We start from the raw sequence: 57,671 nt of genomic DNA on the forward strand, positions 1-57,671 counted from the left end.
GGGACGGGGGCGCCCGGTGTGCGGTAGCGGCGGTAGTGGGCACGTGACCTGCGCAGGAACTCGGCCCGAGAGCCGCGTGGCAGCCGGCCGCGCTTGAGGAACACCGTCGAGAAGTGGTCGACCATGCGGCGGAACAGGACCGGACGCCAGTGCGCCAGCTCCGGGCGCCTGTCGATGTGCGCGAAGACACGGTCGTACTGTCCGAAGATGTCGAAGTGCTTGCGGCTGCTGGTGCCGAGGATGCTGCCGTGGCGCCGCTGGCGGTAGTGGACGCAGACCCGGTCGAGGGTGGCGATCGTCTCGGCGGACATCAGCACCGGATAGGTCCAGGGCGTGTCCTCGTAGTAGCCGGGCGGGAAGGCGAAGCCCTCGCGCTCGACGAACTCCCGGCGGTACGCCTTGTTCCACACCACCATCAGAATCCGCAGCAGCCCCGGCCGGTCGACGAGCCGGAACGGCGCCGGGCCCGCCTCCGTCAACTGCGCCGCGAACTGGTTGCGGACGGCCTCGCCCGACCAGTACGTGCGCGCGTAGTCGTAGACCAGGACGTCCGGTTCGGAGGTCTCCTTCAGCCGGTCGGCGATGGCGCGCAGCGCGTCCGGGGTGAGGCTGTCGTCGCTGTCCAGGAAGATCAGGTAGTCGCCGGTGGCGTGTTCGAGGCCCGCGTTGCGGGCGCGGCCCAGGCCCACGTTCTCGGTGAGATGGACAGGGCGTACTCGGGGGTCGCGGGCCGCGAACTCGTCGATGATCGCCCCGCAGGCGTCGGGCGAGCAGTCGTCGACCGCGATCAGTTCGAGGTCCGGGTAGGACTGTTCCAGGACGGATTCCAGGCACTCGTGCAGGTACGCCTGAACCTTGTACGCGGGGACGATGACACTGAACCTGGGCAAGGGACATCCATGGGTCGGCGCGGGCATACCTGCCCGGGAACGGCCGAAGGGGTGACTTGGTTACGCCAGATGTGGCATACGGGGGATGTCCGGTGAACGATGAGGGGCGGGCCGGTGTCCGGCCCGCCCCTCAAGTGCTCTTTTGCCGAACCTACTTCACCGCGCCCGCCATGACCCCGGACACGAACTGCCGCTGGAACGCGAAGAACACGGCCAGTGGGATCACCATCGAGATGAAGGCACCCGGTGCCAGCACATCGATGTTGTTGCCGAACTGGCGTACCTGTGTCTGCAGTGCGACCGTGATCGGCTGGCTGCCCGAGTCGGAGAACACCAGCGCGACCAGCATGTCGTTCCACACCCACAGGAACTGGAAGATCCCGAGCGAGGCGATCGCGGGACCGCCGAGCGGCATCACGACCCGTACGAACAGGCGAAGTTCACCGGCGCCGTCCAGTCGGGCCGCCTCCAGGAGCTCGCGCGGGATCTCCGCGAAGAAGTTCCGCAGCAGGAACACCGCGAAGGGCAGACCGAAGCCCACGTGGAAGAAGACCACGCCGATGATCGACCCGAAGATGCCGATCTTGCCGAAGAGTTCGGCGATCGGGATCAGCGCCACCTGCACGGGAACGACCAGCAGCCCGACCACGCCCAGGAACCACCAGTCGCGGCCGGGGAACTCCATCCAGGCGAAGGCGTACCCCGCGAGCGAACCGATCACGACGACGAGGAGGGTCGCCGGGACCGTGATCAGTACCGTGTTCACCAGCGAGTTGGTGATGTCGCTGTTCTCCAGGAGCTTCTGGTAGCTGTCCACGGTGAGCTGCGAGGGCTCGCTGAAGACCTTCCACCAGCCGCTCGCGCTCATGTCCTCCGGCTTGCGCAGCGAGGACAGCAGCAGCCCGATGGTCGGCACCAGCCAGAACAGCCCGACGAGGAGCAGAAAGACCCGGAGCACACCGCCGCTGACCCCGCTCGCGAGCCGTGAGCCGAGGGACTGCTTCGTCTTCACGGCCGCGACAGGCGCGGCTTTCGTGAGCCTGCCGGCGTGGGTGGTCATCGCCGCACCTCCCGCCTGAGCCTGCGGATGTTGAACAGCATCACCGGGATCACGAGCAGCAGCAGGAACACCGCGATGGCGCTCGCGATGCCCGGCTGGTCCTCCGCGAAGCCCTTGCGGTACAGCTCCAGGGCCAGCACGTTGGCGTCGTCCTGGGACGAACCCGGCGCGATGATGAAGACCAGGTCGAAGACCTTCAGCACATTGATCATCAGGGTGACGGTGACGACCGCGAGCACGGGCGCGAGCAGCGGCACCGTGACCCTCCTGAAGACCTGCCACTCGTTCGCCCCATCGACCCGGGCGGCCTCGAGGAGCTCGCGCGGCACACCTGCCAAACCCGCCGCGATCAGCACCATCGCGAAGCCCGCCCACATCCAGATGTACGAGCCGATGATGGCGGGCGTGACCAGGGACGGGCCGAGCCAGTCGAGGCCGTTGTACGGCTCCTTGAAGTTACCCGCCGGGAGCCGGAGTTGGGCCCCGTCGGCCTTGTCCGAGAGCGTGAAGGTGCCATCGCCCCGGACCTTGGTGGAGTCCACGACCTTGCCGTCCTTGACGGCCTCGACCTTCATGCCCGCGTAGCCGAGCTCACCCGTGTCCACCTGGCCGAGCTTCCCGACCCCCCTGCCGCGGGTGAAGTCCTGCCAGGCCGTGCCGGTGACCTTGCCGGGCTCGGCCTTGGCCTGTACGGCCTTCTTGGCACTGTCGGGCATCTGGTCGGGGGCGACTCCGACCAGGGGGAGGGTGACGGACTGCCCGGCCTGGACGGGGTTCTTGGTGATGAACCCGCCCCCTCGGGGTTCGAGGGGTGACTGCCGTCCCGGATGGGCCTTCGGGAACGCGGACGACTCGGCGAACGTGTCGTGGATGCCGACCCAGACCGCGTTCGCGACTCCCTTGTCCGGGTCCTGGTCGTACACCAGCCGGAAGATGATGCCGGAGGCGAGCATCGAGATCGCCATCGGCATGAAGACGACCAGCTTGAACGCCGTTCCCCAGCGCACCCGTTCGGTGAGTACCGCGAAGATCAGCCCGAGGGCGGTCGCGATCGTCGGCGCGAACACCACCCAAATGATGTTGTTCTTGAGCGCGGTGCGGATGCCGTCGTCGGTGAACAGGGACTTGTAGTTGTCGATGCCGGCGAAACCGTCGCCGGACTGGTTGTAGAAGCTGCGGACGACCGAGTACCCGATCGGGTAGACCACGAGCGCGCCGAGCAGCACGAGGGCAGGCAGCAGGAAGAGGGCTGCCATGGTCTTGCGGGTGCCGGTCACGCTCTTGCGCGGGCGGGGCGCGGCGGGGGTCGGGGGGACCTCCGCCGCCGCTGCCGACGTCATCGCCGGATCAGCTCCCGCTGCCGTACGCCGCCGCCGCGTCCTTCTCCAGCTTCGCCTGGGCGCCCGCTACGTCGGTCGGGTTCTTCAGGAAGTCCTGGAGATCCTTCCATTCGCCCTTGCCGGGCGTGCCGCCGAAAGCCTGCGGGGTCTGGTCGGACATGTCGAAGCGGAAGTCGTCGCCGGCCGCGATGAGCGCCTTGGCGATCTTCTGTTGCACGGCGTTCGGGTAGGCCGAGTTCGGCACGTTCTTGTTGGGGGAGAGATAGCCGCCGAGCTTCGCCTGGATCGTCGCCGCGTCCGGCGAGGCCAGGAAGGTGGCGAGTGCCTGGGCCGCCTTGGAGTCCTTGAGGATCACCGCGGCGTCACCGCCGGAGACCACCGGCGCGGTGCTGCCCACCGTCGGGAACGGGAACACCTTCGCGTCCGTGCCCACCTTCGCCTTCGTCTCCCCGATGTTGACCTGCACGAAGTCGCCCTCGTAGACCATGGCGGACTTCGGCTGGTCGCCGCCGGTGAAGGTCTGCGTCACGGAGGCCGGGAACTCGGTCTGCAGCGCGCCGGCCGCACCGCCCGCGACGAAGTCCTTCTTGCCCCAGATCTGGGCGAGCGTCGTGAGAGCCTGCTTGACGGACGGGTCCGTCCACTTGATCTTGTGCTGGGCGAGCTGGTCGTACTTCTCCGGGCCCGCCTGGGAGAGATAGACGTTCTCGAACCAGTCGGTGAGGGGCCAGCCGTCGGCGCCGGCGACGGAGAACGGGGTGACACCGGAGTCGTAGATCGTCTGCGCGGTGCTCAGGAGGTCCTTCCAGGTCGTGGGCTCCTTCGCGCCCGCGTTCTCGAAGACCTTGGCGTTGTACCAGATCAGCGACTTGTTGGCGGCCTTGTAATAGACGCCGTACTGCTTGCCGTTGACCTTGCCGATGTCCTGCCAGCCCTGCGAGTAGTTCTTGCCGAGCTCCGCCTGCGCCTCGGCGCCGATGGGCTTCGCCCATTTCTTGTCCACGGCCTGCTTGATGGCCCCGGGCTGCGGCAGCATCGCGATGTCCGGCGGTTGGCCACCGGCGATCTTCGAACCGAGGAAGTTGATGATCGGGTCCTGCGCGGGTACGAAGGTGACCTTCGCGCCGGTGCGCTTCTCGAACTCCGCGAGCACCTTCTTGAAGTTGGCCTGCTCGGCGCCGGTCCACACGGCGGCGACCTCCAGGCTGGCGCCGTCGAGTTTGGGAAGGGTGACGGTGTCGCCGCTGCCGCTGCTGCTCTCCTTGCCGGTGCCGTCGTTCCCCTTGTCCTTGTTGTCGCCGCTGCATGCGGTGAGGGTGAGCGCGCCGGCGATGACGGCGGCTGCGGCGGCTTGTGCGGCCCTGCGTGACCTGTACGTGGAGTGATTGGTGGAGTGATTGGGCGACCTGCGTACACGAAGATTGCTGCGCATCATTGCCCCGTTCTTCGTTCCTCGTCGAACGTCCGAGCGCTGTCCCGTGCGCTCTGGTCTACGCCCGGGGCTTGAGGGCGGCAAGAGCGCCAACGGTGTCAAGTGAGCGATCGTGATTGGGTCGTGACGTGTTGTCGCCTCCCAGGGGCGCGGGGAACTGCGCGACAGGGCCCCACCGGCCGGCAGCCGAAAAACACCCCCGGGGGTCTGGGGGCGGAGCCACCCGGTACGGGACGGGCAGGGGCGGAGGGGGCGAAAAACCTCCCCGGCACCCACCCACCCGCACGGGACGCTAAAGCAGCGACGGCACCTCGACCGCGGCCACAGACCGAGCCGCCCGCTCCAGAGCACTGGCGAGCAACGCCAGGTCCGTCGGCCCGTTGCCGAGCTCGCGAACGGGTCGCCGCGCCGGCGGATCGCCCATGCGATGCCACTCCAGAGGCACGACGGTGGGGCGGAGGGTGGCCGTACGAGGAATGCGCCCGGTGACCCGACCGCCCTGGAAGGGCGTGTCCCGCCCGTCCGGGCGAAGCAGCCGCCCCCGCCCGGGGGCCGGCTCGTCCGGACCCGTGGACACCGCGTCGAGGACGACCCGCACCGCGGCGGACCGCCCCAACTCGGACCCCGCCGTACGCCCGTCGACCCCGGCCGCCGCCACAAGGTGCACCCCGAGCCGATCTCCCTCACGGGCAACGGCCTCGAGGGCCCGTATGACGGACCCGGCCGCGGGACGCCCCGGCGAACCCAACGGGGGCGACAGCAGCGCGTCCAGATCGTCGACCACCACGACAAGACGGGCGAGCGGCGGTCCCGGCTCCGCACGATCCCGCGCGGCCGCCGGCCGCAACCGCAGCGTCGAACTGGGCGGCGCGTCCAGATCCCCGGCGCCGGACGACGCCCCGGCCACCATCCCGGGCGAAGACGACTTGGCGGAACGCTGGGCCACGATCCGGCCCGGCACCTCGCGCCGGGTGTGCCACTCCGTGAAGTCGAGCCGCCCGAGCAGCTCGGCCCGCCGCTTCAGCTCGGCGCTGAGGGCCTGGGCGAACTCCCGCATCCGTACGGGGTCGTTGGCGGTGAGGTGGGTCGTGACATGCGGGAGGTCCGTACAGGCCTGGAGTCCCTCGCCCCGCCCCGCGCCATTGCCTCCGGTACCGTCCCGCCCGTCTATCAGTACGATCCCGAGCCGGTCGGGTCGCTCCGCGGCGGCGAGTGACGCGGCAACGGAGCGCAGCAGCTCCGTACGACCGCTGCCCGTAGGCCCCTCGATCAGCAGATGTGGCCCCTCTGCGGGGAGATCCACGGCGACGGGCCCGCGCGGCCCGGCTCCGAGGACGACCCGGCCGCGCCCACCGAGCGCCTCGGTGTCGTCGGCCGCGTCCGCCCAACGCGCCATCAGTGAGGCCGGGGTGGCCCGGGCAAGCCCCAATTCGTCGAGCAGACGGGCCACTTGAGGCAGTGGCGCGGATACGCGCGTGTGCCGGTCGCCGTGCGTGCCGTCGGTCCGCAGCGGCGCGAGCGCTCGTGCGAACCGCTCGGCCCACGCGATCGACACGGCGTCGATCGCGGCGACGGTGCCATGCCCCACGGGGCCGCGCGCCAGGTGTCCGGTGGTGCCGATGTGGGTGTGGCCACCGCGCATCGAACCGGCATCCGCCCCGACGGCCCCGGCGCGGGGGGAGCCTCCGTGGGTGGCGTCGGCGTGCGGGGGACCGCCCCGAGTCGGGCTGCGGTACGTCGCGCCGTGCGTCGGTTCGACCCGGCCGCCGCGCGCCCGTTCCGCGGAGCCGCCCCGCGAGAACCCCTCGTGTCCGTCCTGCCCGACCCCTGCGTGGCCGTCCTGCCCGGACCCCCCGAGCCCGCCCCGCCGGGCCCCCGCGGCGTCGCCCGTCGTGCGCCGCGCGGCCGCGCCCGGGGCGGAACCGACAGGCCCGCCCGGCGCGACCCGCATCAGCCGCAGTGCCGTGGCCACGTCCCCGCTGAGCAGCGCGACCGCTCCGCACTCGCGGAACGCCGGCGATGCCTCGCACGCCGCCTCGTACGTCTCCGTCACCGGCGACGCGGGCGATGCCGAAGGGGTCTCGGCGAGGCACACCACATGGATCCCGGCCCGCGCCCCCTCGTGGGTCAGCCGCACCACGGCCTCCCGCACATCGGCGCCCCCTGGGTCCCCGTCCACGAGCACCACGGTGTACGGCCCGTCGAAGGCTCCGTCCGCCTCGTCCTCGTCCCGCGCCCAGGAGGGCCGCCGGGCCGCGCCCCGTACATCGTCGCCGGGACGTGGGTCTCGGCGGGTGGCCGGAGCCCCCGGCGCGCGGCCCGCTTCGGCAAGGTGGTCCTCCAGACGGCGGAGGAGTTCGTCCGTGCGGGCCGTCGCCTGCTCGCGGTCGTAGGCGAGGAGGAGGCGGCAGTCCTGGCCGTGCGTGGGGCGCAGGTGGGGGAGCCAGCCGAGCCAGGACCACTCGGCCGTGCGGTCCTCCACCGTGCGGGAACGGTCCGTGCTGATCAGGACGATCTCGAGGGCATCGGGGGAGTGCAGCGCGGCGAGCTGCGCCACGAGCGCGCGGGCCAGCCCCGCGAGGCGCGGACGAGGCCCTGCCAGGCCCAGCGCGCCGGCCTCCCGCAGGCCGGCGGTCACCGGCACCGCGGGCAGCAGGCCCGAGCCGTCGGGTGCCGCCCGGTCGGCCGTGCCCAGCCGTACCGTCAGTGCCTCCGGGTGCCCGGGGCCGCGCTCCCACAGCCGCGGTCCCGGCCCCAGTGCGGTGAGCAGCAGCGTCGCGGGGTCGGGCCAGCTCTCCGGCGACTGCGGCACCGTGGGGAGGGGATCTTCTCCTGCGGCTTCCCCGTCGTCGTACGGGGCCTGCCCGGGACCCGCCGCTCCACCGCGTCCTGTGGCCAGTCGCCGCGCCCAGGCGCCGATTCCGCCCCGCCTGCGTACGCCGGACGGGACGTCCGTGCCGCGAGGGGGAGTGCCTTTCCGGGTGCTCGCGGTGCCCGCGCGTGCGGAGTCCGCGGTCTCTGCCGGGGGCTCGCCGTGCCCGGCGGGCTCGGGGGTGCCGTCCCGTTCGGCGCCGCCGCGCGGCCGGCTCTCGATGTGGGGTGCCCCGCCCTGTCCCGGCACGACGGAGGGCGCGGGAGACGGTCCGCCGGAGGGTGGGGCCTGCGGTACGGCTCGACCGTGCTCCTGCGCGCCCGGGACTCCCTCCGCGGCTCCCCACTCCGCCGGTCCGTAGGTGTGATGTGTGTCTCCGGTGGGCGACGGGACCGGGGTGCCGTCGGTCTGCCCGGCGGCGGGGATCCGGGTGTCCCCCACGCGCGCGTGGGGCACGGTCGCGGTGGGCGATGCCGGCCCCGGGCGAGCGGGGCCGCCGACATCGGGGGCGCCGGCCCCAGGACCGGCGCCGACGGTCACCCGCACATGCCCCTCCCCGTCCGGCGCCGTCCCCAACGCCCCCGTACCCCCGGGCGGAGCCAGCCGCAGGGCGGACTCGCCGACACGGAGGAGGGCCCCGGGCGCGAGGCGGACGGGGCGGGTGCCGACGCGGGTGCCGTCGAGTGCCGTGCCGTTCGTGGAACCGAGGTCGGCGACCGAGACGCGGCCCTCCGGGGTGACCGTGACCGCGCAGTGCAGGCGGGAGACGTCGGGGTCGTCCAGCGGCACGTCCGCGTCGGCGGAGCGGCCGATGTGGATCTGGCCGCCGTGCAGGAGGTGGACGCCGCCCGCGTCGGGGCCCGCGACCACATGGAGCTGGGCGGCGCCGTCGTCCGCGTCCGGGCCGGGCTCCGCGGGCGCGCCCAGGGACAGCACGGCGCCGTCCGTCAGGGGCGGCTCGCCCAGCGTGCAGCGCTGCCCGTCGAGCCGCTCCGCGCCCGCGTAGAGCACGATTTGGCTGTCACCCCCGCCGACCGCCGAGGCCAGGCCCGACGCGACCGCGGCCAGCGCCGTGCCGGCGGGCGCGGTGACCAGCACATCGCAGGCCGCGGCACGCCCCCGCGGCTCCGAGGGCGGGCCCAGCGGGTCTACGACGGTCAGCCGGATCTGCATCGCCGTCAGCGGTCCCTTCCGCGCAGGTGTCCGCGACGAGGACGAGGCTGCGCTGCGGTCCCCCACCGCAGATTCCCCCACCGCACACGGGCACGTCGGCCAGTACTGGAGGCATCCTCGCACCTGCCACTGACAACACGCCCGCCCCCCACCCGTAAGTGATCTTGATTGGTCGGCTCTGCCCGTAAAAGTGCCTGACCAGTGCCCGACCGGTGCCCGCTTGAGATCGGTCACGCCCGCCGTTCGGCAACCAAGTGACCGGACCGAGCGTCTTTCCATCGAACACGCGCGGGAAGGCGTACGTAAGCGCTTATGCGAAGCACAGGCGCTCACGGGAAGCACAGAAAGACAACAGCCCAGTGCCATGTGCGACGGCACTACAGTTGGGTCGGAACACCTGTACCACGGTGATGACGGTGGACGGACCAGGCAAGCAAGCAACAGGGAGCGCATGACGTGCGGCCGGTAGGGAGCAAGTACCTCCTTGAGGAGCCGCTTGGGCGCGGCGCCACAGGCACCGTCTGGCGAGCCCGCCAGAGGGAGACCGCGGGCGCCGAGGCGGCCGTGGCCGGCCAGCCCGGCGAAACCGTGGCGATCAAGGTCCTGAAGGAAGAGCTCGCGAGCGACGCGGACGTCGTGATGCGGTTCCTGCGGGAGCGGTCGGTGCTGCTCCGCCTGACCCACCCGAACATCGTGCGGGTACGCGACCTCGTCGTCGAAGGCGATCTGCTCGCGCTCGTCATGGACCTGGTCGACGGGCCCGACCTGCACCGCTACCTGCGCGAGAACGGGCCTTTCACTCCCGTCGCCGCCGCCCTCCTCACCGCCCAGGTCGCCGACGCGCTCGCCGCCAGCCACGCCGACGGCGTAGTACACCGCGATCTGAAGCCGGCGAACGTCCTGCTCAAGCAGGACGGCGGCCAGATGCATCCGATGCTGACGGACTTCGGCATCGCCCGGCTCGCCGATTCCCCGGGCCTCACGCGCACCCACGAATTCGTCGGCACGCCCGCGTACGTGGCGCCCGAGTCGGCGGAGGGGCGTCCGCAGACGTCCGCCGTCGATGTCTACGGGGCGGGCATCCTGCTGTACGAGCTGGTCACCGGGCGTCCGCCGTTCGCCGGCGGATCCGCGCTGGAGGTGCTCCACCAGCACCTGAGCGCCGAGCCGCGCCGCCCGTCGACCGTGCCGGACCCGCTGTGGACCGTCATAGAGCGCTGCCTGCGCAAGAACCCGGACGAGCGGCCCAGCGCCGAGAACCTCGCGCGCGGGCTGCGCGCCGTCGCCGCGGGCGTCGGTGTGCACGCGAACGCCGCGCAGATCGCCGCCGCCGAGGGCGTGGGCGCGCTGCTCGCCCCCGACCCGGCCCCGGCGACCGTCCCGGGCGTGCCCGGTGCGGCCGACCCCACCCAGGTGCTGCCGCAGGGCGCGGGCGCCTTCGACCCGTATGCCGCGACCAGCGTCCTGCCGCACACCTCCGGGGACGCCGACCCCACGTCCGTCCTCCCGAACCGCGGCGCGGCCGACCCGACCGCCGTCATGCCGCCCGTGCCGCAGCACCAGCCGGGCGGACAGCAGGGTCAGCCGGGCCAGCCCGAGGACCCGCATCCCTGGCAGAACCAGCTGCGCGCGGCCCGCGACCGCAATGAGCAGACGCAGGTCCAGTACCTCGACCCGAACGAGGATCCGCTGCGCCGTCGCCCGCAGCGGCAGGTCGCACGGCCCCAGCAGCGGCCGCAGCAGCAGCGTGGGCAGCAGCCGCCGCCCGGATACGGATATCCGCAGCAGCAACAGCCGCAGCAGTACGCGCCGCAGCACCAGCAGCAGCGGTATGCCCCCGCGCCCCAGCAGCAGCCGCAGCGGTACGCGCCTGCTCCTCAGCAGCCTCAGCAGCCCGCGCCGCGTCAGCCGCGCGAGCCGCGGCAGCGCAGCGCCAACCCCATGAAGATCCCGGGGCTCGGCTGCCTCAAGGGGTGTCTGTTCACCATCCTCATCCTGTTCGTCGCGAGTTGGCTGATCTGGGAGTTCAGTCCCCTTCAGGACTGGATCGGCTCGGGCAAGGGGTACTTCGCCCAGCTGAAGGATTGGTACAACACCATCAGCGGGTGGATCGGGGATCTCGGCGGAGGCGGCTCTTCCGGCAACTGACCCCGGAACAACTGCCCCTCGGTGCAGGCGACTCTGGGGATTTGTCGACATCTGACGGGTGATTTCTGTCTCCGCGGTGAGGATTGACTCGTCGGGCGCGTAGTTTTGTCGGCTGGGGGTCCGGGGCTTGGCCCCCGGGATGGCGCAGCAGCGACAACACGCGTCTCGGTAGGAGCAGTCTTGGCACGCAAGATCGGGAGCCGGTACACCGCGAACCAGATTCTGGGGCGGGGCAGTGCCGGCACGGTGTGGCTGGGTGAGGGGCCGGAGGGGCCCGTCGCCATCAAGCTGCTGCGCGAGGACCTCGCGTCCGACCAGGAGCTCGTGGGGCGCTTCGTGCAGGAGCGCACGGCGCTGCTCGGTCTCGACCATCCGCACGTGGTCGCGGTGCGTGACCTGGTGGTGGACGGCAACGACCTCGCGCTCGTCATGGACCTCGTCCGGGGGACCGATCTGCGGACCCGGCTCGACCGGGAGCGACGGCTCGCCCCCGAGGCCGCGGTCGCGATCGTCGCGGATGTCGCGGACGGGCTCGCGGCCGCGCACGCCGCGGGGGTCGTCCACCGGGACGTGAAGCCCGAGAACGTCCTGCTCGACATGCAGGGCCCGCTGGGTCCCGGCGGATCCCACCCCGCACTCCTGACCGACTTCGGTGTGGCCAAACTCATCGACTCACCCCGCCGGACCCGGGCCACGAAGATCATCGGTACGCCGGACTATCTCGCGCCCGAGATCATCGAGGGGCTGCCGCCGCGGGCCGCCGTCGACATCTACGCCTTGGCGACCGTCCTGTACGAGTTGCTCGCCGGGTTCACGCCTTTCGGGGGCGGGCACCCGGGGGCGGTCCTGCGCCGGCACGTCACGGAGACCGTCGTACCCCTGCCCGGCATCCCGGACGAGCTCTGGCAGCTGATCGTGCAGTGCCTGGCGAAGGCGCCGGCTTCGCGGCTGCGGGCGTCGGAGCTCGGGGCTCGGCTGCGGGAGCAGTTGCCGCTGCTGGCGGGGATGCCGCCGTTGGACGTGGACTCGCCGGACGCGGAGTCGGCGGACGGGGACGAGGCGTACGAGGAGACGGCGGAGCCGTCCGCTCCCGCGACGCGGGAACGGCGGGGGGCTGTGCCGCTGGTGCCGGGGGCCGCGCCGGACTCGAACCGGGACACGCATACGTCGATGCGGGTGCCGGGGCCGGATGAACTGGCGGGGGGAGCGCGCGGTACGGCCCGTGCGCCGCGGGCAGCGGGCGCGCCCCGGCCGGGGTCGGCCCGGCATCGGGCCTCCGCGCGGCGGCGGCGCATCACGCTCGGGGCGGCTGCCGTCGCCCTTGTCGCCGCCGTGGGCATCGGCACCTGGCTCGCCACGTCCGGGGACGACGCGGGGGCGACTCCGCCGGACACGAAGAACTCGGCTCCGGCGTCCCCGTGACCGCTCGGTGGGGCCGGGTGTGGGGTTTGTTTCGCCCCCTCCGCCCCTGCCCGCCCCGTCCCTGGGGGCTGCGCCCCCCAGACCCCCCTGAAAGTTCGCGCAGTTCCCCGTGCCCCTGAAGGGACGCGGGGAAGCCTCCACGAACCCAGTCGCAAGGCTCGAACCCCACCCCAGCCGCGGCGGGGCCCGGCTCTACCGGCCCCATGGGGGCGACCGGCCAGGCTCGCTTGTCGTAGCCGTTACGCTGGAGGCGTGGCAGTCGTCGATGTATCCGAAGAGCTCAAGTCCCTCTCCTCGACCATGGAGTCGATCGAGGCCGTCCTGGACCTCGACAAGCTGAGGGCAGATATCGCCGTGCTCGAGGAGCAGGCGGCCGCGCCGTCCCTGTGGGACGACCCGGACGAGGCGCAGAAGATCACCAGCAAGCTGAGCCACCTCCAGGCGGAGGTCAGGAAGGCCGAGGCGCTGCGCGGGCGTATCGACGATCTGGGCGTGCTCTTCGAGATGGCGGAGGAGGAGGACGACCCGGACACCCGTGCCGAGGCCGAGTCCGAGCTCGCTTCCGTCAAGAAGGCGCTGGACGAGATGGAGGTCCGGACGCTGCTGAGCGGCGAGTACGACTCCCGTGAAGCCGTCGTCACCATCCGTGCCGAGGCCGGCGGCGTCGACGCCTCCGACTTCGCCGAGAAGCTGCAGCGGATGTACCTGCGCTGGGCGGAGCGGCACGGCTACAAGACGGAGCTCTACGAGACCTCGTACGCGGAAGAGGCCGGCATCAAGTCGACCACCTTCGCCGTCCACTCCCCGTACGCGTACGGAACGCTGTCCGTGGAGCAGGGCACCCACCGGCTCGTCCGCATCTCGCCCTTCGACAACCAGGGCCGTCGCCAGACCTCCTTCGCCGGTGTCGAGATCCTGCCCGTCGTCGAGCAGACCGACCACATCGAGATCGACGAGTCGGAGCTGCGCGTAGACGTGTACCGGTCGTCCGGACCCGGCGGTCAGGGCGTCAACACGACCGACTCCGCCGTCCGCCTCACCCACCTCCCCACCGGCATCGTCGTCTCCTGCCAGAACGAGCGGTCGCAGATCCAGAACAAGGCCTCGGCCATGAACGTTCTGCAGGCCAAGCTCCTCGAGCGGCGCCGCCAGGAGGAGCAGGCCAAGATGGACGCACTCAAGGGTGACGGCGGCAACTCCTGGGGCAACCAGATGCGTTCGTACGTCCTGCACCCGTACCAGATGGTCAAGGACCTGCGCACCGAGTTCGAAGTCGGCAACCCCGAGGCCGTGTTCGGCGGCGAGATCGACGGTTTCCTCGAGGCCGGAATTCGCTGGCGCAAGCAGCAGGAGAAGTAAGCGGGCAACAGGCGGGCGCATTCGTGCCCCTTTGAAGCCTCTTTGTCGACAAGGCAACTGCCGTCCATCGGACGGCAGTTGCCTTTTGTGTGGGGGTTGTCTGGGTTTTACGTCACAGTCACATGTCCTCACGGCAGGCAAATGATGTTGATCCGGACATCGCGTACGCAACGACCTTGACGATGCTTTGAAAACTGGGAAGGGTAACGCGTGGCATGCGTATCTCTGGGGCGCATGTGAACCGGGGGGCTTGAGCGAAGCCGCCTGTGACGCCGTGGCCCCGGGCGCTGCTCCATTGACGATCAGCTACTGGGGGTAGCAGGCAGATGACCAAGAAGACGCGGATCCGCGTGGCGCGGATAGCCGCCGGTACGGTGATTGCCGCCGGTGCTTCGCTGACCGCCGCGGGTGCCGCTTCGGCGCTCGACCTCGGCGTGCAGGTGGGTGGCCTGAGCGTGGGCGCCAGCGCCGACGAGACCGGTGTCGGTGTCCATGCGGGGCTCGACGACCCGACGCCCACCCCGACCGATACGGGCATCCCGACGGATCCGGCGCCGACCGATCCGGCGCCCACGGACCCGGCGCCCACCGAGACGGCCCCGACCGACCCGGAGCCCACGGCCACCACGCCCACCGACGACCCGACGGAGCCCACCGAGGAGCCGACCGAGCCGACGGAGGACCCCACCGCGACGTCCGAGCCCACGCACGGCAACGGTAACGGCGGCGGCAACGGTGGCGGCAACAGCAACACCGACCCCGACGGCGGCTCCTCCACCCAGGAAGAGGGCTCCTCGGCCCTCACCGACACGGGCTCGGACTCGGACACCTCGGCCCAGGGCAAGAACGACGGCGAGCTGGCCGAGACGGGTGCCGGTCAGACCATGTTCCTGCTGGTCGGCGCCGCCACGATGATCGCCGGCGGTATCGGCTTCCGTATGCTGCCGCGCCTCGCGGGCGGCCGCGGCGGTGCCGCCGCCTGACGGACACCTGCATGACGAAGGGCCCGGAGCAGCTCGCTCCGGGCCCTTCTCGCGTCAGGGACGCCGCACGGGCGGGCGCACCGCCCGCACGCGTCTCACACCGTCTGGTGGGCCACCAGCGCCAGTGCCGCGATCAGCACGGCAAGCAGGGCGATCAGTGCCATGGGGTTCAGGCCTGCGAAGGGGCTCTCCTGCTGGAGCCGCTCGCGGTTCGCGCGGCAGACGGGGCAGCGGCCCTCGCTCACGGGCGCCGCGCAGTTCGCGCACACCAATCGGTCGTACGTCATGCGCTCGCCCTCCTTGCGCCGTATCCCCGTACACAACGCTCTACATAACGCTGCGGGGGACGCAACCGTTCCCCCTCCACTGTGCCAGGTTCCGCCGATTTCGGCTCGGTTCGCTTTATCCTGCCCCGCGCCCTGGGGGGCAGTCCGCGAAAACGGCGATCCCGGAGGGGTGACCGAAGGTGTTCCTGTGACTGTGGACCGTAGTGGGTCGCTCGCGCTCTCGGCGCGGAGCCGCATGACGTCGGAGCCCCGTGCCCCTGCGCGGGCGCTCCCCCGAGGCCCGTTACCAAGCCCTGCACAAAACCGCACAAGCCCCTCGCAACCCCTACCGGCGCCTGCGCTTGCACGCCTGGGTCGCGTATGGTCACGCACACCTACCCCCGGCGACCCGTGGTGCATCCGTGATCCGATTCGACAACGTGTCCAAGGTCTACCCCAAGCAGACCCGCCCCGCTCTCAGGGATGTCTCCCTGGAGGTCGAGCGCGGAGAGTTCGTGTTCCTCGTGGGGTCCTCCGGCTCCGGAAAGTCCACCTTCCTGCGGCTGATCCTCCGCGAGGAGCGGTGCAGTCACGGTCAGGTGCACGTTCTGGGCAAGGACCTCGCGCGCATCTCCAACTGGAAGGTGCCGCAGATGCGCCGCCAGCTGGGGACCGTGTTCCAGGACTTCCGCCTGCTGCCGAACAAGACGGTCGCCGAGAACGTGGCCTTCGCCCAGGAGGTCATCGGCAAGTCCCGTGGCGAGATCCGAAAGTCCGTGCCCCAGGTGCTCGACCTCGTCGGCCTGGGCGGCAAGGAGGACCGGATGCCCGGCGAGCTGTCCGGTGGTGAGCAGCAGCGCGTGGCCATCGCGAGAGCCTTCGTGAACCGGCCCAAGCTCCTCATCGCCGACGAGCCGACCGGAAACCTCGACCCGCAGACCTCCGTCGGCATCATGAAGCTGCTCGACCGCATCAACCGGACGGGCACGACCGTGGTGATGGCCACCCACGACCAGAACATCGTGGACCAGATGCGCAAGCGCGTCATCGAGCTGGAGCAGGGCCGCCTCGTCCGCGACCAGGCGCGCGGCGTCTACGGCTACCAGCACTGATCATCGTCCACGGAAAGGTCTGAAGAAGACGCCATGCGCGCGCAGTTCGTTCTGTCGGAGATCGGTGTCGGTCTCCGCCGCAATCTGACCATGACCTTCGCGGTCGTCGTCTCGGTCGCCCTCTCGCTCGCCCTCTTCGGTGGTTCGCTCCTGATGAGCGACCAGGTCAACACGATGAAGGGCTACTGGTACGACAAGGTCAACGTCTCGATCTTCCTCTGCAACAAGAGCGATGCCGAGTCCGACCCCCACTGCGCCAAGGGCGCGGTGACCGCCGACCAGAAGAAGCAGATCCTCGCCGACCTGGACAAGATGTCCTCGGTCGTCCAGAAGGTCAGCTACGAGTCCGCGGACCAGGCGTACAAGCACTACAAGGAGCAGTTCGGCGACTCCCCGCTGGCCAGCTCCCTCACGCCGGACCAGATGCAGGAGTCGTACCGGATCAAGCTGAAGGACCCGGAGAAGTACCAGGTCATCGCGACCGCCTTCGACGGGCGTGACGGCGTGCAGTCCGTGCAGGACCAGAAGGGCATCCTGGACAACCTCTTCGGGCTGCTCAACGGCATGAACTGGGCCGCGCGCGCGGTGATGGCGATGATGCTCGTCGTCGCACTGATGCTGATCGTCAACACGGTGCGCGTCTCCGCGTTCAGCCGACGGAGAGAAACCGGGATCATGCGTCTTGTCGGCGCCTCCGGCTTCTACATCCAGGCGCCGTTCATCATGGAAGCCGCGGTCGCCGGACTCATCGGCGGTGGCGTCGCTTGCGGATTCCTGCTGGTCGCGCGGTATTTCATCATCGATCATGGTCTGGCCCTGTCCGAGAAGCTGAATCTGATCAACTTCATCGGCTGGGACGCCGTGTTGACGAAGCTGCCGCTCATCCTCGCGACAAGTCTGCTGATGCCTGCGCTTGCCGCGTTCTTCGCGTTGCGCAAGTACCTGAAGGTGTGACGCATGCCAAGGGGGCCGTACTGCCAACCGGCGGTACGGCCCTTTGCGTTGTCCTAGACTCACCGGCATGTCAGGTCGTGACCTGTTCTGTGAGCCCCGCCGCATCCGCCGCGGGGCCGCCCTGACATTGCTGTTCGCGAGCGTTCTCGTCACCGGTGCGGCGACTGGATCATTCTCCGACCCCGGCCGGAAATCCCCTTCCTCCGCGGCCCGTCCGACCCCCATGGGCCACCACGAGGACGTCACCGAGGCCGCCGCCGAGGCGATGGCCGACGGCAAGTCGCCCATGGAGGCCGCCGAGCGCGCCGTCAGCCGCAGCGGCGACCGCTGGGGCGCGGTCTACTCCCAGGGCGAGTACGAGGAATTCCAGGAAGCCCTCGACGGCCAGTACACCGGTGTCGGACTCTGGGCCCGGCGCGAGCGTGACGGACGTATCGAAGTGACCCGCGTGCAGAGCGGCTCGCCCGCGGCCGCCGCCGGGATCCGCAAGGGCGACCGGCTGCGCAGCGTCGACGGCGAGAAGGTCGACGGCCGACCGGTCACCGAGGTCGTCTCCTTACTGCGCGGCGACGCGGACGACGCGGCCGCCGGTACGGAGGTCGCCCTCGGCCTGGAGCGCGGCACGCGCGCGTGGAGCCGGACACTGCGCCGGGCCAAGCTGTCCACGGACTCCGTGACCGTCCACAAGCTCGCCGGCGGCGTCACCGTGATCAAGGTCGCCGCCTTCACCAAGGGCTCGGGCGATCTCGTACGGACCGCTGTCGCCCAGGCCCCCCGGCGGGCCGGAATCGTCCTCGATCTGCGCGGCAACTCCGGAGGCCTGGTCACCGAGGCCGTCACCGCCGCCTCCGCCTTCCTCGACGGCGGCCTCGTCGCCACCTACGACGTCAATGGCGAGCAGCGCGCCCTGCACGCCGACCCTGGCGGCGACACGGCCAGACCCCTGGTCGCGCTCGTCGACGGCGGCACGATGAGCGCGGCCGAGCTGCTCACCGGAGCCCTCCAGGACCGCGGCCGCGCGGTCGTCGTGGGCTCCAGGACCTTCGGCAAGGGCTCGGTCCAGATGCCGAGCCGGCTGCCCGGCGGCTCCGTCGCCGAGCTGACCGTCGGGCACTACCGCACCCCCTCCGGGCGCAGCGTCGACGACCGGGGCATCACCCCCGACCTGGAGGCGGACGACGGATCCCTGCAGCGGGCCGAGACGGTACTGAGCGGGCTCGGGGACGAGTAGGGGCCGACCCTCGCGGTTCTCGTGACCGGCCGTTCGCCGGCTTCGTAATCGGCTTTCCCCTTGACCCCCCTGTAGTGCGAAAATGGCCAGCACTATGAGCAAGGGAATGTACGTACCGAAAGAGTCCCAGCCCAAGCAGGGCGGGGCGGCCTCCGCCAAGGCCAAGGACGGCAAGCGCAAGATCGTCGCGCAGAACAAGAAGGCACGGCACGACTACGCGATCATCGACACCTACGAGGCCGGGCTCGTGCTCACCGGCACCGAGGTGAAGTCGCTGCGCCAGGGACGCGCCTCGCTGACCGACGGATTCGTCCAGATCGACGGGAACGAGGCGTGGCTGCACAACGCCCACATCCCCGAGTACAGCCAGGGCACTTGGACCAACCACACGGTGCGCCGCAAGCGCAAGCTGCTGCTGCACCGCGAGGAGATCGACAAGCTGGAGTCGAAGTCCCAGGAGACGGGTCACACGATCGTGCCCCTCGCCCTGTACTTCAAGGACGGTCGCGCGAAGGCCGAGATCGCGCTCGCCCGCGGTAAGAAGGAGTACGACAAGCGGCAGACCCTGCGGGAGAAGCAGGACCGGCGCGAGTCGGACCGCGCGATCGCGGCGGCGAAGCGCAAGCAGCGGGGCCAGTAGCCGCGCGGCCGTCGGGAATACGCTGGCACCCGGCCGTGTTGGTCACGTACGATGGACCAGGTCCCGCTGGTGACGGGACGCCGGATTCGCCGAGTTCTCAGCGAATCCACCTTTGAAAAATCAACATGGGGATGATCGGTTTCGACAGCGGATGTTGAAGCAGGGGAAGCGTGTCGAGGAAGCGGCAATGATCTCGTAAACCATATGTCGCAAAAAATAATCGCCAACACCAAGCGCGATTCCTTCGCCCTCGCTGCCTAAGTAGCGACTTGCGAAGTGTCAGCCCGGGGCTGTTCCCGACCCGGATCCTGGCATCAGCTAGGGAACTAAACTCCTAGACCCGGTCACGGGGTGTAGGAGGAAATCAAACAGTGGCTGGGCCCGTCGGCGACTTGTTCGCGTGATCACCGGGGCCGAGAAAATCGCAGCGAACTGCACACGGAGAAGCCCTGATTTTGCACCGTTGGACGCGGGTTCGATTCCCGCCATCTCCACTCATCCCATGTGGGTCAAGCCCCGCTGCTGTCGCAGCGGGGCTTTTCCTTTGAGCGAGGATTCAGCCCGCCGAGGCTTCGGCGATTGCGGCGCGGCCTCAGCGGAGCGAGAAGGTCGACAGGCGCAGCCCCGCGCTCAGCACCAGGTACACGTCCTGGCGGCCCTGCGCCGCCGAGGTCAGGGCGCTGGTCACACTCTCGTAGTCGTACGCCGATGCCGTGCCGTCCGTGTGCGCCGTACCGACCAGCGTGCCCGTCGGCGACCCGAGACGGACCTCGACCGTGCCGGAGCCGGTCCCCGCCACCCGCGCGGTGAAGCGCGCGGCCCCAGAGCCGAGCCGGGCGTCCGCGAACTTCAGCCAGGCGCCGTCACCGGACGCGCCCACCGCCGTACCGCGCACCTTCGATTCATCGACCAGCCGGACGTCCGCGTAGTCGTCGAAGTTCTCCGCGCGGGTCACCCTGGCGAGATCCCGGGCCGGGATCGTCTCGCCGTGCGCCGTCAGCGTCGTACGAGCGCGGATGTCGGACGAGGAGGCCCCGAGCAGGACGTCGTACGTGCCGCTCTCCACCACCCACCGGGAGCGCGTGACATCCCAGTGCGCGAGGTCCTTCGTGCGCAGCTTCAAGGTCACCGTCTTCGTCTCGCCCGGCTTCAGCGACACCCGTGCGTAGGCCTTCAGCTGCTTCAGCGGCTGTTTGTCGCGCGAGACCCGCTGGTGTGTGTAGAGCTGGACGACCTCGTCGCCGGCGCGGTGTCCGGTGTTCGTCACCGCCACCTCGTAACCGCCGTCGACCCGCTTCGGCGCGCCATAGCGGAAGGAGGTGTACGAGAGGCCGTAGCCGAAGGGGTAGAGGGGCTGTCCCTTGAAGTACTGGTAGGTGCGATCGGACTTGATGATGTCGTAGTCCAGGATCGACGGGAGGTCCGACTCCGACCGGTACCAGGTCTGGGTGAGGCGGCCCGCCGGGTTCGCGTCGCCGTAGAGAAGGTCGGCGAGGGCGTTGCCGGTCTCCTGGCCCGCGTGGGTGGTCCACAGGAGGGCCGGGACCTCCTTCTGGAGGGCGCCGAGGGTGGTCGGATAGCTGTTCTCGACCACCACGACCGTCCTCGGGTTGGCCGCGTGCACCGCCTTGACCAGGGCTTCCTGCGAGGGTGCCAGGCCCATGTCGGTGCGGTCGTGATCCTCGCGGCCATTGATCGAGGGCATCGAGCCGACCACGACCACCGCCGTGTCCCTGCCCTTCACCGCGGCCACCGCCTCGTCGACCCCGCTGCGGACGACGTCCTTCGCGTAGTGCGCGGCCTGCTCCTTGGAGACCAGTCCGAGGACGCCGTCGTCGCCGGTCGGGCCGAGGTAGACGGGGTTCGACCACCAGGACTCGGCGGTCTCGTACCCGGCGTACCGGAGCAGATACGTGCCGTCGTCCTGCCGCTCCAGCTTGAACTGCTGCTGGACGTACCAGCCGTTGGGCTGCACCTGGTCATTGACGAAGTTCGACCAGTTGTAGCCGACGTACTTGCCGTTGGCGGCCGAGCGCAGGGTCACGATGCCGGAGCCCCAGTCGAAGACGTCGAACTGGGCGGCCGGGCCGCTCTCCGTGCTCTCCTTGAGAGTCGCTCCCGCGTCCGAGGTCCCCGCCGTGACGTACTTCCCCGTCGCCGTGTCCTTCAGCGCGATGCGGTCCGCGCCCTCGCTGCTCGCCACCGAGGTGCCGAGCTTCGCCTCGATGCCCTGCTTGGGGGTGACCGCGTACGGCAGCGTTCCCGAGTACCAGTCGGTGTAGAGGGTGTCGGCGAGGGGGCCCACGACAGCCACGTCGTTCGCGGACTTCTTCAGAGGCAGCGCGTTCTGGTTCTTCAGGAGCACCGCCGCCTCCGTCGCCGCCTCGCGGGCCAGCTTCCGGTGGGCGGGGCTGTCGATCACCGATGCGCCGATGGAGCCGTACCTGCCGCCGTTCGGGTCGAATTCGCCGAGCCGGACCCGGACGGCGAGGATGTGGGAGACGGCCGTGTCGATGTCCGATTCCTTCAACAGGCCCTGTGCCAAGGCCGAGTCGACGGCCGTGACCGTCGGCCCGGAGTCCGCGCTATTGTCCGTGAGGCTGTCGATGCCGGCCTTCAGCGCGGCCGCGTCGCCCTCGGCGAGCGTGGGGTAGTAGTTCTGGGTGGCGGGGAGCAGATTGCCGGGGGCGAAGGCATCGGTGACGTTCAGCAGATCGCGCGAAGTCCAGGACCGTACGACGTCGTTCAGGTCCGGGTCGACCGTGTTGGGGCGGCCGTTGACCAGGTTGTAGGAGGACATGACGCCCGTCGCCGCGTCCGCCTCGATCGCCGGCTCGAAGGCCGCCTCGTCGTACTCGTGCCGCACACGCGGGCGCAGGTCGGAGGAGGTGGTCGCGCGGTGCACCTCGTTGTTGTTGGCGAGGTAGTGCTTGAGGGTGGGGGCCGTCTTGAGGTGGTCGGGATCGCCGCCGGTCAGGCCGTCGCCGTACGCCGTGGAGATCGAACCGGTGAGGTACGGGTCCTCGGAGTAGCCCTCCTCGTTGCGTCCCCAGCGCGGGTCGCGCAGCAGGTTCACCACCGGCGCCCAGAGGTTGAGGCCCCAGCCGTCCGGGCGCTCCTGCTGAAAGCCGCGCGCCTCGTCGCCGACCGCCGAACCGACCTGCTCGATCAGCGCCGGGTCCCAGGTCGACGCGAGCCCGATCGCCTGCGGGAACACGGTGGCCTTGCCGAGCCAGGCGATGCCGTGCAGGGCCTCGGTGCCGGTGCGGAACGCCTGGATGCCGAGGCGGGGGACGGCGGGCTCGTACTGGTGGAGGAGGGAGATCTTCTCGTCGAGGGTGAGGCGGCCCAACAGGTCGTCGACACGCTGGTCGACGGAGAGCCGCGGATCGCGGAACGGGTACGCGGGGTCGTCGGCCGCGGCCGGCACGGTGGCGCCGAGCCCTGCGATCAGGGCCATCGCGACGACAACCGTGGTTCTCTGTCTTCTCAGTCTTCCCTTGTTCCTCTTGCCTTTCATGACACGGCTCCTTCGACTAGGGCCTTGCACTGGGGCGTTCAACAGCACTTCAGGGGGCCGCACGGCGGGCCGTGCTCGCCCGTTCCGTCAGCCGGGGAGCGAGCAGCGTCGCCTCGGGCACCTCCGCGCCGCCCAGCTTCTTCATCAGCAGCTCCACCGCCCGCGCCCCCACCTCTGCGGACGGGATGGCGATGGACGTGACGGGGACGCGGACGCCCTCGGCGAGTTCGTCCGGGCAGATGGCGGTGACGGACAGATCGCCGGGGACCCGCAGCCCGAGCTGCTCGAAGGCGTCGATCAGCGGCTCGATGATCGGCTCGTTGTGGACGACGACTCCGGTCAACGCCGGCTGTTCGCGGAGCAGTTGCTCGGCGACCCGGCGCGCGGCCGCGGGCGAGGCCTCGCAGGGATGGACCGAGGACGCGAGGCCGCCCCGGTCGGCGGCCGCCGTGAACCCCTCCACCACACGCTGGGCGAACGCCGTCCCCCGCACATACACCTCGGGGGGCGACCCGACCAGCGCCACGACCCTGTGCCCGAGCCCCGCAAGGCGCTCGACGCACAGCTCGCCCGCCGCCTTGAAGTCCAGGTCGATACAGGTGAGCCCGTCCGGCGCCGCGGGGAACCCGATGAGCACGGACGGCCGGTCCAGGGCGCGCAGCAGCGGCAGCCGGGGGTCGTGGAGCTGGACGTCCATCACGATCAGCGCGTCCACCAGGGCGGTGTCCGCGACCCGGCGCAGCCCGTCCTCGCCCTCCTCCTGGGTGAGCAGCAGGACGTCGTGGTCGTGCCGGCGCGCCGCCGTCACCACCGACACCGCGAACTGCATCACGACCGGGACGTGGATGCCCGCCCGCAGCGGCACCACCAGCGCCAGTACGTTCGACCGGCTGCTGGCCAGCGCACGCGCACCCGCGTGCGGCCGGTAGCCCAGCTCGCGGATGCTCGCCGCGATGCGCTGCCGGGTCTCCTCGGAGATCGGGCGCTTGCCGCTGAGTGCGTAGGAGACGGTGCTCGGGGACACCCCGGCGTGCCGCGCCACATCGGTGATCTTGACCATGCTCAGTTCAGCTCCAACGACAGGAAGCCCGTCCCGGCCTTCGCCCGTGTCTCGCGCTCACCCGCGGCCAGCCCCCAGGGCGCCGAGGGATCACTGGACGAGGCCCGCAGTGTGTGCCCTTCGCGCACGACGGTGAAGGTCACGCCGCCGACCGGCACCGTCACCTGCGCGCCCCGCTCCAGGCCGTACGCGCGCAGGGTGACCCCGTCCGCGTGGTCGTAGTCGGGCCGGTCGTCCACCGCGCCCACCGGGATCACCGCCCCCGGCCGCACCAGCAGCGGCACGCTCAGGAAGCCGTGCCGCTCGCGCACCCAGCGCGGACCGGCCACCGTCTGCCCGCTCAGGAAGTGCGTCCAGGTCCCCTCGGGGACGTAGTACGAGACATCCCCCTCGTCGCTGAAGACGGGCGCGACCAGCAGATCAGGACCGAGCATGTACTGCCGCTCCAGATGCGCGCACCCAGGATCGTCCGGGAATTCGAGAACCATCGCCCGCATCATGGGCACGCCCTCCGCGTGGGCGGCGCGGGCGGCCTCGTACAGATAGGGCATGAGGCCGAGCTTCAGCCGGGTGAACAGCCGCAGGACGTCCACGGCCTCCTCGTCGAACAGCCACGGCACGCGGTACGAGGACGAACCGTGCAGCCTGCTGTGCGAGGACAGCAGCCCGAAGGCGATCCACCGCTTGAACAGCGCGGGCGTCGGTGTCCCCTCGAACCCGCCGATGTCATGGCTCCAGAACCCGAACCCCGACATCCCGAGGCTCAGCCCGCCGCGCAGCGACTCGGCCATCGACTCGTAGGTCGCCTCGCAGTCGCCGCCCCAGTGCACCGGGAACTGCTGGCTCCCGGTGGTCGCCGAGCGGGCGAAGACGACGGCCTCGTGCTCGCCCCGGTGTTTGCGGAGCACATCGAAGACAGTCTGGTTGTAGAGGTAGGTGTAGTAGTTGTGCATCCGCTCGGGGTCGGCGCCGTCCGCGTAGGCGACATCGACGGGGACCCGTTCGCCGAAGTCGGTCTTGAAGCAGTCGACGCCCTGGGAGAGCAGTGCTTCCAGTTTGGCCGCGTACCACTGCCGGGCCTTTTCGCTCGTGAAGTCGACGAGCGCCATGCCCGGCTGCCACAGATCCCACTGCCAGACGCTGCCGTCCGGCCGCTTGAGCAGATGCCCGAGGGCCCGCCCCTCCGCGAACAGCGGCGACCGCTGCGCGATGTACGGATTGATCCATACGCAGATCCGCAGCCCCTTGTCCTTGAGCCGCGCCAGCATCCCCTCGGGATCGGGAAAGACCCGTGGATCCCACTGGAAGTCGCACCAGTTGAACTCGCGCATCCAGAAACAGTCGAAGTGGAAGACGGACAGCGGCAGTTCGCGCTCCCGCATTCCGTCGATGAAGGACGTGACGGTGGCCTCGTCGTAGGAGGTGGTGAAGGAAGTCGACAGCCAAAGCCCGAACGACCAGGCGGGCGGCAGGGCCGGACGCCCGGTGAGCGCCGTGTACTTGCGCAGGATGTCCTTCGGGGTCGGACCGTGGATGACGTAGTACGTCAACTGCTGTGTCTCGGCGCTGAACTGGACCCGGGAGACCGCCTCCGAGCCGACCTCGAAGGAGACCCGGCCCGGGTGGTCGACGAAGACGCCGTAGCCCGCGTCCGTCAGATAGAAGGGGACGTTCTTGTACGCCTGTTCCGTCGCCGTGCCGCCGTCGGCGTTCCACATGTCCACGACCTGGCCGTTCTTGACGAGCGGCCCGAAGCGCTCACCGAGACCGAACACCTGCGTACCGACGCCGAGGTTCAGCTGTTCGCGCAGATAGTGCGCGCCGGTCGCGTCCCGCATGATGCCCATGCCCTTGGGGCCGCTGGTGGTGAGGATGCGGCCGTGGGCGAGGAAGTCGATGTGCCAGGGCGTGGTGCGGGCGACCCGGACGGACAGCGCGCCCGCGGTGAGGGTCGCGTGCTCGTCGTCGTACTCGGCGTGGGCCGTGAACTCCGGTCCGTGCAGCTCGAACTGGGGCTTCCTCGGCTCCTCGCCCTGGAAGTGGGTGAAGGTGACGCCGATGACATCGGGTAGGGGGGCGTGCGCGCTGATCGTCACGACCGGTCCCTTCAGCAGGTCGCCGCGGTGGCGGATGGGCTGCGTCGGCGCGTGGATCTCCAGGCCGCCGGGCCCGGAGGTCACATCGAGGACCTCGACCGGGTGGGCCGCGGTGACACCCTCGCGCAGCAGCCAGTAGCCGTCGGTGAACTTCACGCCCGCACCCCTTACTTGACCGCGCCCACGGCGATGCCGCGGGTGAGGGTCCGCTGGAAGACGAGGAAGAAGACGATGGCGGGGAGGACGCCCAGCAGGGCGGCCGCGTTCGTCATCGTGGCGTCCATCAGGCGCTGGCCCTGGAGGACGCCGAGCGCCACCGACACCGTCTGGTTGTCGTTGGAGATCAGCATGACCAGGGGCAGCAGGAATTCGTTCCAGGTCCAGATGAAGAAGAAGACGAGCAGCACGCCGATGGTGGGGCGGCTGACCGGGACCACGATCCGCCACAGCACCTGCCACTTGTTCGCCCCGTCGATCCGGGCGGCCTCGATGATCTCGCGCGGGAACTGCCCGAGGACGGCGGAGAGCAGATACGTACCGAAGGCCGCCTGGACGACCGTGAATACGATGATCACGCTGAGCCTGGTGTCGTAGAGGCCCGCCTGCTTGCTCAGGTAGTAGAGCGGATAGACCAGCGCCTCCTGCGGCAGCATGTTCGCCAGCACGAAGAAGGCGAGGACCCAGGTGCGGCCCTTGATCCGGCCGACGCCGATCGCGTACGCGTTGAGGACGGACAGGACGGCAGCTCCGATCGCCACGGAGCCCGATATCAGTACCGAGTTGACGAGCTTCTGCCCGAAGTCGACGCGTTCCCAGAAGTCCTTGATGCCGTCGACGTAGAAGCCCTCGGGCAGGCTGAGCGGCCCGTGCTCCGAGTACTCGGCGGGGGACTTGATCGCGTTGATCGCGACGATGAGGAACGGCAGCACCATGAACAGGGCCGCGATGACGAGCGCGACGAGCACCGGATAACGGCGTAGGGCGGTCATGCGCGGATCCCTTCCTCGGCGTCCTCGGCGCGGGTCTGGAGCTTGAGGCCGATCAGGGCCAGGGCGAGGATGATCACCGTCAGCACGGTGGAGATCGCGGCGCCGTAGCCGACCTGGGTCTTCTCGAAGAAGGTGGTGAAGGAGAAGTACGAGGGCACGTCCGTGGCGCCGCCGGGGCCGCCCTTCGTGAGCACGTACACCGCTCCGAACACCTTGAGCGCGGCGATCGTGCACCACAGCAGCACGACGTAGACCTCGGGCCTGATCTGCGGCAGCGTGATGTGCCAGAAGCGGCGCCACCAGCCCGCGCCGTCCAGCTCGGCGGCCTCGTACAGCTGCGGGTCGACGCGCTGCAGTCCCGCCATGAAGACGACCAGGGGGAAGCCGATCTGCACCCACACCATCACCCCCATGACGCTGTAGAGGGCGATGTCGGGGTCGCCGAGCCAGTCCTGCTGCCAGGAGCCCAGGCCGACCGCCTTCAGCAGCTCGTTCAGGGAGCCGTTGTCGGGCGCGAGGATCCAGCTCCACACGATGCCTGCGACGGCGATGGGCAGGACTTGGGGAAGGTAGAAGCAGGCGCGGAGGACCGCGGCCGTCTTCGACCCGAAGTGCTTGCCGACGAAGTCGAAGAGGGAGGCGGCGAGAACGAGTCCGATGACGGTCGGTACCGCGGCCATGGCGACGACCATGAACAGGCTGTGCCGGAAGGACGCCCAGAACTCGGAATCGTCCATCAGCTCACGGTAGTTGGCGAGCCCCGACCATTTCGGGGAGCCGACGCCCTGCCAGTCGGTGAAGCTGACGCCCGTGTTCATCAGGAACGGGACGACGACGACCGCGAGGAAGGCCAGGAAGCCGGGGAGCAGGAAGAGGGCGTAGGAGTTGCGGGGGCGGCGCGGGTGCTTCGCTTCGTGCTGCTTGTGGATCACCCGGCCGCCCCGCTCGACGGTGACCGTCATGCCTTCGGTACGCCCTTGTCGTACGCCTTCTGCAACGCGCTCAGATAGGCGTCCGGTTTCTCGCTCCCCGTGATCAGCTTCTGGGTCTCGGAGACGAGGACGTCGTAGAAGCCGGCGACGGGCCAATCGGGATAGAAGGCCAATCCGTCCTTGCCGGAGAGGGTGTTGAAGTTGGAGATGAGGGACTTGGCCCGCGGATCGGTGATGGCGGCGGGGTCGGCGGCCACGGGAACGCCGCCCTTGTCGCCCAGCAGATTCTGGATCTTCTTCGACATGGTGATGTCGATGAAGTCGTAGGCGAGCTCCTTGTTCTTGGCGTTCTTGGGTACGACCCAGAGGTTTCCGCCGGAGCCGAGCGTGAGGTTGCTGCCCGGCCAGAGGAAGGTGCCCCAGTCGAACTTGTTCTCCGTCTGGAAGCGGCCGTACCACCAGCTGCCGCTGAACAGGATCGGACTCTTGCCCTGGATGAAGGAGACGCCCGCCTCCTCGGCCTTGGTGCCGGTGGACTTCTTGCTGATGTAGCCCTTCTTCACCCAGTCGGCGAAGGTCTCGGCGGCGTACGTCCAGGCGGCGTCGTGGAAGTCGGTCTTTCCCTTGTAGAGCTCGTACTTGTCGACCCAGGAGCGGTCGGCCTTCGACAGCGCCAGCTGGTAGAGGTACTGCTGGGCCATGTACTCGGCGCCGGCGTTCGCGAGCGGGGTGATGCCCTTCGCGACGAACTTGTCCATGGCGGCGGTGAGTTCGTCGAGGGTGGTGGGCTCCGCGATGCCGTACTTCTTGAAGAGGTCCTTGTTGTAGAACACCATCGTGTACTCGGCGTAGTTGGGCACGCCGTACCACTTGCCGGAGCCCATGACCCCGTTGGCGTCGTACTGGCTGATCGTCCGTACGCCGCCGCTGATCTTCTTGTCCCAGCCGCGCTTGGTGGCCTCGGCGGTCAGATCGGTGAGCAGGCCCTGCTTGGAGAGTGCGCCCGCGGTCGCGTTGCCCTTGTTGTACTCCATGATGTCGGGCGCGTCGTTGGAGTTGAGGACCATCGGGGCGGTCTTCTGGATCTGTTCGAAGCCCTTCTCCTCGAACTTCACCTGCACGCCCGGATGCTTCGCCTCGAACTCCTTGATGGCCTCCTTCCAGGCCACGCCCATCGCGCTGTCGGGTCCCTCGTAGTGCCACAGCTTCAACGTCTTGCCGTCGGATCCGCCGCTGTCCGAGCCGCCGCAGGAGGCCAGCAGCAGCGTCCCCACCAGGGCCACCGCCGTCGCCGCCGCACGCCTTCGTGTCGTCAACATCCACTGCCTCCAGGGGAGTTGGATGGGTTTCAGGGCCGTCACGCAGCGCTCATCGAATCGTTTCGATGCGTGACGTCGAAGCGCTTCGACGGGGAAGGTATGTGGGGGCTGTGGACGCGTCAATGGGGTGCGCGGGAATTGGGGCGGGGGTTCGGCGGGTCGGACAGCGGAGGCCGGCCTTCGCTCGCCCCGTAAGGGGCGTGGGGAACTGCGCGACAAGCCTCCACAAACCCGCATCCAAGGAACAACCCAGGGGGGTATGGGGGCGCAGCCCCCAGGTACGGGACGGGAAGGGGCGGAGGGGGCGAAACACCTGGTCTCTGCATGAACGGGCCGACTCCGGTATGCCCACGCCGCGCTCGGGCGTCCGCGCTCAGCGTCGTACCGGACGGCGAGCGGCGTGGCGTACCGCATGCCGTGCGGCGCTCACCGTCGCGATCGCCAGCGCCAGCGCCGCCGCAGTGACCGGAACCCCGTACCCCGCCGTCGACGACACGTGCTCCACCACCCACCCGCCGACCGCCGATCCGCAGGCGATCCCGCCGAGGAGGCCGGTCACCGCGAGGGTCATGCCCTCGTTCAAGCGGCCCTCGGGGGTGCGGTGCTGGACCAGGGTCATGCCGGTGACCATCGTCGGGGCGGTGGCCGTCCCGGCGACGAGCAGGGCGCCCGCGAGGACCAGGAGGGAGCCCGTCAGGGAGGCCGCGAGCAGCGGCAGGGTCATCATCGCCGTCATGGCGGCGACGCACAGGGGGTAGCGCCGTTCGGCCGGCCCGGCCGGCTTCAGGGCGCCGTACAGCAGCCCGGCCGCGCACGATCCCGCCGCCTGCAGCGCGAGGACCGCGCCCGCGGCCGACTTGTGGCCCTGCGCGTCCGCGAACGCGATCGTGACGACCTCCATCGAGCCGAAGACCGTGCCGATGGCGAGGAATCCGAGGAGGAGAGCGGGCATTCCGGCGGCCCGGACGGGGGACTTGGTGGCTCTCGGACGCCGCTGGGGCGGCGGCTGCGTCGATCGCTGGGCGGCGAAGATCAGTACACCGGTCATCATCAGGACGCCTCCGACCAGCGTGCCCGCCTCCGGGAAGAACGTCCCGCACAGGAAGGCCGCGAACACCGGGCCCAGCATGAAACACAGCTCGTCCGCGGCCTGTTCGAAGGAGTTCGCGGTGTGCAGCGCGGCCGGGTCGCCCTTGAAGAGGTGTGCCCAGCGGGCGCGTGACATGCCACCCGTGTTGGGCGTCGTGGCCGTGGCGGCGTACGCGACGAAGAGGGTCCAGTCGGGCGCCCCGTAGTGCACGCACAGCACCAGCGCGATACCGCCGAGCAGAGCGAACGCCGTGGCGGGCACGGCGATACGGGCCTGACCGTGCCGGTCGACCAGACGCGCGGTCCAAGGGGCGACCACCGCCGTCGCCGCCAGCCCGGTCGCGGTGACGGCACCGGCGAGCGCGTACGAGCCCCGCGAACCCGCGATCATGATGACCGCGCTCACGCTGAACATGCCTATGGGGAGCCGCGCGATGAGATTCCCGAGGGTGAAGGCGCGGGCGCCGGGGGTGGCGAAGAGGCGGTGGTACGGGGACGAGGACGTCCGGCGGCTTCGGGCCGGCTGCCGACGCGGGCTGAAGTCGACGGCTACGAGGGTGTCGCCGGTGACGGTGTAGAGGGGCGTGGGTGCCTGCTTCGTGGTCTGGCGCGGTCTGGGGGCGGACTGCTGCTCGGAGGGGTGGCGCGGTGTGGGTCGGGGCTGTGGCTCTGAGGTCTGGTGTGACGCGGGTGTGGGCTGCTGTTCGCAGGTGTGGCCCGGTGTGTGGTGTGGCTTGGAGGTCTGGCGTGGCGCGGGTGGGGGCTGCTGCTCGCAGGTGTGGCCCGGTATGGGTGTGGGGTGTGGCTCGGAGGTCTGTTGCGGCATGGGTGTGGGGTGTGGCTGGGAGGTCTGTTGCGGCATGGATCAACCGTCGCCCGGGGCGGCGTGAGCGGTCCAACACCTACTCCGTAGCGATTGACGCATCTGCGTTGTAAGTTCGCGTGATGCCCGCGTCGCGATCCTTCACCGCTCACCTCGAGCCCCGCCTCCTGCGCGCCTTCCTCGCCGTCGCCGAGGAGCTGCACTTCACGCGTGCCGCCGCCCGGCTGTACGTCGCCCAGCAGGCCCTGAGCCGTGACATCCGGCGGTTGGAGCGCGAGCTCGGGGCGGAGCTGTTCGTGCGGACCACCCGGCAGGTGACGCTGACCGCTGACGGCGAGCGGCTGCTGCCGTACGCGCGACGTGTGCTGGACGCGCAGGACGCGCTGCTCGCCGCGTTCGCGCGCGGCCCGCAGGAACAGCGGCCCCTGCTCGTCGACGTCAACTCTCCGGGGCTCACCTCCAGCCGCGTCCTCGACCGGGCCCGCGAACTCGCCCCCGGCAGTGAGCTGATGGCCCGCTTCGAGAGCGGGTTGACGGGCGCGGCGGGGGAGCTGCTCGCCGGTCGGCTGGACGCGTCGTTCGGGCGGTTCGGCGGACTCGACCCGGTGGTGCGGGCCCGGCTGGAGCAGCAGCCCGTACGGTACGAGCCGATGGCCGTCGTACTGCCCGAGGAGCATCACCTCGCCGCCCTGGACGCGGTGCCGTTGGACGCGCTCGCGGGGGAGACCGTGTACGCGGGTGCGGGAAACCCCCGGACGCTGGAGTGGACCGACCTGGCGCGTCACCTGTTCGAGGGGCGCGGCATCGAGCTCGCGCCCCCCGCGCCGGTGGCCGTCGGCGCCGAGGAGTTCCAGCGGATCATGGCCAAGAAACGGAACCCCGTCCTCGCCGTGATGGACTTTCCGGCCATGCCCGAAACGGTACTGCGACCCCTGGTCGACCCCGTCCCCCTGTCACCCGTGTCACTGGTGTGGCGGAAGGGGCTGATGCATCCAGGGTTCGACGCCCTTCGACGAGCGGCCGTCGAACTCGCGGACGAGGAAGGATGGCTCCAGCGCCCTGTAGGGGGATGGATTCCGGCCACCGATGCACTCGTCATGATGAGTCACAGCTGAGACGCGAGCGCACAGGTCCTCCATGTGCGCTACATTCTTCGTCCGGGCGCAGTGTGATAAGGGGGGCGCTCGGATCGGGTGGGGGCCCGGTCCGGACGACAGATGAGTACTGCCCGGCGTCGTCGCGCACCCGAGAACTGTCCCGTGGGGGGATGCGCGTGCGCGTGGAAAAGTGGCGGAATAACGCCCAACCGGATCGACGTGATGTCGATCAGCCGGAGGGCCGCCGAGCCGATCCGTCACCTTGGCAAGGAGCCGACGCATCGGACGTTCGGCGAGTAGCCGACGACTCGGTCTTTCGGCCAGGAGCCGATGAAGCAGCGGTTCGGCGAGGGGCCGACGACGCTGTTGTCTGGCCGGAGGCCGGCGGTAGAACGGCGTCCTGGCCGCGGGCCGGACAGCGCCCCGAGCGTGATCCGGAGCCGGAGACCGAGGTGCTCTCGAACCCGGTTCCGGGCGCGGGCCCTGGCGTCGGCGCGGGGCTCGGTGCCACCGCGGACCGCGCTTCCGGCGCCGCCCTCGGTGCCGAGGACGACCCCTTCTTCGGGCCGGCCGTAGCCTCGGACCCCGAGCGTCGGCGCGGTGGTCACCTCGGCGAACACCCCTCGTGGGAGGACCCGGAGGACCCCGGCCACACCCACGATCCGCACGAGGTGACGGTCCAGCTCGACGGTGCCGGACGCCAGTTGCAGGACTGGCTGGTCCAGCAGGCCAAGGATGCCCCTGGCGCCCCGGGCGCCCAGGAAGGCTCGGACGGGCCGGTCTTCGTCGACGAGTCGGGCCGCCGCAGCCGCAGATTCCGCCGCCTCGGCATCCTCGTCGGCATCGCCTGCGCGGTCTACGCGGTGGTCATCGTCGCCACGCTCCTGTCGGGCAGCTCCAACGCGCCCTGGCTCCCGGTGCCGGGCCAGCAGGACGAACAGCCGGCCGGCCAGGTCGACACGTCGCCGCTGCCCGCCGAGTCGGTGGATCCGTCGGGTACCGGCAGCGCCTCGCCGGGCGCGAGCGCGACCGCGAGTGACAGTACGACACCGTCGCCGGGTGCGAGCCCGACGCCCGACGCCTCGGGCAGCGCGGCCGACCCGGGCACGTCCAGCGATCCCGAGCCCACGAAGTCCGCCACGACCAAGCCGAACCCGGGCTCCAGCACCACCAAGGACCCGAACCCCGGGACGACCGACCCGGTGGTCGACCCCCCGGCCCCCACACCCACGGACACCGGCACGCCTACGGCCGATCCCACGGAGAGCGCGGTCTCCGGCGGTCCCGATACCGGAACTGTCGCGCAGGGCCCCGCCTCGTCCGTCGAGCAGATCCCCCTGGAGCCAGAGCCGAGCACCACCAGCTCCTCGTACCCGGAGAACATCCTCTGATGGCATCCCGCACCAGCCGTCACGGTCCCGCACCCCGTATGCGGCGACCGGAGCCCAACCCCCGGCGCCGACGCCTGCCCATGCGCTTTCTGCTGCCCTCGCTCGTCCTCCTCGCCCTGATGGCGATGCTGATGCTGCGCGGTTACGTGCACAGCGAGATCCTGGCCGACCACCGCATCCAGCCCGAGGCGTCCACCGACACGGTGCCGGAGAAGATCCTCGAGGGCGGCCCGGTCATCGACACCCGCAGCGGCCGCACGACCAGCATGAGCGTGCCGGACCACCGTCTCGTCCTCACCTTCGACGACGGCCCGGATCCGAAGTGGACGCCGAAGGTCCTGGACGTTCTCAAGGCGCACCACGCGCACGCCGTCTTCTTCGTCACCGGCACCATGGCCTCGCGCTATCCGGAGCTGGTGCACCGCATGGTGGAAGAGGGCCACGAGGTGGGCCTGCACACCTTCAACCACCCGGACCTCTCCTACCAGTCCAAGAAGCGCATCGACTGGGAGCTGTCCCAGAACCAGCTGGCCCTGGCGGGCGCGGCGGGCATCCGTACGTCCCTCTTCCGCCCCCCGTACTCCTCCTTCGCTGACGCCATGGACGACAAGTCCTGGCCGGTGACGCAGTACATCGGTACGCGCGGCTACATCACCGTCGTCAACAACACCGACAGCGAGGACTGGCAGAAGCCCGGCGTCGACGAGATCATCCGCCGGGCCACCCCGCACGGCGGCAAGGGCGCGATCGTCCTGATGCACGACTCCGGCGGCGACCGCCACCAGACGGTGCAGGCGCTCGACAGGTTCCTGCCCGACCTGCAGCGTCAGGGCTACGAGTTCCAGAACCTCACCGAGGCGCTCCACGCCCCCAGCGCGCACACCGAGGTCACCGGCCTCGACCTGTGGAAGGGCAAGGCCTGGGTCCACCTGGTCCAGGCTTCGGAGAAGATCACCGACGCCCTCGTCGTCGGCATCGCCATCATCGGCGTCCTGGTCTTCACCCGCTTCGGCCTGATGCTCCTGCTCTCCGCCGCGCACGCCCGCCGGGTGCGGCGCCGGGACTTCCACTGGGGCCCGTCCCCGATCACCGAACCGGTGTCGGTGCTGGTCCCCGCGTACAACGAGGCGAAGTGCATCGAGAACACCGTCCGTTCCCTGATGGCGAGCGAACACCCCGTCGAGGTCATCGTCATCGACGACGGTTCGAATGACGGCACGGCCCGTATCGTCGAGGGGCTGCGCCTGCCGAACGTACGCGTCGTACGCCAGCACAACGCGGGCAAGCCCGCGGCCCTCAACAGGGGTCTGGCGAACGCCCGTTACGACATCGTCGTGATGATGGACGGCGACACGGTCTTCGAACCGGCGACCGTACGGGAGCTGGTCCAGCCCTTCGCCGACCCTCAGGTGGGCGCCGTCGCCGGCAACGCCAAGGTGGGAAACAGGGATTCGCTGATCGGCGCCTGGCAGCACATCGAGTACGTGATGGGCTTCAACCTGGACCGCCGCATGTACGACATCCTGCGCTGCATGCCGACCATCCCGGGCGCGGTCGGAGCTTTCCGTCGCTCGGCCCTGGAGCGCGTCGGCGGCATGAGCGACGACACGCTCGCCGAGGACACCGACATCACGATGGCCCTGCACCGCGACGGCTGGCGCGTGGTGTACGCGGAGAAGGCCCGGGCCTGGACCGAGGCCCCGGAGTCCGTCCAGCAACTCTGGTCCCAGCGCTACCGCTGGTCCTACGGCACGATGCAGGCGATCTGGAAGCACCGGCGGGCACTTGTCGAACGGGGCCCGTCGGGCCGCTTCGGCCGCGTGGGCCTCCCGTTGGTGTCCCTGTTCATGGTCCTGGCACCGCTGCTGGCACCGTTGATCGACGTGTTCCTCCTGTACGGAGTCGTCTTCGGCCCGACGCAGAAGACGATCGTGGCCTGGCTGGGCGTACTCGCGATCCAGGCAGCGTGTGCGGCGTACGCGTTCCGCCTGGACAGAGAGCGCATGACACACCTGATCTCCCTCCCCCTCCAGCAGATCCTCTACCGGCAGTTGATGTACGTGGTCCTCCTCCAGTCCTGGATCACCGCCCTCACCGGAGGCCGTCTGCGCTGGCAGAAGCTGCGGCGCACCGGTGTGGTGGAGGCACCGGGATCGATCCCGCGGCAGCGGGCGGCACGGAGCGGGAATGATCGGAGGCCGGTGGGATGACGACGCACGGTTACACGACGGGCGCTGGTGCGACACCGATGCCGACACCGCCGCTGGGCGCACCCCGGGCAGCCGTCCCTCGACAGGCCCCGGCACCCGCGCCGAAGAAGCCGGGCCGGGACCGCTACCTGGACCTGCTCCGCTCGATAGCCCTGGTGCGCGTGGTGGTCTACCACCTCTTCGGCTGGGCTTGGCTGACGGTCCTCTTCCCCTCCATGGGCGTGATGTTCGCGCTGGCGGGCTCGTTGATGGCGCGCTCGCTGAGCCGCCCGGCGCTGAGCGTGATCCGCGGCCGGGTCCGTCGACTGCTGCCGCCGCTCTGGGCGTTCAGCGCGGTGGCGCTCACCATGATGTTCGCCGGCGGCTGGAACCTGACCAAGGACCCGGACCACGGCGGTACGTGGGGCCTGGTCGAGATGATCAACTACGTCGTCCCCTTCGGAGCCCCGCCCTTCCCCTGGCACATCGGGGACAAGGCGGGCCTCCTGGAGGACACGTGGGCTGTCCAGGCGGTGGGTCCGCTGTGGTACCTGCGGGCGTACCTCTGGTTCGTGGTGGCGTCACCGCTGCTTCTCTGGGCGTTCCGCCGCATTCCGTGGGCGACGCTGTTCTTCCCGCTCGCGCTGACCGTGATCGTCGGCACGGGGATCGTGACCATCCCCGGGGAGACGGGCAACACGATCACGGACTTCGCCGTGTACGGCGGCTGCTGGGTCCTGGGCTTCGCCCACCACGAGGGCGTACTGGCGAAGGTCCCCCGCTACATCGCCATCTCCTGCTCGACCCTGCTCATGGCCTTCGGCCTGTGGTGGGCGTCGGGCCACCTCGGCCCCGACGGCTGGGACTTGAACGACATCCCGCTCGCCCAGGCGACCTGGTCCTTCGGCTTCGTCGTCATCCTGCTCCAGTACAGCCCGTCCTGGCAGGAGCTCCCGGGCCGCCTGGCGCGTTGGGACAAACTGGTGACGCTCTCCAACAACCGAGCCGTCACGATCTACCTCTGGCACAACATGCTCATCATGGCCACGGTCCCGATCATCGACCAGGTGTACAACTTGCCGTTCATGCAGAGCGACCGCGCGGTGGGAGCGCTGGATACGACCTACATGCTCTGGATGTTCGTCCTGGTCTGGCCCCTGATCGGCCTGACGATCCTCGCCTTCGGCTGGATCGAGGACATCGCGGCGAAGCGGAGCCCTCGGCTGTGGCCGAACGGAGCGAAGGGGGCGAAGGGCTGGGGGCGGGCCGCGTGCACCGCTGGGCCCGGTTCGCACCGGGGGTGACGACTTTGCACCGGCCAACGCCTGTCCTGATTCCGGCGGTTCACGTCACTCGATCGGTGCTTGTGGGGCCCGACTTGGCGAGCTTCCGTACGTCTATGTCGGATTTGTCGATCCCGGTGACGTAATTCGCTCTGGTGTCGCCACACGCGTCACCGATAGCGTGTCGGGGCCCTCTCGAACCCCACGCCGCACAGGAGCCTGCCGTGAACCGCCGTACCCGTCTGCTCACTACAGCCGCCGTCGGTGCAGCGGCTGCACTGCTTTTGACCGCGTGCGGTGGGGGCGGTGGCGGATCGAAGGGGAACGACAAGATCGCGGGGGCGGATACGGGGGGCGAGACTTCGGCGTCGCCGAGCGCTTCGGCCTCCACGTCCGCCGAGCGCCCGAAGATCGAGCTGCCGTCCGACCTCACGTACACCTTCGAGTGGCCGAAGACGGGCGACAAGGACAAGGACGCGGTCCTGAGTGACGGCGAGCAGTTCATCAAGGCCGTGGACATGGCCATCGCTGAGCAGGACCCGCTTCACAAGGCGTACCGCTTCTACTCCGAAGGCACGGCGGCGGCCGGGAGCCAGAAGTTCATCCAGGAGTTCGTGGATTACAAGGACCGCATCACCGGAGCAAAGCGTTACTACAACGCCAATGTGAAGATCAACACTGATGGAACGGCCGGCTTCGTCTACTGCGAAGACCAGAACAAGGCCTACAACAAGAGCCTGAAGACCGGCAAGACCGAGGTGACTCCGAAGTCGAAGGACAACTACGTCCTCTACAACAGCCGACTGCGGGTCAACAAGCAAGGCATCTGGATCACGGAGAAACTGACGTCGCAGCGGGGGAGCAGCGCATGCCAGTCTTGATGAAGTACAGGAACGCCGGAGCAGTCGCCTTCATTGCTTCCACGGCCCTGCTGCTGTGCTCGACCCAGGCGTTCGCAGGATATGGCCATGGCGGTAGCACCAACGGCTCCGATACCAGCGCATCCGGTAAATCCGACGGGACCGGCGGTGTTTCCGCACAGGCCGGTGCCGTTGTCTTCGACCGTTCGAAGAACGGCTCGGGCGAGTCGGCGGGGCCGGTGACGTCCACGTCCACGTGGACCCCGCCCGCGTGCTACTACGCCCCCAAGTACACCCCGGACGAGCTGCAGAAGTACCTGGAGCCGATCTGGAATGCCGAGTCGACCGGATCCCAGTGGGACTTGGAGCAGCGTAAGCACTATGTGACCGACGACTACAAGGACTTCAACAAGGCCAAGACCGGCAAGGGCTACTGGTGGGACTCGTACGTCACCAAGGGCCGCGAGGGTGACCCCGGCGCCCTCGACTGCGACAAGCCCATCTTCTGGGTGGACAAGGGGACGGCCCCGCCCGCGGACATCCCCGAGGCGATCACACCCAAGATGCTCGCGCAGCTCGCGTACGCCGAGATACGCGTCCCGTCGACAAAGGTGGACCTCGCCCCGGCGGGCACCACGAAGGTGAACCTCCCGACGTGGGCGTGGCTGGACACGGCGAAGTTCAAGCCGGTGTCGGTGACCGCCTCGGTTCCCTTGCTCAACGTCTCGGCGACAACCACCGCGGAGCCGGTCGCGCTGAAGATCGAGCCCGGCACGGACGACGCCACGACGTACCCCGCCTCCGGTGTCTGCGAGTTCGACAACGGCCACATCGGCGAGGCCTACGCCAAGGGCAAGTCCGACGAGACCCCGCCCTGCGGCGTGCGCTACCTGCGCTCCTCGGGCGACGGCTCGTACAAGCTCAAGGCCACCATCACGTGGAAGATCCACTGGACCGGCACTGGCGTGAACCGCGAACAGCCCCTGCCGAACGGCACGTTCGGGGCCGAGCAGGACGTCATTGTCCAGGAGATCCAGTCCGTCAACCGCTGACCTTGGTCACGATCCGTGGCTGGTAAGTGCTCCCCTTAAAGAGGGGAGCACTTACCGGGGCGCCACGAAAGATCGCCGATGTCGTTCCTCCCCATGGTGCAGATGAACCGGGAGAGGGGACGGGGCGCATGGCGGAACGGCTGGTCGTGGACGGTGACGAGCTCGCGCATTTCATGAAGATGCTCAGGAAATCGACCGACTCGCTGAAAGGCCTGCGCAGGGCGCTGGAAGACGCGACTGTCACGGGCCTGGGTACCGATGACCTCGACACCGCCTGTGAGGACTTCCAGGAGGACTGGAAGCACGGGACCGACCAGATCGGTGAGCAGACCGAAGATCTCGCCAAGATCATCGGAAAGAGCAGGGACAGCTACCGCGAGGTGGACAAGGCTCTGGAGGAGGCCCTGAAGAAGTCCAGGGCCGGCAAGGGCGAGGGCGGCGCTGCGAAGTGACGTACCCACCCGGTGATTCAGGAGCGGCCCTCGACCCGCAGTCCCGAGCCGACCGTGACAAACCACAAGGCCTCAAGTCCGCCCCGCGCATTCCGAACCCCGACTACCCACACCTCGGCTTCAACCCGGTACCGGGCAGCACCGAGACCGTAACCGGCCTGCGTAAGAAGCTCACGGGATGCGCCAAGGTCCTGGACGAGACGCATGGCCTCGTCACCAAGCTCATGGACGGCAGCTACTGGAAGGGCGACGCGGCCGTCGCCTTCCGCGAGCAGCTCGACGGTGGCCCGCTGCCTCTGAACCTGAAGAACGCCGCGCACTCCATCCGCAAGGCAGCCAAGCAACTCGACCGCTGGGAAGGCGAGCTCGACGACTTCCAACGTCGAGCGAAGCGCCTGGAAGCGGACGCGAAGGACGCTCAGGCCGCCGTGGCCCGGGCGAAGGGGCACGCCACCAAGGCCGGCAACAGCCCTGACCTGGACAAGAAGGGCGCCACCCAGGATGAGGCCCGCAAGGCCCTGACCAGGGCGAATACGGCCGTGGACGACGCCGAGGACGCACTCGAGAAGATCCGGAGCAAGGCCCGCAAGCTAGCCGACGAACACGAGCTTCAAGCCCAGCACCGGGCACACAAGATCCGCGACGCCACAAAGAAACTGGCACCGCACGAACCGGGCTGTTTCGACTCGGCACTCGACTGGCTCGACGAGAACCTGCCGGACATCCTCAGCGCCGCGGCGGCCGTGATCGGGCTTGTGGCGCTGTTCGTCGTATCGGGCGGGACGGCTGCTGCTGTGTTGCTGCTTGCCTCTGCGGCGTTGAGCGCGACGTCGCTGACTGTGCGGATGAGTCGAGACCCCACCGTATGGGCGTCACTGAAGGACGGCCTCACCAAGGGTGAGTTCGACACGGATTTTTGGAGCAATCTGGTCACAGTGGGGGGCGACGCCCTTGGCATGGTGCCCGGCATCGGAGCAGTGGGCAAAGGCGCTGCGGCTGCCGTACGGGCCACTGGCGAGGCGGGGGAGGCCCTCACGATGGGCCAACGAGTGGTGCGATTCGGAAGCAGCACTATGGATCATGCGAAGGCTATCGCCGAGTTGGACAATGCCCTACTCGGCTTTACGGTTCGCGGTGCCCGCGCGGCCCAGGTCACCAAAGCGATTGAAGTCACCTCAGCCTCGGTCGGAGTGGCCACCGCAGGCTTCGGTCTGGTCATCACCGCCGTAGACACGGACGACGACGGGATCAAGGACGGATCCGTGGCGGGTATCGACGGAATACGGCTCGGCCTTGACGTCGGAGGGCTCTTCGATGTCGCTCGTCATGTCTTCTGAGCCCCGACCAGAGAGAGCTCACCGCATGCACCCCACCGAATTCCCCACCGCTTGGGACCATCCTCCGACCAGGCGGGCGTGGATCCAGCACATGATCACGATTGCAGTGCGGCTGGTGGGCTGGATCGCCGTCTGGATCGGCTTGCTGGACGTATGGGTGGTGTTCCTGTCCCCGGGCTTCACCCCGATCTTCGTCCCCTTGCTTGGCTATGCAACCTTCCGTGCCGTACTCCAGCTCCCGTACTTCCGTTCCTCCATCTACATCCAGCGTGTCCTCTGGCAGTACCCCTGGCAGCTCCTCACCGGCGTCCCACGCGGCCGAAACAAGCACCCCCAGGTCGAGCAGGACGAGATGTGGTTCGAATTCCCCAATCCGGAGAACCCCGAGGAACAGATCCCCCTGCTCTTCCTCGCGAACATGCGCACCTTCTGGTGGATGCGGCGCTTCGGCACTCCACGCACCAAGCCGGAGCTGAAAGCCCAGATTGAGCCGCTCTGGTTCGCCGGCGACCCCCGCTTCATTGCGGTCGTCGCCGCCACCGGCCGCCATGGCAGCGCCCCTAGGCGACTGCATCTCCTCTACCAGCGCACGGCCACGGGCCGCCGGGGTATCGAACCGGCCGGCTGGAGCGCGAGTCCTGCCGCCCTCGAACGCGCACGCCGCGCCGGAGCCCACGTTCCCGACTCGGCGCCTCCGCAGCCGCGCCCGTACTGACTTGCACCAGACAGGACTCCATGACCACGGCTCTCCACTTCGCTGTCGCCGACTCTGCCAAGGACCCAGAGGCCGAGATCTGGTTCGCCGAGCCCACAGGCTTCACCGCGCTCCCGATGGAATCTCTGCTCGCTCCGCCCGGCTCTTCGGCCGCCGACGAACTACGCATCGCCTTGGCCCCGTTGACGGACGTCGCGCCGGACGAGGCGATGCGCCAGCAGTTCGTCGCGCAACTCGCGGCAGGTCGGCAACTGCTCGGGGCGCTGTGCGAGGTCGGCACCGCCCACTGTTCGATCGGCCTGCACCGCGACGACGTAGACGACACTGGCAGTGGTGGGAGCCAACCGCTGCTCTCCCTCTTCACGCTCTCTTGGCGAGACACGACGGTGGCCGCACGTGCAGTCATTGCTGCCCGCGCCGTGACGGGCGCCGAGGGGCACACCCGCATCGAGTACGCAGAACTGCCGTGCGGCCCAGCCACGTTCAGCGAGACGCTACGTACCCCCGTGGCCGACAGGGGGCTTCCGCAAATGCCACTTCTTCAGATCCACGCCCACCTGCCGAACCCAGACTGCAGGCGTCTCGTCGTCCTCACGCTGAGTACGACGGCTGTGGCCCGACGCGAGCAGTACCGCGCGATCCTCCAGCAGATCGCCGAAACAGTCAGCTTCGACCATCCACTGGAACCCGGCACAAGCGAGGCGCGTTGACCGTGGAAACCGAGAAATAAGGCTTTACCGGCGGAGACGGCGGTGCGAAGCGACAGCGCGGCCTGACGCGTCTCATCCTGGTGGGCCTCATCCTCGGGCTTTTGGCCGTCCCTCCCCTTGACAGGGCCTGGGCGGTGGGAGCCGTTGTCTGCGTCGTCACCTTTGAACTTCTAGCTGACGCCATACCGCGGCTGCCCGTCTGCAATTGGCAACTTTCGGCCACAGGGAGCACGGCGACACCCGCCGTACCTGGTACTGGGGGATGACCGGCTGGCCCAAAGTTGCCAACTGTCAGGCGTTGTGCGTGGACGGGGGCGCCTTCAGGGTTCCTATCAAGTCGCGTAGGCGGGCCCGGGTTGTAGTGAGGATGACGTGCGGCTCGTCGCTCTCGCGGAGGTGGACGGTTCCGGTGGCCGTGGCGGCTACATAGACGCAGTTCGAGCTGTCCCCGCTGTATGTGGACTTCTGCCAGTGGATGGTCTGCACGGTTGGTCTCTTTCAGATGTCCCGGATGAGGCGTTGGATGAAGTCGCGTGACTCGGCGGGACTGAGCGCACACGGCTCCAAGAGATCCAACACGGAACGGTACTTGCTCAACTGTGCCTCTGCGTCGAGGAATCCGCAGCCGCCGTGGTGTGTGTCCAGCTGGACGGTGTCGAGCTGCGGGACGGGACCCTCAACGTAGTCGAAGGATTGGCCCGTGCTGGGGAAGTGGTCGGCGCCGAAGGGAATCACCCTGACGGTGACATGGGCCAGTTCGCTCATCTCAATGAGGTGCTGGAGCTGAGCGCGGGCGACGGCCGGACCGCCGAAGCCCATACGGAGCGCCGCCTCATGGATGGTCGCCGTGTACGGAGGTGGGTTCTCCCGGTGCAGGACGCCCTGCCGCTTGATGCGATGCGCGAGGCGGTGCTCCATCTCGTACTGCTGCATGGGCGGCGCCACTTGCTTAAAGAGGGCACGTGCGTGGTCCGTGATCTGCAACAGGGCGGGGATGTGGACGATGAGTGCCACCCGTAGGCCGACGGCATGGTGCTCCAGTTCGGCAAGGTCGATCAACGTGGCCGGTAGGTGCTCCCGGTACTCGTCCCACCACCCGCGCTGCCGCCCACCGGTCATCGCAGCCAGTGCGTCGACGAATGCCGGGTCGGCGCAGCCGTAGCTGCTGGCAAAGGTACGGACGCGGTCGGCGCCGACGGCGTAGCGGCCCGACTCGATGTTGCTGATCTGAGCCTGCTTCAGGCCGAGCAGTTGCGCGGCAGCGGTGGACGTCAGTCCCGCGCGCTCGCGGAGCTTGCGCAGTTCGGTGCCCAGGCGCTGCTGGCGCAGTGTGGGGGCGGTACTGGGCGGCACTGAAGCCTCTCTCGTCATGACGTGTTCTCTCGTGTCACCCACAAGAGGGAAATGTAAAGTCTTCCATTCAATCGATGCCAAATATTACATCGATTCCCTTATGCTCGGCCTCGCGTCGCCCAACTCCCCGCCGCCCCTGAGCCGGAAGCGCGCCAACCAGGCATTGCCGCCGCAAGGCGCCGTTGTTGAGCGAGCTCAAATCCCCTTCCTTCCCGGAGGTATTCATGGCCACCGTAGTCCCGCCCGATACCTGGGTGTATGCCCTTCGGCTGCCCCATGACCCGCGTGCCGCACGCGTCGCACGAATGACCGTGCGGGCGGCGCTCGGCGGGCATGGCCTGCATGAAGTCCTTGACGTGGTGGAGCTGTTGACGTCCGAATTGGTCACCAACGCGTACCGGCACACGAAAGGGCCTGCCTCCCTGCGGCTGACGGCGTTGGGGGACGGGCGGTTACGGGTGGGAGTGTGGGACAGCAGCCCGTACATCCCCGCACCCTTCGACAAACCGCCCGGCGACCGGGTTCGCCCCGTTTGCGAGAACGCCGGCGGAGGGCGCGGCCTGTTCCTTGTACAGGAATGCGCGGACTCGTGGGGTGGCTGGTCGCTCGGCGACGACCTGCTCGGGAGGGGTGCCGGGAAGCTGCTGTGGTTCGAGGTCGGCTGGCCTGGAATTTCCCAGGCGGAGGCTCTTTTGTCGAAGGCAGGGCCGCATTGAGACAGATTTGCGATCTTTACCCGCCCTTGGTACCCGGCATACCCACTCCACACCCCTTTTCATTACGGTCGTTGGGTTGGCATGTGCACACAGTGAACCACGGGGGCGGGCTCGCATGTCGGACCTGAAGAAGGAAGCGACGTCGTTGCACAAGGCGGCGGCCGGGTTGCGCAAGGTGGGGCATCACACGGCGAAGCCGTTGCAGGAGTTCAAGGCGGAGTCGGATGACCTGGGCGCTCTCGGGAAGCTCGGCTCGCTGCTGGGCGCGACGGAGGACATACGCGAGGGCATGCACACCTTGGCCAAGCTGACCAAGCAGCTGCATGAGGAGTGGCAGGCGGAGGCGAAGCTGATGGGCGAGGTGTCGGACGCCTTCGACCTGCTGGATGTGCTGCTGGCCGCGGCGGCTCGCGGGAAAAAGGGCTGAGGCTCTCGTGGTCGACCTCAATCCGCTGCATTACATCAACAAGTTCAACCACATGTTCGGCGACAGTGTCGCCAGCGGTCTGGAGTTCCTGGGGATCTCCGATCCGGCGGTGGACCCGGACGGCGTGCGGGAGATCGCGAAGAAGTGGCGGCATCTGGCCACGGGCCTGGATGACGCGGCCGGCGCTGCGGGGCGGGCGTTGTCGGACGTGGAGTGGGAGGGCAAGACCGCCAAGGCCTTTCACAAGCGGGCCAAGGCGACCCGTAAGAACGCGACCGACATGGCGCACTCCCTGCGGGAGGGTGCCAAGGCGCTGGACGATTTCGCCGACAAAGCGCACGAGCTGCTCTCCGAGATCGGCGTCATCCTCGCGGAGATCGTCGAATTCGAGATCGCGGGCCTGGCGCTGTCGATCCTGACAGCGGGTGCATCCGAGGTGGCCTCCAACCTGATGGCCGGCGAACGCGCCCTGAAAGTCGTCGCGTTGATCGCCCGGATCGAGGAGGAAGGCACCGCGCTGGGCACGGCCGTGCGCTCGCTGATGGAGGTCATTCGGGGCGTGGAGCGGGCGCTGAAGGCGCTGAAGGAGATCAAGGGCGTCGCGGCGGTGGCCAAGATGGCCAAGGAGGGCGCGAAGTTCTCCGCCTTCGAGACGCTGCTGCAGGACCCGGGCGCGTTCAAGGACCCGGACAAGCTGGCCGGCATCCTCACCGAGGGTGCCCTGATGGGCATCGGCTTCGGCGTGCTCGGCAAGGCGCTGGGCAAGGGATTGAAGGCGCTCAAACCGGCCGACCTTTCCAAGCTCAGCAAGTTGTTCAAGCTGAACTGCGCCTCGTTCGAGCGGCTGAAGCTCCGCCCGGGCTTCAACAAACTGCCCGCCTCGATCCGCAACATGATCAAGAAGTTCGTGCGGGACCCGATCGACGTGGCCACCGGCGACATGGCCCTGCCCCGCGTGGACGTCCAGCTGCCGGGCGTGCTGCCGCTGATCCTGGAGCGCACGCACCTCTCGTCGTACCGCTTCGGCGGCTGGTTCGGCCCGTCCTGGGCCTCCACCCTCGACCAGCGCGTCCAGGCCGACGACGACGGCTTCGTGTACGCGGCCGCGGACGGCGCCCGGCTGTGCTTCCCCCGGCCGGACGTCGAGGCCAACATCCCGGTCCTCCCGGAAACCCGGGGTTCCCGGCTGACGCTCTCGTGGGACGACGAGGTTGACGGCGCGGTCCGCATCACCGACCCCGACAGCGGGCTGATCCACGTCTTCCACAGCCCGGTCGCGACATCAGACGACACGGCGGTCGACCTGCCCCTGCAGCACATCCAGGACCGCAACGGCAACCGCATCACCGTCGTCTACGCCGAGGGCGACATACCCGCCGCGGTCGTCCACTCGGGCGGCTACCACATAGCCCTGGACCGTCACCCGGTCCTGTCCCGCATCACCGGCCTGCGCCTGCTCGACCCCACCGCCCCGGGCGGCCCCGGCACCACCCTGCTCACCTTCGGCTACGACGAGACGGGCCGCCTGACCGAGGAGACCAACTCCTCGGGCCTGCCCATGCGTTACACCTACGACACCGAGGGCCGCATCACCTCCTGGACCGACCGCAACGGCACTACGTACTGGTACGCCTACGACGACCGCGGCCGAGTGGTGGCCACCGGCGGCACCGGCAACGCCCTCGCCTCCACCCTCGCCTACGACGACACCACCCGCACCACCCGCGTAACCGACTCCCTCGGCCACACTCGCGCCTACGAACACAACGAGGCGCTGCGCCTCATCCGCGAAACCGACCCACTCGGCCATGCCACCGCCCAGGAATGGGACACGGAACTCCAGCTGACCGCGGTCACCGATCCGCTGGGGTACACCATGCGCTACACGTACGACGAACACGGCCTCGTAACGGGGGTGATACGTCCGGACAGTACCCAGGTCACCGCCGAGTACAACGGGCTGGGGCTGCTGACCCGGGTGAGCAACCCGGACGGTACGACAATCGCGAGGGAATACTCCCCGGAGGGGAACCCCCTCGCGGTGGTCGACGCGGCCGGCCGCACGGCCCGCTTCACCTTTGACGATGCCGGCCGGCCCACCTCTGCCAGCGATGCGCTCGGTCACACGACCCTCATATACACGAACAAAGCGGGCTTGCCAGTGGAGGTCACAGACCCCCTTGGCGCAACCACCCGCTGGGAGCGTGATGCTTTCGGTCGCCCTACCGTCTTCACCGACCCGCTCGGTGTAGAGATCTCTCTGGAATGGACTGTCGAGGGCAAGCTCTCCCGCCGCACTGCAGCTGACGGTTCGGAGGAGACCTGGCTGTATGACGGGGAAGGCAACTGCACCCACCACACAAACGCAAACGGTGGAGTCGAGCGCTTCGACTACACGTACTTCGATCTCTTGTCGGCGCGCACCAGTGCCGACGGCGTGCGCTACGCCTTCGCTTATGACGCCGAACTACGGCTCACAACGGTCACCAATCCGCAGGGGCTGACCTGGGACTACGAGTACGATGCCGCAGGCCATCCGGTCGCGGAGTCGGATTTCGACGGACGCGTACAGCGCTACGTCCACGACCAGGCGGGCCAGTTGACCCAGCGCACGACTCCGCTCGGTGACGTTATTCGCTACTGGCGTGATGCCTCCGGCCAAGTAACGCGCAAGGACGTCGCTGGACGGATCACAGACTTCTCCTACGACGTGATGGGCCGCATGCTGGGGGCGACAGAGCCTGACACGGACATTGAGTGGCGCTGGGATGAGAAGGGGCAACTCCGCTCTGAGACCGTGGCCGGCCGCGATCTCAGCTACACCTACGACGAACTCGGACGCTGCGCATCCCGCATGACACCCACCGGCGCCGCCAGTGCCTGGGCGTACGACCTGGCAGGGCGCTGCACAGAACTGACGACCGCCGGGCGGAGCTTGCGTTTCGAACGCGACGCGACGGGACGTGAGACGACCCGTCGCGTCGGCCAGCACCTCACTCTCAGCCATGCCTTCGACCAACTCGGCCGCGTCACCGGCCAGACTCTCTCCAACCCCGGGGCCACGCTGCGGAACCGCTCCTACGCATACCGCCCCGACGGCCACCTGACGTCCGTCGTAGAGGCAGCCGCCGGTACGGCTCACCTTTACACCCTCGACCCCATCGGCCGTCCCTTGCAGGTCACTGCCCACAATTGGTCGGAGACCTACGCCTACGACGCCGCTGGTAACCAGACGCGTGCCAACTGGCCCGACACACATCCCCACCCGGAAGCCCGCGGCGACCGGACCTATGACGGCACGCGTATTGGTACCGCAGGCCGAATCCACTCCCGGCACGATGCCGGCGGCAGGCTGGTCCGTCGCACCCAACGCACTCTCTCTGGCAGGAAGGAGACCTGGCACTACACCTGGAACGCGGAAGATCAGCTCATGCAGGTCGCGACCCCCGAGGGCACGACATGGCGCTACACCTACGACCCCCTCGGCCGCCGCACCTCAAAACGGAAACTGGCCTCCGACGGTGAAACCGTAGTCGAACGCACCGACTTCACCTGGGACGGCACTCGCCTCGCCGAACAGTACGACCATCACACAGGCGTCGTCCTCACGTGGGACTACGACGGCCACCGACCCCTGGCTCAACTCGAACGTAAAATCGGGCCACTTGACGCCGATGCCCGGAACGCGGTTGGGATCGACCCGGGCGGGATCGCAGCAGAGATCCCGCAAACCGAGATCGACTCCCGCTTCTTTGCGGTTGTCACCGACCTGGTAGGCACCCCCACCGAACTCGTCGACGAATCGGGTCACATCGCCTGGTATACCCGCACCACCATCTGGGGCGCCACCACTTGGAACACCAACTCCACCGCCCACACCCCGCTGCGCTTTCCTGGCCAGTACGCCGACCCCGAAACCGGCCTGCACTACAACTACTTCCGGCATTACGACCCGAAAACCGCCAGGTACGTCACCCCTGACCCGCTCGGGCTGGCACCTGCGCCGAATCCGTGCAGCTACGTCGACAACCCTCTTGGCTCGATGGACCCGCTCGGTCTTGCTGCCACCCATAATCCCATTTACCCGTCGCGCCGAGAAGCGTTCAACGCAGCCAAGGACATGGCTGGCATCCCTCGTTCCGCGCAACCCGTTCGCCAATGGATTGTCGGCGGAGATGACCGTCGAGCCGGATATCCAGACTACGTCTATAGACACTGGAACCCTGCGATCACCGATCCCGATTACAATCCCAGAGGCGGGTGGGGTCGCTATTATCAGTACAACACCCCCGACGGTGTCCGAGTCATCGCCGAGCACACGGCTGACCCCAATGCACCGCTACCACATTTCCATGCGGGAACACCACAGGCAGGTGAGCCCCGAGATGTGGACATGACGGGCAAGACCTACAAGGAAATTCAACCGAAGCACCATCTCTATTACAAGCAAGGTAAATGTGGTGGCTAGTGAACTGCAGCGCAGGCTCAGGGAGCGGCGTGAGCGGCAAGAACTCGACCGCATGCTGCGTGCTGCCTCCGAGATCGTCACGGACCGTACGCTGACGTCCGAGGGTGTGCCCGACCGGGTTCTGGAGACCGTCCGGGGATTCTGGCAGATGTCCACCGATCCGATCGCGACACTGAGCGACGAGGTTCCTCCGGAGCGTCTGGGCTCCTGGGTGGAGGAACTCCTTGCCCGGCACGGCTTCCATACAGCGGCCTTCCTGTTCACTGACCTGGACCTCGCACCGTGGGTCGAGTTCCGGATGCCGCCTGCCTGGTTCACCTCGATCCGGCAGGCCACGGACGCCCCATGGGTATTCCTCGCGCATGACCTCGGTACGGTGGCCGCGGTCAGCGAGCAGGAGTACCGGTTCGAGTTCTTCGTGGCGCACGTAGCGTAAGAAGTCCGCGGGCAGAACACCCGAGGTGGTCACGGCATCCCGGGACCCCGAAGTGCGAAGACGCCATCCTCAGCTATCGCAAACAGACCGACCACCCGCTGAGCAAGTGCATCCACATCGGCGAGGACGGCAAGGTCACCATCACTGGCAAGTGCGCGCTGTATGTCAACCTGAGCGGAGACATCGGCCACACGGTCCGGTTCCGTGGCGAAGGCGGCCAGATCGTCGAGTTCAGGATCTCGGAAGCATTCCGGGAGAAGATCAGAAGGACAGCTATCCCGCAGAAGCAGCCGGATGGTCTCGGCTTCACTGCGAAGGAGTGGCAGGACTTGAAGAGGATCTGTCCCGAGATCTCGGACCCGACGAAGGGAGACGACCTGTACGGGATCCCCAGCGGCATGCTCAACGAGTTCAGGGAAGAAGTGGCGAAGTATCCGGGCAGAGTAGTCCAGGAAGGCTGACGGAGAACCTCTGAAATGTTGCACGAAATCGAGGACATCGAGCAGGAGAAGCGCCGGCTGACACACAGGCCACCGGTGCAGGACGCTCCTCCCATCCTGGGTGCGTTCGATGTCCTGACGAACAGCCCAGTCGAGAAGTACAGCGCCAGGGTTCGGTCCGTACTGAGTGCCGCCCTGGACCTGGCCGTCTCAGAATCATTCGACGGCGACGACCTTCCCGTCGACGCCGTCCCCGAGTGGTTCGCTGCCGCAAGCCGCGGCTCGTCGGCGACGATCCCCGAGTTCGCTCAGCACGGCATGGATCGCTACGCGGCAGCCATCAAGGGTGGGGCGTGGGAGCTGCAGGAGTGGTTGTTCCAGTTCGACCCGGATTCCGAATTCCGCGGCTGGGCCTGGTGGGATCTGACGCGGACCGGCGAGGGCAGGGTGCGAATCTGGGTGGACACATGGGGCGAGTCTTTCTTCGCCTGCGACGAGCTTCGCTGGCTCGCTTACACCGCTGGCGCCGACGAGGTGGGCGGCCCGATCCTGGTGAGGACCGCCGACTGGGTTTCCGCAGTCGCCCCTTGACGGGCGATGATTTTGGAGACTATGCGAGAGTGACATACGTAAGCGGAGCTTACTTGCTGGATGAATGGGTGATAGAGGTCGATGACACCCTTCTCGACGACGTCTATCGGCAGATCACGGGAAGAGTTCCTCTGCACTGAGGCATCTAGATACGTAGTGTCCCGTTGGGTGAAGGGCGCCGTATGACCGTTGATGATTTTCTCGTGAATCCGGAGGTGCTCCAGGCGCTCTACGGCTGTGTCCCGCACCTGAGTGGCGTCACGCTTCGGTCGATCAATCTGGACTGGTGCGGGCACACGGTGACGTTGCGTATCGACTTGCCGTCCTTTCCCGGTTCGGCGCCGCGGGAGTGGATCGACGCGGGAATGGATGCAGTGCAGTGTCAACTGCAGTTTCTGGCCGTGGAGAAAATATCCCTCACGGACTGGGCGCCGCCGGCCGTTGGCGACATCAATCTGGCTCCCTGGGGCAGGGAGCGGCGTATGCGGGTCACTGTCAGCGGTAGTGGGGTGGCGCTGGGATTCCACTGCAATGAATCCGTGACTGTCGGCCATGTGAGCGCATTCAAAGTCAAGGCAGACGGATCGGACAGCGGGCGGCATTTCTTTGTGGGCAAAGTCGACGCTCGACGGTATTCCGCCCTCCCCGGACCCGATGACAGGACCTTTTATGCACGCTGACTGGCTGCAACTCCTCGCATCGCCCGATCACTTGGGGGAGCTGTACGGCGGCGCCCCGCCTTCGCCCGAGGTGTGCGATCTCTTCTATGTGCACATCGATGAGCGTGGACGCTCCGTGACTCTGGGGTTCGATACGAGGAGCTTCCCTGTGAATCCGCCGCGGGAATGGGAGGTAGGGAAGCTCAACGCCTTCGAGTTCCACCTAGTCTTCGCGCAAGTGGAGGGACTACAGGTGACGGGGTGGGGTGCGTCCGAGGCGCAGAAGATTCATCTGGCCATTCATGACGGCGGGTCCTTCGAGGTAGTCCTGGGCCATGAGGATTCCGGCATCGCCTTCCGGGCTTCCACGGCTTGCCTGGCCAGGCCGCGTGCCTACCTCGCTTCTGACAGACCCTGAGCCGGAGACCCCCTTCACCCCGTCCGGCGTCAGCTCGTCACGTCCGCCATCACCCCCGCCCCCCGCCCCGGAGTCTCGTCCCAGCGGCGGATGCGGTTCGCGGTGCGGGTCAGGCGGGAGTCGCCCGGGCGTACCGCGATGTAGAAGAGGGACTCGTCCGGCTTGTGGTCGTGGCCGCCCCAGCGGACCACGCCGCCCAGCTCGGTGAGGATGTCCTCGATCACCAGGCGCTGTTGGGGAAAGAAGCCGCCCCGGGTGCCGGCGGGGTAGGAGCCGGGGCGGATCTGTACCGCCGTGCCGGAGGCCTGATTGGATTCCGCCAAGCCCTTGCGGACCTTGCCCGGGGAGCGCCAGCCGACGACGTCTCCCTTGCGGAGTTCGTCGATCTCGTAGTGGAAGCGGCGTACGACGTGGACGAGGACGGTTTCCACGTCGCCCATGCGGACCGCGATACCCGTGGTGCCTGTGAGCGGGGTGCCGGGAACCGGGCGGGTGAAGATGTTGCCGCCGTCGTCGGCGACGCGTTCCATCTCCCAGCCGTTGCGGGACGGCTTGCCGGTCATGACGCGTCTGTTGCGTGCCTCCGCCTTGCGGACGGCCTCCCGCACCTTCCCGGAGAGCGGGTTCGTGCCGGGAATCGGGCTCGGGTCCTTTCCTGCCGCGTACGCCGGGCTCGCCAGGAACTGCGAGGCGGGGAGGGAGGCGGCGATGGCCGCGCCGGTGATCACCGCCGTGCGGGTGAGCACCGTACGCCGGGATACGTGCGGAGTGTGCTGTGGCTTGTTCAACTTGTCTTCTCTTTCCTGAAGTTGTCTCTGGCGCGAAGCTCCGACGCGAACGCCGCGAAGACTCCGAGCGCCACGGCGGTCAGGGCCAGCCCCAGGGCCGCGGGGTTGACGTAGTCCGGTACGGCGGCGGCATACGTGCCGGCGCCCCTGACGTGGCAGTTCAGGTGCAGGGGGAGGTACGAGACGTCTGCGCCGGTGATGTCGGCCGCGTGCTCACGGCCCACCGCGGCTCGGCACGCGTCGGTCGTCATCGACTCGTCCTTGACCAGGTGGAGGGCGCCCCAGACGTACATGGCGGCGGCCGCCGCGGCGGCGAGGCCCGCGAAGCCGCGGAGCAGGGCGTCCTTCTCCGAGCGGCGGATGCCGTGGCGGGCCAGCGTGGTGAAGCCGAACACCGCGAACCCGCCCGCCACGGCCAGGCCGACGAAGCCGATCAGCAGGATGGCGAGGATGTTGGGTTGGTCGTCACTCATGGGGGCTTCCGGATTCCTGATCGGGGCTGGGGCTTCCGGGGGTTACTGGTTCCGGACTATGCCGTTGTACTTCTCGAAGATCTGGTAGAGCGCCATCCGCTTGGTCGCGTGCTCCTCCGCCTCCTGGCCCCAGCCCTGGTAGCGGCGCAGGACCTGGAAGATCTCCGACTCGGTGTAGTCCAGTCGCATGGAGCGCAGGGTGGTCTCGCCGGCGGGCGGGTTCTGGCCGCCGGGCTTGCCCTCCGCGTCCCACAGGTGGATCAGGGACACGGTCTGCAGGGCGTACGCGTTGTCCTTGTTGACCTTCTGCCACATCGTCCAGATGTCGGCGTCCTTGGCGGGGTCGAGGATCGTGCCGGAGACATAGCCCTTGGTGATGCAGTGGTTCCAGGCACGGATACCGACCTCGCCGCTGATCTGGGCGATGCCCGTGGACGAGTCGCGCTTCGGGGTCATGCCGCCGCCGACGCCGGTGTGGTAGTAGACGACGGCGGCGTCCACGGCCTGGTCGATGATGTCGTAGTGGCGCATCTCCCAGTACGCGGACGTCTGGATCAGCGCCTTGCGCATGTTGTAGCGGTTCGACTGCGCGGTGACCACGTCGTCGTTGGCGAGGACCGTCTCGAAGCACTGGGTGTGGCTGAAGATGCGGTTGCCGCCGTCGTTCGGGAAGCCGATCGACTGCATGTACTTGCCGATGTCGTCGTGCAGCGCGTTCAGGTAGCCGCCGAGGAAGCGGACGTCCGGGAGGACCCCGCGCGGCTTGTCGAAGGAGTTCTCGCCGATGTCGCGCCCGGAGGCGATGTTGTTGTCGATCTCGATCTTTCCGTCGCCGGAGCCGACGGTGCGCGTGACGACCTGGTCGTAGGCCCAGTCGGCCGGCAGCGGGTAGCCATAGTTCCCCGAGAATCCGGAGGACATGTCGGAGACGAACGAGGCCGAGGAGTGGCCGGCCTCGGCGACTCGCGTACACACGTTGCGAGGACCGTACACACCGACCTTGAACGGGTTCCCGGCATCCGCCATCGAGTCCTCGATGCCCTTGAAGTGGGGCAGGACGTTGCTGGTGACGTCCGCGTCGAGGGCGTCGAAGTCGACGGCGAAGAAGATCCGGGCGCCCGGCTTGAACCCGTGGTCCAGCGCCGCGTTGACGGCGGCGTAGCCGGCGGCCCGTCCGGCGGCGTAGGTGAAGCCGGAGGCGTCGCGGCCGAAGGTCTGGTAGATCGGGAAGCAGCGCAGGCCGCTCGTGGCGATCGTCTGGAGTTCGCCCGGCTGGATCGCCTTCTCGGGCAGTGAGGTCGTGCTGGGGTTGGTGAGGTACCGGCCGACGTACTTGATGCCGTCAGCCTTCAGGGCCGCCGCCCGCGCCGTGGTGATCTTCGTGACGCCGTCGCACGCCTCGCCCTTGCGGTCCTGGTCGCCGTAACTGACGAGGAGCGAGGCCCAGGTCTGGAAGTCGCCGTTGCCGTTCACCGGGAGCTTGGCGAAGGACTGGAACGTCCTCACCGCGTCGGCCAGGGAGGAGGAGAAACTGGAGGAGAAGGAGACCGGCCGCTGGTTGAGGATCATCGCGGCGGAGAAGAGGGAGACCCAGGTACCCGTCGAACCGGTCGAGACGGTGTGCGACTTCAGCCCGGACTTCGTGCCGGGACCGAAGACGCCGTTCGCGGTTCCGTCGGCCATGCCCAGCTCGTACTGGATGGCGTAGAGCATGGACTTGGACACGTCACGGGAGTTGTGGCCGTCGCACGGGATGACGAAGAAGTCGGCGCGGTTCACGTAACGGCCGTTCAGCCAGCGCTGCACGCTGCGGATGCCGTCGGACCCGGAGTTCACGGTCACATAGGCGTCCATGTTCAGCAGGCCCTTGAACACCTTGGGCACCAGGTCGCCGCCGGGGAAAGCGCCGTCGACGCCCATGTCCGTCTTCAGCTTGGCCACCGAGGACGAGACACGGGAGTTGTACTTCCCGTCGATGTCACCGCCGTCGTAGCCCTTGCAGTACAGGGCGGACTGGATGATGCGGGCGAAGTTCGCCGAGGGGGTCGTCGAGGCGTTCAGCTTCGGGAACTTCGAGGCGAGCGTCGACAGGGTGGTCGGGCCGAACGTGTCCGACAGGGTCGCGACACCGAGTTCGTACTGGAGCGCGCGGGTCAGCGCGAACATCGTCGTCCAGCCGGTCTGGCCGTTCTCGTCCAGCGCGGGGATGCCGAGCATGTTGGGGTAGGTGCGGTTGATGAACTGCTGAGCTCTCCGGACCATCTCGTCGGCCATGGGGCGCGGGTTCTCCTTCGGTGGTCGCGTACGGCGGGCGGCGCAAGGCAGGGCAACGGCACGGCGGATCACCGGACTTGAGGCGTTCCGGTCCGCAGGCAGAGGTGTCCGGCCGAGGCGCAATGTGGTGAATGCGGTGTGGCGAATGCGGTGTGGTGGAAGTGGTGAGACCGATCAGGCGCGTGAGGCGCGCACGCCCTGCACGGCAGAGGCAGGTACGTCGCCTACGGCTGAGGCGCGCGTGTCCTGTACGTCGCGTACGGCGCGCGTGTCCTGTACGTCGCGTACGACGTGTGAGGCACGTGAGGTGCGTGAGGTGCGTGAGGTGCGTGAGGTGCGTACGACGTATGCGGCGCGTGCGGCGCGTATGACTACTGCGGCGCGTGAGGCGCGGTCCCCCGTGAACATGGTTCCCCCCATGGTTCCCCCGGTGTTGGTCGGCGCGTCCGGGAGGCCTGGTCAGAGCCCCGCCGTTGCGCGGCGATCACCATAAGCATGGGGGCGCGGCGCCGAGCAAGGGCAATGGGGGCATGGCCGGATCGCGACGGCGGTGGCCCGGGGCCGTCCGGAGCGGCCAGGGCGAGCGTGTGAATCCGCCTGGGACCTGTGTGTTTCCAGTGAAAGTCGGGCATGGCTGAGGTCTCACCCCATGCGCTTTCAACGGGCCTGTTCCTGCGCGGAATTGGCTTGGTCTCGCCGGTCTCCGTCAAGGCCCGGTCAAGGGCCGGTAAACCAGGTTGCCTTGCTGTTCTTGGTGGAATGCGCGCGTGAAAGGCTAAGCCGGTTGCGGATGTGAACGGGTGGGCCCGGTGGGGAGTTGGGGCGGCATGAGCAAGCGGCAGATACGGAAGATGTTCCAGTTGATGGCCGCGGGGGAGGCGGTTCAGCTCACGAGTCCCATGGCCTCGGTGAAGAAGCTGGCCCGACTCGCCTTCATTGCCCAGCAGTTCGGGTACGAGTACGCGGATGCGCAGCAGGGTGGGCGGAATGGCCAGCTGAGGATGCTGATCGTGCCTGATCCCAGCCCGCAGGCTCAGGCGCGGGCCGCGCAGAACTGGGCGCAGTATCCACAGGCCGGGCATGGGGAGTCGCTGCCGCCCGTCATCCCTGACGCGCTCGAGCTGCTCAAGGCCCGGATCAACTTCGATCTGACGGGCAAGAACGCCGAGAAGCGCATGGGGTACGGCGTCGTCGGCGTGACCGTCGGATCCGTGATCCTGGCCTACCGGATCGGTGGAGACTCCACCGCCTTCGTCGGCGCGGGCATCTTCTGGGTGGTGATGATGGCCATCCTCGGCATCGGGTTCGTCGTCACGCGCAAGCGCAACGTCAAGTTCGCGGCGCGGTTGCAGGCCGCCGGGTTCGCGCCTGTGACGGAGGAGGGCGGGCGGGTGCGATTTCTGCCGCCGGGGGGCTACCCCCAGCCGTATCAGCCTCAGCAGCAGTACATTCCGGGTGCGTATGGGCACCAGCCCGCTGCCGGTCCTTACGGGCAGCAGCCCGCTGCCGGTCCCTATGGGCAGGGGCAGCCGCAGGCAGCGGGTCCCTACGAGCAGCCGCAAGCTGCCGGTCCTTACGGGCAGCAGGTGCCGGGGCAGGTTCCTGGTCCTTACGGTCAGCAGGCGCCCGCCGCGGGTCCCTATGGCCAGCAGCCGTACGCCCCCGGTCCCGGCCGGCAGCAGCCCCCTGCCCCGGGCTATTACGGCCAGCCTCCCCAGGGGTAGTCCTCCGGGACCCTCATCGGTGCCACACGTCCCGCGGGCCGCGACACCGCCGAGACTGAGCCTGACTGATCACGGCGCACCACAGCTGCCGTGCCTGGTCGGCATTAGAGCGCCGTCAGTGGCTACCGCGCTGGCCGGGGCGGGAAGTCGGATCGATGTCGGGCTCGACGTCTTCGCCCTGGCCACCTTCGGGCTCGGGCGGCTGGCGACGCCCGGGATGCGGGCCGCCGAGGAGGGCGTGCGGAGTGCGACGCGCGGCGCCGGGGCCATGAGCCTGGGGAAGGCCGCCTTCAAGTCCGCGGTGACCGACGAGATGAGGAGCGCCGGGCGGGTCTTCAAGACGGGCGTGAAGGGCAGCGCGGAATGGGAGGCGGCGCGTGTGGCCATGAGCAAGGGGGCCAAGGGCATGTATGCGGCGAAGAACACTGCGCTCACCAGTGCCAAGGAGCTGAGCGGGATGGCGTTGCCGAAGATGGGTGCTCTCAAGAACCTCCTCGGCGGTGGTGCCGAAGCGGCCTCGCTCAAGTCGTTTCTCGGCCAGGCGGCCGAGCGGTTCCCCGACTCGGCGCGCATCGCGTCGTCGATCGCCAAGGGCAGCGGAGCCATCAGGCTCAGCCAGGGGGCGTTCGCGGCGGGGACGGGCGTGGATGCCTTCGACAAGGCCTTCGGGATGACGGGACCATATTTCTCCAGCGGCTCCTGGGTCGGTTCGAACAACCTCTGGATCCAGGCGAAGACGTGGACGACGCATGGTGTGGGGTCGTCGTGGTGACCAGTTCGCCGCGGTCCGGGTGGAGCGACGGCGGTACGCATCGGACCCTGCCGCCCCTGCTTCGCGTCTACGCCTTCACTCTTCTCACCGTCAGCTTTCTCGGCCTCTGGCTCTGGCTCGGCCTCAACGCGCTGGTCCTGGCGCTCCTCGGGCTCGACCCGAAGAATCACAGCCACCAGGTGCCCCTCTTCGTGGGCCTGACGGTCTGCTGGGTGCTGCTGTTGCCGGCGACCTTGCTGTGGCACGCACCGGAGCTACTGAAGCGCCCGCTTGGAGAGCCCCCGAAGGACGCCAATGGGTACGCGGGCTATCTGCTCCGGCATGCCCCCGAGGGGG

47 protein-coding genes and 1 other RNA gene (2 of these 48 cut by a window edge) are annotated in these 57,671 nt (G+C 68.6%); 30 read left to right on the forward strand and 18 right to left on the reverse strand.

Features of this window, described 5'->3' with window-relative positions:
• From ACIBK0_RS17585 to ACIBK0_RS17605, 5 genes are all read right to left on the reverse strand, one after another.
• Positions 1-890: the beginning of a CDP-glycerol glycerophosphotransferase family protein gene (locus ACIBK0_RS17585; protein ID WP_399080535.1), read on the reverse strand. It extends 1,378 nt beyond the left edge of the window; 890 of the gene's 2,268 nt are visible here — the first part of the coding sequence; its start codon is at positions 888-890; its stop codon lies off the left edge, out of view.
• A gap of 151 nt (positions 891-1,041) precedes the next feature.
• The gene (locus ACIBK0_RS17590) at positions 1,042-1,950 is read right to left on the reverse strand and encodes a carbohydrate ABC transporter permease (RefSeq protein ID WP_399080537.1); all 909 of its coding nucleotides are present in this window, start codon (positions 1,948-1,950) and stop codon (positions 1,042-1,044) included.
• Positions 1,947-3,227: a carbohydrate ABC transporter permease gene (locus ACIBK0_RS17595; protein WP_399080934.1), complete on the reverse strand. Its 1,281-nt coding sequence runs from the start codon at positions 3,225-3,227 to the stop codon at positions 1,947-1,949. The genes ACIBK0_RS17590 and ACIBK0_RS17595 overlap by 4 nt, the downstream gene beginning before the upstream one ends.
• Positions 3,228-3,297: 70 nt before the next feature.
• Positions 3,298-4,722, reverse strand: a complete 1,425-nt coding sequence (locus ACIBK0_RS17600) for an ABC transporter substrate-binding protein (RefSeq protein WP_399080936.1) — start codon at positions 4,720-4,722, stop codon at positions 3,298-3,300.
• Between the two features lie 292 nt (positions 4,723-5,014).
• Positions 5,015-8,767, reverse strand: a complete 3,753-nt coding sequence (locus tag ACIBK0_RS17605; RefSeq protein ID WP_399080539.1) for an FHA domain-containing protein — start codon at positions 8,765-8,767, stop codon at positions 5,015-5,017.
• A gap of 456 nt (positions 8,768-9,223) precedes the next feature.
• Here ACIBK0_RS17605 and ACIBK0_RS17610 point away from each other — a divergent pair, with 456 nt between their 5' ends.
• From ACIBK0_RS17610 to ACIBK0_RS17625, 4 genes are all read left to right on the forward strand, one after another.
• Positions 9,224-10,915: a serine/threonine-protein kinase gene (locus ACIBK0_RS17610; protein WP_399080541.1), complete on the forward strand. Its 1,692-nt coding sequence runs from the start codon at positions 9,224-9,226 to the stop codon at positions 10,913-10,915.
• Between the two features lie 180 nt (positions 10,916-11,095).
• The gene (locus tag ACIBK0_RS17615; RefSeq protein WP_399080543.1) at positions 11,096-12,337 is read left to right on the forward strand and encodes a serine/threonine-protein kinase; all 1,242 of its coding nucleotides are present in this window, start codon (positions 11,096-11,098) and stop codon (positions 12,335-12,337) included.
• Between the two features lie 252 nt (positions 12,338-12,589).
• Positions 12,590-13,696, forward strand: coding sequence for a peptide chain release factor 2 (prfB, locus tag ACIBK0_RS17620; protein ID WP_399080545.1), 1,107 nt, complete (start codon positions 12,590-12,592; stop codon positions 13,694-13,696).
• A 326-nt stretch (positions 13,697-14,022) separates the two neighbouring features.
• Positions 14,023-14,679 carry a hypothetical protein gene (locus ACIBK0_RS17625; RefSeq protein ID WP_399080547.1) on the forward strand — a complete coding sequence of 219 codons (657 nt, stop codon included), beginning with the start codon at positions 14,023-14,025 and terminating at the stop codon, positions 14,677-14,679.
• A 95-nt stretch (positions 14,680-14,774) separates the two neighbouring features.
• Here the strand turns inward: ACIBK0_RS17625 and ACIBK0_RS17630 are convergent, their stop codons facing one another.
• Positions 14,775-14,966 (reverse strand): hypothetical protein, encoded by a 192-nt coding sequence (locus tag ACIBK0_RS17630; protein ID WP_028805018.1) that lies wholly within the window; start codon positions 14,964-14,966, stop codon positions 14,775-14,777.
• Between the two features lie 401 nt (positions 14,967-15,367).
• On the opposite strand from ACIBK0_RS17630, the gene ftsE reads away from it, so the two are divergent.
• The 5 genes from ftsE to ssrA all read left to right on the forward strand — a co-directional run bounded on the left by ftsE (position 15,368) and on the right by ssrA (position 19,379).
• On the forward strand, positions 15,368-16,057 hold the full coding sequence (gene ftsE, locus ACIBK0_RS17635; RefSeq protein ID WP_081217588.1) for a cell division ATP-binding protein FtsE: 690 nt from the start codon (positions 15,368-15,370) through the stop codon (positions 16,055-16,057).
• Between the two features lie 33 nt (positions 16,058-16,090).
• On the forward strand, positions 16,091-17,011 hold the full coding sequence (ftsX, locus tag ACIBK0_RS17640) for a permease-like cell division protein FtsX (RefSeq protein WP_399080550.1): 921 nt from the start codon (positions 16,091-16,093) through the stop codon (positions 17,009-17,011).
• A 67-nt stretch (positions 17,012-17,078) separates the two neighbouring features.
• A complete protein-coding gene (locus ACIBK0_RS17645; protein ID WP_399080552.1) occupies positions 17,079-18,242 on the forward strand; it encodes a S41 family peptidase in 1,164 nt (387 codons plus the stop codon).
• 106 nt (positions 18,243-18,348) lie between these two features.
• A complete protein-coding gene (gene smpB, locus ACIBK0_RS17650; RefSeq protein WP_399080554.1) occupies positions 18,349-18,882 on the forward strand; it encodes an SsrA-binding protein SmpB in 534 nt (177 codons plus the stop codon).
• Between the two features lie 127 nt (positions 18,883-19,009).
• Positions 19,010-19,379, forward strand: a transfer-messenger RNA (tmRNA) gene (gene ssrA / locus ACIBK0_RS17655).
• A gap of 95 nt (positions 19,380-19,474) precedes the next feature.
• Here ssrA and ACIBK0_RS17660 read toward each other — a convergent pair.
• The 7 genes from ACIBK0_RS17660 to ACIBK0_RS17690 all read right to left on the reverse strand — a co-directional run bounded on the left by ACIBK0_RS17660 (position 19,475) and on the right by ACIBK0_RS17690 (position 30,713).
• On the reverse strand, positions 19,475-22,402 hold the full coding sequence (locus ACIBK0_RS17660; protein WP_399080556.1) for a glycoside hydrolase family 3 C-terminal domain-containing protein: 2,928 nt from the start codon (positions 22,400-22,402) through the stop codon (positions 19,475-19,477).
• A gap of 49 nt (positions 22,403-22,451) precedes the next feature.
• The gene (locus ACIBK0_RS17665; RefSeq protein ID WP_399080558.1) at positions 22,452-23,462 is read right to left on the reverse strand and encodes a LacI family DNA-binding transcriptional regulator; all 1,011 of its coding nucleotides are present in this window, start codon (positions 23,460-23,462) and stop codon (positions 22,452-22,454) included.
• A 2-nt stretch (positions 23,463-23,464) separates the two neighbouring features.
• The gene (gene yicI / locus ACIBK0_RS17670; protein ID WP_399080560.1) at positions 23,465-25,714 is read right to left on the reverse strand and encodes an alpha-xylosidase; all 2,250 of its coding nucleotides are present in this window, start codon (positions 25,712-25,714) and stop codon (positions 23,465-23,467) included.
• Positions 25,715-25,725: 11 nt separating this feature from the next.
• Positions 25,726-26,547: a carbohydrate ABC transporter permease gene (locus tag ACIBK0_RS17675; RefSeq protein ID WP_399080562.1), complete on the reverse strand. Its 822-nt coding sequence runs from the start codon at positions 26,545-26,547 to the stop codon at positions 25,726-25,728.
• On the reverse strand, positions 26,544-27,509 hold the full coding sequence (locus ACIBK0_RS17680; RefSeq protein ID WP_399080564.1) for a carbohydrate ABC transporter permease: 966 nt from the start codon (positions 27,507-27,509) through the stop codon (positions 26,544-26,546). The genes ACIBK0_RS17675 and ACIBK0_RS17680 overlap by 4 nt, the downstream gene beginning before the upstream one ends.
• Positions 27,506-28,798 carry an ABC transporter substrate-binding protein gene (locus ACIBK0_RS17685; RefSeq protein ID WP_399080566.1) on the reverse strand — a complete coding sequence of 431 codons (1,293 nt, stop codon included), beginning with the start codon at positions 28,796-28,798 and terminating at the stop codon, positions 27,506-27,508. The genes ACIBK0_RS17680 and ACIBK0_RS17685 overlap by 4 nt, the downstream gene beginning before the upstream one ends.
• Positions 28,799-29,171: 373 nt before the next feature.
• Positions 29,172-30,713 carry an MFS transporter gene (locus ACIBK0_RS17690; protein ID WP_399080568.1) on the reverse strand — a complete coding sequence of 514 codons (1,542 nt, stop codon included), beginning with the start codon at positions 30,711-30,713 and terminating at the stop codon, positions 29,172-29,174.
• Positions 30,714-30,832: 119 nt separating this feature from the next.
• On the opposite strand from ACIBK0_RS17690, the gene ACIBK0_RS17695 reads away from it, so the two are divergent.
• The 10 genes from ACIBK0_RS17695 to ACIBK0_RS17740 all read left to right on the forward strand — a co-directional run bounded on the left by ACIBK0_RS17695 (position 30,833) and on the right by ACIBK0_RS17740 (position 41,796).
• Positions 30,833-31,825 (forward strand): LysR family transcriptional regulator, encoded by a 993-nt coding sequence (locus ACIBK0_RS17695; protein WP_399080570.1) that lies wholly within the window; start codon positions 30,833-30,835, stop codon positions 31,823-31,825.
• Positions 31,826-32,259: 434 nt separating this feature from the next.
• On the forward strand, positions 32,260-33,198 hold the full coding sequence (locus ACIBK0_RS17700) for a hypothetical protein (RefSeq protein WP_399080572.1): 939 nt from the start codon (positions 32,260-32,262) through the stop codon (positions 33,196-33,198).
• A complete protein-coding gene (locus ACIBK0_RS17705) occupies positions 33,198-35,408 on the forward strand; it encodes a glycosyltransferase (protein ID WP_399080574.1) in 2,211 nt (736 codons plus the stop codon). Before ACIBK0_RS17700 ends, ACIBK0_RS17705 begins: the two co-directional genes overlap by 1 nt.
• Positions 35,405-36,691 carry an acyltransferase gene (locus ACIBK0_RS17710; protein WP_399080576.1) on the forward strand — a complete coding sequence of 429 codons (1,287 nt, stop codon included), beginning with the start codon at positions 35,405-35,407 and terminating at the stop codon, positions 36,689-36,691. The genes ACIBK0_RS17705 and ACIBK0_RS17710 overlap by 4 nt, the downstream gene beginning before the upstream one ends.
• Positions 36,692-36,894: 203 nt before the next feature.
• The gene (locus tag ACIBK0_RS17715) at positions 36,895-37,551 is read left to right on the forward strand and encodes a hypothetical protein (protein WP_399080578.1); all 657 of its coding nucleotides are present in this window, start codon (positions 36,895-36,897) and stop codon (positions 37,549-37,551) included.
• The gene (locus ACIBK0_RS17720) at positions 37,539-38,582 is read left to right on the forward strand and encodes a hypothetical protein (RefSeq protein WP_399080580.1); all 1,044 of its coding nucleotides are present in this window, start codon (positions 37,539-37,541) and stop codon (positions 38,580-38,582) included. Before ACIBK0_RS17715 ends, ACIBK0_RS17720 begins: the two co-directional genes overlap by 13 nt.
• A 128-nt stretch (positions 38,583-38,710) precedes the next feature.
• Entirely contained in the window at positions 38,711-39,034 is a 324-nt protein-coding gene (locus ACIBK0_RS17725) for a hypothetical protein (protein ID WP_399080582.1), read from the forward strand.
• Positions 39,031-40,371 carry a hypothetical protein gene (locus ACIBK0_RS17730; RefSeq protein WP_399080584.1) on the forward strand — a complete coding sequence of 447 codons (1,341 nt, stop codon included), beginning with the start codon at positions 39,031-39,033 and terminating at the stop codon, positions 40,369-40,371. Before ACIBK0_RS17725 ends, ACIBK0_RS17730 begins: the two co-directional genes overlap by 4 nt.
• A 91-nt stretch (positions 40,372-40,462) precedes the next feature.
• Positions 40,463-41,086 (forward strand): hypothetical protein, encoded by a 624-nt coding sequence (locus ACIBK0_RS17735; RefSeq protein WP_399080586.1) that lies wholly within the window; start codon positions 40,463-40,465, stop codon positions 41,084-41,086.
• Between the two features lie 20 nt (positions 41,087-41,106).
• Positions 41,107-41,796 (forward strand): hypothetical protein, encoded by a 690-nt coding sequence (locus ACIBK0_RS17740; protein ID WP_399080588.1) that lies wholly within the window; start codon positions 41,107-41,109, stop codon positions 41,794-41,796.
• Positions 41,797-42,087: 291 nt separating this feature from the next.
• Here the strand turns inward: ACIBK0_RS17740 and ACIBK0_RS17745 are convergent, their stop codons facing one another.
• Both ACIBK0_RS17745 and ACIBK0_RS17750 read right to left on the reverse strand, forming a co-directional pair.
• Positions 42,088-42,282: a DUF397 domain-containing protein gene (locus ACIBK0_RS17745; RefSeq protein WP_399080590.1), complete on the reverse strand. Its 195-nt coding sequence runs from the start codon at positions 42,280-42,282 to the stop codon at positions 42,088-42,090.
• A gap of 12 nt (positions 42,283-42,294) precedes the next feature.
• Entirely contained in the window at positions 42,295-43,149 is an 855-nt protein-coding gene (locus tag ACIBK0_RS17750; RefSeq protein WP_399080592.1) for a helix-turn-helix domain-containing protein, read from the reverse strand.
• A gap of 224 nt (positions 43,150-43,373) precedes the next feature.
• Between ACIBK0_RS17750 and ACIBK0_RS17755 the strand changes: the two genes are divergently transcribed.
• The 8 genes from ACIBK0_RS17755 (at position 43,374) to ACIBK0_RS17790 (ending at position 51,304) form a co-directional block, all read left to right on the forward strand.
• Positions 43,374-43,865, forward strand: coding sequence for an ATP-binding protein (locus tag ACIBK0_RS17755; protein ID WP_399080938.1), 492 nt, complete (start codon positions 43,374-43,376; stop codon positions 43,863-43,865).
• A gap of 115 nt (positions 43,866-43,980) precedes the next feature.
• Positions 43,981-44,292, forward strand: a complete 312-nt coding sequence (locus tag ACIBK0_RS17760) for a hypothetical protein (RefSeq protein WP_399080594.1) — start codon at positions 43,981-43,983, stop codon at positions 44,290-44,292.
• Positions 44,293-44,299: 7 nt separating this feature from the next.
• On the forward strand, positions 44,300-48,760 hold the full coding sequence (locus ACIBK0_RS17765; protein ID WP_399080596.1) for a DUF6531 domain-containing protein: 4,461 nt from the start codon (positions 44,300-44,302) through the stop codon (positions 48,758-48,760).
• Positions 48,753-49,196 carry a hypothetical protein gene (locus ACIBK0_RS17770; RefSeq protein WP_399080598.1) on the forward strand — a complete coding sequence of 148 codons (444 nt, stop codon included), beginning with the start codon at positions 48,753-48,755 and terminating at the stop codon, positions 49,194-49,196. Before ACIBK0_RS17765 ends, ACIBK0_RS17770 begins: the two co-directional genes overlap by 8 nt.
• 329 nt (positions 49,197-49,525) lie before the next feature.
• Positions 49,526-49,657 carry a hypothetical protein gene (locus tag ACIBK0_RS17775; RefSeq protein WP_399080600.1) on the forward strand — a complete coding sequence of 44 codons (132 nt, stop codon included), beginning with the start codon at positions 49,526-49,528 and terminating at the stop codon, positions 49,655-49,657.
• A 15-nt stretch (positions 49,658-49,672) separates the two neighbouring features.
• Complete coding sequence (locus tag ACIBK0_RS17780; protein WP_399080602.1) at positions 49,673-50,227, forward strand: hypothetical protein; 555 nt, start codon at positions 49,673-49,675, stop codon at positions 50,225-50,227.
• 182 nt (positions 50,228-50,409) lie between these two features.
• A complete protein-coding gene (locus ACIBK0_RS17785; protein ID WP_399080604.1) occupies positions 50,410-50,907 on the forward strand; it encodes an Imm50 family immunity protein in 498 nt (165 codons plus the stop codon).
• Positions 50,897-51,304 (forward strand): Imm50 family immunity protein, encoded by a 408-nt coding sequence (locus ACIBK0_RS17790; RefSeq protein ID WP_399080606.1) that lies wholly within the window; start codon positions 50,897-50,899, stop codon positions 51,302-51,304. The genes ACIBK0_RS17785 and ACIBK0_RS17790 overlap by 11 nt, the downstream gene beginning before the upstream one ends.
• Positions 51,305-51,333: 29 nt before the next feature.
• On the opposite strand, the gene ACIBK0_RS17795 is transcribed toward ACIBK0_RS17790, so the two are convergent.
• From ACIBK0_RS17795 to ACIBK0_RS17805, 3 genes are read right to left on the reverse strand one after another with little or no spacing between them, the layout of a single operon-like run.
• Positions 51,334-52,092 carry a hypothetical protein gene (locus tag ACIBK0_RS17795; RefSeq protein ID WP_399080608.1) on the reverse strand — a complete coding sequence of 253 codons (759 nt, stop codon included), beginning with the start codon at positions 52,090-52,092 and terminating at the stop codon, positions 51,334-51,336.
• Positions 52,089-52,565: a hypothetical protein gene (locus ACIBK0_RS17800; RefSeq protein WP_399080610.1), complete on the reverse strand. Its 477-nt coding sequence runs from the start codon at positions 52,563-52,565 to the stop codon at positions 52,089-52,091. Before ACIBK0_RS17800 ends, ACIBK0_RS17795 begins: the two co-directional genes overlap by 4 nt.
• A 42-nt stretch (positions 52,566-52,607) precedes the next feature.
• The gene (locus tag ACIBK0_RS17805) at positions 52,608-54,839 is read right to left on the reverse strand and encodes a glycoside hydrolase domain-containing protein (RefSeq protein ID WP_399080613.1); all 2,232 of its coding nucleotides are present in this window, start codon (positions 54,837-54,839) and stop codon (positions 52,608-52,610) included.
• Between the two features lie 827 nt (positions 54,840-55,666).
• Here ACIBK0_RS17805 and ACIBK0_RS17810 point away from each other — a divergent pair.
• From ACIBK0_RS17810 to ACIBK0_RS17820, 3 genes are all read left to right on the forward strand, one after another.
• Positions 55,667-56,563: a hypothetical protein gene (locus ACIBK0_RS17810; RefSeq protein WP_399080615.1), complete on the forward strand. Its 897-nt coding sequence runs from the start codon at positions 55,667-55,669 to the stop codon at positions 56,561-56,563.
• A 118-nt stretch (positions 56,564-56,681) separates the two neighbouring features.
• Complete coding sequence (locus ACIBK0_RS17815) at positions 56,682-57,335, forward strand: hypothetical protein (RefSeq protein WP_399080617.1); 654 nt, start codon at positions 56,682-56,684, stop codon at positions 57,333-57,335.
• Positions 57,332-57,671 carry the 5' portion of a hypothetical protein gene (locus tag ACIBK0_RS17820; RefSeq protein ID WP_399080619.1) on the forward strand. It continues 230 nt past the right edge of the window, so 340 of the gene's 570 nt are visible here — the first part of the coding sequence; it begins with the start codon at positions 57,332-57,334; its stop codon lies off the right edge, out of view. The genes ACIBK0_RS17815 and ACIBK0_RS17820 overlap by 4 nt, the downstream gene beginning before the upstream one ends.

This window comes from Streptomyces sp. NPDC050564 (genome assembly GCF_044457265.1).
In the GTDB taxonomy this organism is placed as follows: Bacteria; Actinomycetota; Actinomycetes; order Streptomycetales; family Streptomycetaceae; genus Streptomyces.

Coding starts and splice junctions, on each gene's coding strand:
- ACIBK0_RS17590 (WP_399080537.1), bottom strand. CDS start 1,950: ATGACCACCCACGCCGGCAGGCTCACGAAAGCCGCGCCTGTCGCGGCC.
- ACIBK0_RS17600 (WP_399080936.1), bottom strand. CDS start 4,722: ATGCGCAGCAATCTTCGTGTACGCAGGTCGCCCAATCACTCCACCAAT.
- ACIBK0_RS17605 (WP_399080539.1), bottom strand. CDS start 8,767: ATGCAGATCCGGCTGACCGTCGTAGACCCGCTGGGCCCGCCCTCGGAG.
- ACIBK0_RS17625 (WP_399080547.1), top strand. CDS start 14,023: ATGACCAAGAAGACGCGGATCCGCGTGGCGCGGATAGCCGCCGGTACG.
- ACIBK0_RS17630 (WP_028805018.1), bottom strand. CDS start 14,966: ATGACGTACGACCGATTGGTGTGCGCGAACTGCGCGGCGCCCGTGAGC.
- ftsX (WP_399080550.1), top strand. CDS start 16,091: ATGCGCGCGCAGTTCGTTCTGTCGGAGATCGGTGTCGGTCTCCGCCGC.
- ACIBK0_RS17645 (WP_399080552.1), top strand. CDS start 17,079: ATGTCAGGTCGTGACCTGTTCTGTGAGCCCCGCCGCATCCGCCGCGGG.
- smpB (WP_399080554.1), top strand. CDS start 18,349: ATGTACGTACCGAAAGAGTCCCAGCCCAAGCAGGGCGGGGCGGCCTCC.
- ACIBK0_RS17660 (WP_399080556.1), bottom strand. CDS start 22,402: ATGAAAGGCAAGAGGAACAAGGGAAGACTGAGAAGACAGAGAACCACG.
- ACIBK0_RS17665 (WP_399080558.1), bottom strand. CDS start 23,462: ATGGTCAAGATCACCGATGTGGCGCGGCACGCCGGGGTGTCCCCGAGC.
- ACIBK0_RS17675 (WP_399080562.1), bottom strand. CDS start 26,547: ATGACCGCCCTACGCCGTTATCCGGTGCTCGTCGCGCTCGTCATCGCG.
- ACIBK0_RS17680 (WP_399080564.1), bottom strand. CDS start 27,509: ATGACGGTCACCGTCGAGCGGGGCGGCCGGGTGATCCACAAGCAGCAC.
- ACIBK0_RS17685 (WP_399080566.1), bottom strand. CDS start 28,798: ATGTTGACGACACGAAGGCGTGCGGCGGCGACGGCGGTGGCCCTGGTG.
- ACIBK0_RS17690 (WP_399080568.1), bottom strand. CDS start 30,713: ATGCCGCAACAGACCTCCGAGCCACACCCCACACCCATACCGGGCCAC.
- ACIBK0_RS17695 (WP_399080570.1), top strand. CDS start 30,833: ATGCCCGCGTCGCGATCCTTCACCGCTCACCTCGAGCCCCGCCTCCTG.
- ACIBK0_RS17705 (WP_399080574.1), top strand. CDS start 33,198: ATGGCATCCCGCACCAGCCGTCACGGTCCCGCACCCCGTATGCGGCGA.
- ACIBK0_RS17710 (WP_399080576.1), top strand. CDS start 35,405: ATGACGACGCACGGTTACACGACGGGCGCTGGTGCGACACCGATGCCG.
- ACIBK0_RS17720 (WP_399080580.1), top strand. CDS start 37,539: ATGCCAGTCTTGATGAAGTACAGGAACGCCGGAGCAGTCGCCTTCATT.
- ACIBK0_RS17725 (WP_399080582.1), top strand. CDS start 38,711: ATGGCGGAACGGCTGGTCGTGGACGGTGACGAGCTCGCGCATTTCATG.
- ACIBK0_RS17735 (WP_399080586.1), top strand. CDS start 40,463: ATGATCACGATTGCAGTGCGGCTGGTGGGCTGGATCGCCGTCTGGATC.
- ACIBK0_RS17740 (WP_399080588.1), top strand. CDS start 41,107: ATGACCACGGCTCTCCACTTCGCTGTCGCCGACTCTGCCAAGGACCCA.
- ACIBK0_RS17755 (WP_399080938.1), top strand. CDS start 43,374: ATGGCCACCGTAGTCCCGCCCGATACCTGGGTGTATGCCCTTCGGCTG.
- ACIBK0_RS17760 (WP_399080594.1), top strand. CDS start 43,981: ATGTCGGACCTGAAGAAGGAAGCGACGTCGTTGCACAAGGCGGCGGCC.
- ACIBK0_RS17780 (WP_399080602.1), top strand. CDS start 49,673: ATGTTGCACGAAATCGAGGACATCGAGCAGGAGAAGCGCCGGCTGACA.
- ACIBK0_RS17785 (WP_399080604.1), top strand. CDS start 50,410: ATGACCGTTGATGATTTTCTCGTGAATCCGGAGGTGCTCCAGGCGCTC.
- ACIBK0_RS17790 (WP_399080606.1), top strand. CDS start 50,897: ATGCACGCTGACTGGCTGCAACTCCTCGCATCGCCCGATCACTTGGGG.
- ACIBK0_RS17800 (WP_399080610.1), bottom strand. CDS start 52,565: ATGAGTGACGACCAACCCAACATCCTCGCCATCCTGCTGATCGGCTTC.
- ACIBK0_RS17805 (WP_399080613.1), bottom strand. CDS start 54,839: ATGGCCGACGAGATGGTCCGGAGAGCTCAGCAGTTCATCAACCGCACC.
- ACIBK0_RS17810 (WP_399080615.1), top strand. CDS start 55,667: ATGAGCAAGCGGCAGATACGGAAGATGTTCCAGTTGATGGCCGCGGGG.